Origin of the sequence: Natranaeroarchaeum aerophilus (genome assembly GCF_023638055.1) — an archaeon.
GTDB classification, from domain to species: Archaea; Halobacteriota; Halobacteria; order Halobacteriales; family Natronoarchaeaceae; genus Natranaeroarchaeum; species Natranaeroarchaeum aerophilum.
This window is the reverse complement of sequence record NZ_JAKRVY010000004.1, coordinates 168993-223692: the sequence shown is the minus strand read 5'-3', so window position 1 is coordinate 223692 and position 54700 is coordinate 168993. Positions and strand designations below refer to the sequence as shown.

Genomic DNA, 54700 nt, shown 5'->3' with positions numbered 1-54700 from the left:
TTGATACGCCGGAACGTAGGTTTTGACAGAGGCTCGGGAGGTGTCGACCGCGTCCTCGGTGCTCATGGGCGGGTCAATGGATCCCTCCTGCATTAATGTTCCCATACTTGCGGATAAACATACTTATCTGTAAATATAGGCCTGCATTATTGCTAACTTTCGCCGTATATGCTCAGTTGATGCCAGTGTATTTGCCAATATGGAGCCACAATATTATAGAACAATCCATAAAATCCTAAATTCACAGATCATGGTTATCACAGAATAACCGCACTTGACCTGGGGCATAGTGGCCATAGCCAGCAGAGGGATTTTATGTTGGAAATAGTACTCATCTCAGCATGAAGTGATAACTATCTATTATTTAGCTTGATATAGGCGCTAAGCCCCCGCCCTCAGCGAGTGCGTTAGCGCGAGCAGGGCGGGGTAGTTCACTGCACTTCATCTCTCCATGCTCGAACTGAGTTCTCGGCAAGTGGCTCTAACCGTCGGGAGGGCTCTTTACGAACTCGTCCATTGGGCTCAAAGCAATTGACAAACTGGGCGAGGAAAGACTGAGTGTTCCGGAGTACCTGTGGCAGTTACACAAATCGGTCGTCATTGGGGCGATAGCTGCTCCGGACGGATCAGCACCCGATGTCACACGGGGTCCGATGTGACACCCTCGCCGCGCCAAGAGGAGCGAAAATCGTCACATCAGGAGATATTACGGTCATAGCATCATGGAAGCAGCGGTCTTCTATCCGGGTATATCGCAGTTCGTGCACACTGCCTTAGGACAGTCGTAAGAGTATGATACCTCCGCTCACCCGTCGTGGACAGACTTGCGCTTGTCGGGCGTACCATCGGACATAATACGCCCGCTTTATGCTGTTGACGATACATCTCATGTCTCGGTCCCCTCTGTGTTCTGATGACGACGGAACAGCGTCTCACGTGCCGTGAGGGACGTCTGGCCCCCTGAAGTCGATGGGTACGCTTATTCGCCCATACTGAAGTCCTGTTGTCGTTTTGTACACGAGGCGAGATCGATCTGTACGTACTGGGTGGTTAGCTCCTGGTCACCGACAGGAGTCGTGTCCTCGCGACAGTCTGGCTCCACGACTGAATCCAGCCGATCATTGAACGGGCCAGCGGACCCGGCTCGTGGCTGCCCTCCCGTGATTCGCTCAGCACTCACCACGAGCTGGTTCCGTGAGAGTAGTGCTCTTCGTCAGGGGATTGGCGAAGTAGCAGACCATTTCTATCACGGAGTACAGTCTGATTTCGAACGTGTATATTGTATGTTGATATATGAATACTGAGTGTCGCTCTGAAAGCGTACCGCCGAGACCGGTACGAAGGGGAAACCTGTTCTAGTCGTCGGACGGCTGTTGTGAACTCGTTCGTCCGTTCTGCTCGCCGAACCCTGCGCTAAGTACCCGGATCAGTGCGTCTTCGATACTTTCGTCGACTTCGACGAACTCCTCGTCGTCGAGTTCGATAACGAACCCACTGGTAACGTTCGGTGACGTGGGAACGAAGAGGAGATGTTTTCCGTCCGTCGTTTGCTTCCCGGTTTTGAACGCGGTCATTCGTAGATTGCCCCAGAGGTTCACTTTCACGGGCTGGTTGAGATCTGTCGAATCGGAAACAGCGGTTTCGACTGCCATCTGCGAGGCATTGTAGACGATCCGAAAGCCCGGGACTCGGTTCATCACCCAGTCCAGCACGTCCGAGACGAGTTCGCCGATCGCCGTCCGCATGAAGTAACCGACACTGAAAACGACAACAGCGACGAGTAGAATGCTGAGTCCGACACCAACTGGCGATGGATCGATGTTGTTGAACAGCGGGAGGCCAGCGATAATGAGATAGAGCCACCGCAACGCGTACAGCGACACCAGAATGGGCACGAGCACCACGAATCCGCTTCCGAGGTCCCGTTTTACCCAGTCCATACGTATCCGTGGCTACACACCCTCATATGCGTTCCCGTTACGATAGTCGACCTGCGATATCCGCTTCAGTGAGGATTCCGACCGTCTCGCCGCTGTCAGTGACCATAACCGCCTTGTAGTGTTCGAGCAGGCTGGTTACTTCGTCGAGGGTCGTATCCTCCGAGACCGTCGGAAAGCTTTCGCTCATGAACTCCCGAACCGGTTCGCCTCGGTCTCCCTCTTCGGCGTGAACCAGATCCCCCTGGCTGATACTTCCCACGGGAATACCGTCCTGTAGAACTGGAAGCTGAGAGTATGCTTCCTCTTCCATCTTCCTGACAGCGTCGCTCAGTTCGTCGTCGGGGGCGACGTTGATCACGTCGCTGTGCATTAGATCCTCGGCCCGGACGATTCCCGTTTCGGCCTCGGCGAGCGCGCTGACGATCCGTCGAAGCGTCGAGAGTCGCGGATCGACGTCACCCCCCTCGATTCGGGCGATCAATGGCTGAGAGACGTCGGCCCGATCTGCGAGTTCGCTCTGGGTCAACTCCAGTTCGTTTCGCCGTTCGCGCAGATCCGCAGGCGTCGGAAGGTCCATACCCGTAATTACTTCGGGTTATAGAATAATGTTTGGGTCAGGGTTCGGACTCGTCTTCTAACTCGCCCTCGTCCTCGTATTCGATCGTCTCGACGACGGACAGTGGGACGTCACGGAGGGTGCCGCCGACCTCGCTCTTTGCGATCCGCTGGGCGTGTTCCTCGCTGTCGGCGTTGAACACCTCCATCTCCAGTACCAGACCGACCAGGGCGGTATCGGCCGCAATAAACGCCGAGTCGAACGGCTCGCCGCAGGCCGGACAGCCCGTCGCACCGACGTCGACCTCGACGTAGTCCATATCCTGTTGGTTCAGACGCTTTCCGGCTTCGCTAACCGCGACGCCGATTGCGTCATCGATCGAGTTAACGTCACGAACCAACCATGCGGCCTCCATCACAACGAGATAGTTGCTCATACCTGCACGTTCCCGCTGGAGGTTATCCATCTTTGCGGTTCGTCCTCGCAGCGGAGGGGACGTGATCCCGGCTTCGTCGATGCGCACGAGATTCATATAATCCGCATAAGTTATGAGGAGCCACGGGATTAGCAAATCCGCACCTACTGGAAGACAGTCAGTTATCCTACTTGATTTTCGCCCCGCTAAACTGCGGTTGAATCGCACGACGTGGAAGGGCCGTTTCGTTCATGATTCGACATTACATAAGATATCTTCAGTTATTCTTTTATATTGCCCTCGCAGAGTCAGCCGCGAAGACAGATGATCGAACGGGTCTCAAAAGCCGCACTGTTTGCCCTGTACCAGTTTACCATCGTGCTCGGTATCGTCCTGATGCCGATCGCGGTAACGCTCCAGCGCACCGTGGGTCGTGCGCCCCCGCTACACCGCATTATCGAGCGCGTCGAGCGGACCTACGAGGCAACTGCATAGAACCGGACTCATTGTATCGGACGATTTCGATTTCCTGAGCGACGGCCACACGCACGGTCTACCCCATTCACCGCAAACTCGGTTATTTATATGTGGCCGGGTTCTACAGACAGCCAATGCGAACTCCCATGGATAACTCCCAGTTCTCGCGTAATCAGGACCGCCTCGACAACGCCAGTTCGGACCCACTCGGCCCGTCAATCGGCTCGCTTCCGGACCCACAGATCTCCGAGTCCGAACTCGAAAACGTCAACAAGACCGGGACGACGACCGTCGGTCTGACGACCGACGAAGGCGTCGTCGTCGCGACCGACATGCGTGCGAGCCTCGGTGGCCGGTTCGTTTCCAGCAAGGACGTCCAGAAGGTCGAACAGATCCACCCGAACGCCGTCCTGACGCTCGTCGGCTCCGTCGGTGGCGCACAGTCTTTCATCAAGTACCTTCGCGTCGAAGCCAGCCTCTACGAGACCCGTCGTGGCGAGAAGATGAGCATGAAGGCGCTCTCGACGCTCGCAGGCAACTTCGCGCGAGGCGGTCCCTTCTTCGCCATCCGACCGATCCTCGCGGGTGTCGACGAGGACGGCTCCCACGTCTACAGCCTCGACCCCGCGGGCGGCGTCATCCGCGACGACTACACCGTCACTGGAAGCGGGATGCAGGTCGCCTACGGTACCCTCGAACAGCACTACGAGGAAGGCATGAGCAACGAGGAAGCCAAGGAGGTCGCCGCTCGCGCGATCCAGAGTGCCACCGAGCGCGACACCGGCAGCGGTAACGGCGTCTTCATCGCCGAAGTGACCGAGGAAGACGTCGAGATTCAGGGCCACAAGGACTTCGACGAACTGCTATAGTTCTGTCTCGCCCGTACGACACTTTTTGTAGGACACCGCCGAACCCGAGAGCATGGCGACAATCAAGGACAGCGTCCACGACCACATCGAGGTCGAGGGCGTTGCGGCGGCGCTACTCGACACCCCCGCAGTCCAGCGGCTCCGCCGGATCAGGCAACTGGGGACCGTCTCGTACGTCTATCCCTCCGCGAACCACACTCGCTTCGAGCACAGCCTCGGCGTCTACCACCTCGCCTGTCAGGCACTCGACGGGCTCGGCATCCACGGACCGCAGGCAGAGCGCGTCCGGGCCGCAGCGTTGCTACACGACGTCGGCCACAGCCCCTTTAGCCACAACATCGAGGCGGTGATTTATCGACATACTGGGCAGTATCACGACGACGTCGCCGATCTGCTCGCAGAAAACCCGGTCGGTGACGTGCTACGAGAGCACGACCTCGACCCGGAGGCCGTCGCCGACCTGATCGCGGGCGACGGCCAGTACGGGCAACTGGTATCGGGCGAACTCGACGTCGACCGGATGGATTACCTCGTCCGAGATGCCCACCACACCGGCGTCCCGTACGGAACGATCGATCACGGGCGACTCGTTCGCGAGCTGACGTTCGAGGACGGACAGCTCGTGTTACAGGAGGGCAACGTTCAGGCAGCCGAAAGTCTGCTCATCGCGCGCGCGCTAATGAACCCCACTGTCTACAGCCACCACGTCGCCCGGATCAGCAAATCGTTGCTTCGCCGCGGCACCGAGCGGCTGATCGACGAGGAGTCGATCCCCGCAGCGACGGTTCGGCGGATGGACGACAGCGACCTGCTCGTCGCCTTGCGGAGCCACGACAGCACGGAGGGGTATGCGGACGCGCTCGACGAACGAGATCTGTTCAAGCGGGCCGTCTGGGCGGAACTTCGGGACGTCCCCGACGAGATCATCGACGCCGACCACGAGACGATCCGGGATCTGGAGGACGAGATCGCTGTGCGGGCCGACGTACGGCCAGCCCACGTCATCCTCGATGTTCGAGGTCGTCCCACGATGACCGAATCGACGACCCGTGTCGTCGTCGGGAACGAGGTCAGACGGCTCGACGAGCAGTCGCCGCTTGTCGAGGCGTTGCGTGCAGCACAGCAGTCGCAGTGGCGACTGGGCGTGTACGCTCCGGACGAGGAGACGGAGCAGGTGGGTCACGCCGCGGCGTCCGTGCTCGGACTCGATATCGAGGGCGCGCTCGTCTCGGAGGTTCGGGGGACACATTATGCGACGCTCGACGAGTTCGAACACAGGACCAACTGAGTGTCGATCCCGTAACTTGCACCACTGCCGAACGACAGGCAAATGAGTGGCTGCTGAATAGATCGATCCATGCATCTGGAGGGGACCATACTGCGCGGTTCGTCCTTCGAGCCGATCGAAGGCCGCGTAGTGATCGACGATGGAGAGATCGTCGCTATCGAGGAGACCGAGACGACGAGCGACGATATCGTGCTCCCGGCGTTCGTCAACGCGCACACGCACCTGGGCGATTCGATCGCAAAGGAGGCCGGTGGTGATCTCTCGCTCGAAGAGCTCGTCGCGCCGCCCGACGGGTTGAAACACCGCCTGCTCAGAGCGGCGTCACGCGAGGACCTCGTCGACGGAATGCGTCGGTCCCTGCAGTTCATGCAATCGACCGGAACAGGAACAACCATCGAATTCCGGGAAGGCGGCATCTCGGGCGTCGAAATGCTCCGCGAGGCGGCCGGAGGTGTCGACCTCGACCCGGTGATCCTCGGACGGGAAACCATCGACGCGATGGCGATCGCCGATGGCTTTGGTGCGAGCGGAGCCAATGACGCCAACTTCGATGAGGAGCGAAGGGCAACCGCTGAAGCGGGCAAGCTTTTCGGTATCCACGCCGGCGAGGTCGATGAGAGCGATATCAACCCCGCTCTGGATCTCGATCCCGATTTCGTCGTCCACATGGTCCACCCGGAACCGGTCCACCTCGAACGGCTCGACGACAGCGAGGTACCGATCGTCGTCTGTCCCCGATCGAACGTCGTTACTGATGTGGGTCGACCGCCAGTCAAGGAACTCGCGGCGCGAACGACGCTCGCGCTCGGGACGGATAATGTAATGACGAACAGTCCATCGATGTTCCGCGAGATGGCCTTTACTGCGAAGGTGTTCGATCTCTCTGCCAGGGAAGTGCTTCGCATGGCAACGGTGAACGGTGCGGAGATGGCAGGGCTCGATCGGGGGGTCGTCGAGGAGGGTCGTCCCGCGAAACTGCTGGTCCTGGACGGGGACTCCGACAATCTCGCGGGGGCGCAGGATGTCGTGCGCGCGGTGGTGCGACGCGCCGGGCAGGGCGATGTGAAGCGACTCGTTCTCTGACGGTGGTTCAGTCGTTCGCGGGTAACAGTTATACGACGTGGGTCGGTACCATCCCACAGGATGTACGATCGGATACTGGTCCCGACCGACGGTTCGACCGGCGTCGGCCGGGCCGTCGAGCACGCCATCGAACTCGCGAGGATCCACGACGCGACGGTGCACGCCATCTACGTCGTGAACTCCGCGACGTTCGCCGGACTCCCCATGGAGGCGTCCTGGGACGGGATCAGTGACGTGCTGCGCGAGGAAGGCGAGGAAGCACTAGAACAGATCGAAGCACTGGCCGCCGACTCGGGGGTCCCGGTCAAGACGCGACTGATCGATGGCTCGCCGCGGCGTGCAATCGTCGAGTACGCCGAGGGCCACGACTGTGATCTGATCGTGATGGGTACACACGGTAGAGGGGGGATCGACAGGCTGTTGATGGGGAGTGTGACGGAGGGCGTAATCAGGACGTCCGACCGACCAATACTGACGGTGCGGCGGGCACCGCCCGCTGACACCGACGCCGAACCGGACCGCGACATCTGACTGGCGTCCGGTCAGTCTGAAACGCGTCAGGCCGGTCGGAGATGTTCACAGTCGCCCGCGTGAACGCGCACAGTCTCCGATCCGGTGTCGACGAGCAGCGTTCCCGGACGCTCGATGTCGACGGCCTCCCCCTCGACGACGTCGTCCGAAGTCTCGACGCGGACGCGCTGTCCGAGCGTTAGCGCGTACTCGCGCCACTGTTCGAGAATCGCATCCTCGTCAGTAAGTAGTTCGTCGAGCGTTTCGAGCACGCGCTGGGTGAACACCCGGCGGTGGACGTCACCCACCTGCTCGCGAAGGCTCGTCGCGCCCTCGGGAAGCTCGTCCGAATCGATATTCGCATTGATACCGATCCCGGGGACGATCCACGAGACCCGGTCAGCCTCGCCTTCCATCTCGGTGAGGATCCCGACGAGCTTCTTGTCTCCGTCCGCTGTCGGCACCAGCACGTCGTTTGGCCACTTGATTTGAGCGTCGACACCCGCCTCTCTGGCGGCGGTCGTAGTCGCCACCGCGGCGGCAAGCGTCACCAGCGGAGCGTGAGCCGGAGGGATGTCGGGCCGGAGTACTGGGCTCACCCAGATGCCGCCGCTCGGCGCGCTCCACTCGCGGTCGAGTCGTCCCCGGCTGCCGGTCTGTTCGTCGGCGAGGACGACGAGGTTCTGTGCGCCCTCGCTGGCGGCCTCGCGTGCGCGATCGTTCGTACTCCCGATGGTGTCGTGATACTCGACCTCGTAGGGCGCGTCGAGGCCGTACTCGACGGCGCTGGCCCCGAATTCGGGGATCGATTCGAGCCGGTAGCCGTCTTCGCTGTCGATGACGAAGCCCTCCTTGCGAAGCGCCTCGACGTGTTTCCAGATCGCCGCGCGGGTGATGTCGAGACGCTCTGCGAGGTCGGCACCCGAGATAGCCTGTCCATCGATCGCTTCGAGGACGGCGCGTCGCGTGTCGTTCATACCACGCCGTTCGCGGGGAGGGGTAATGTCGGTTCTGCCACGTCACTGGGTTGCCGAACTTGGGAAGCCCTAAATTCCTCCCCCGACAGAGTGGTGGTATGGATACGTACGACCTGATCACTCGCAACGCCGAGGAGGTCGTGACCGAGGAGGAATTGGAGGCACTGGCCGACGATCCCGAAGGCAAACGCGCCTACGTCGGCTACGAGCCCTCCGGTGTGCTTCATCTCGGTCACCTACTGACGGCGAACAAACTGATCGACCTGCAGGAGGCGGGCTTCGAGATCGTCGTCTTGCTCGCGGACGTTCACGCCTACCTGAACGGGAAGGGTACCTTCGAGGAGATCCGCGAGACAGCCGAGCAGATGCGCGAGCAGTTCCTCGCGTACGGCCTCGACGAGAGCCAGACGGAGTTCGTCTACGGCTCTTCGTACCAGATGGACGAGGAGTACGTGCTTGACGTCCACCAGATCGAGCTAGAGACCTCGCTCAACCGCGCCCAGCGCGCGATGGCCGAGATTCAAAGCGGCGAGACCGCGAAGGTCTCTCACGTCGTCTACCCGCTGATGCAGGCACTCGATATCGAGTATCTCGACGTCGACCTCGCGGTCGGCGGCCTCGACCAGCGGAAAGTCCACATGCTCGCCCGCGAGGAGCTGCCGAGTCTCGACTACGATGTCCGGCCCGCTTTGCACACGCCGATCATCGCCGACCTGATCTCCGGCGAGGGGAAGATGTCCTCCAGCGAGGGCGTCACTATCTCGATGGAGGACACGGCCGAGGACCTCGAAGAGAAGGTCAACTCGGCGTACTGCCCGCCGACCCGTGACCCCGAACCGGACGAGGACGGCAACGACCGCGAGAATCCGGTCCTCGAACTGTTCCAGTATCACGTCTTCCCGCGGTTCGAGACGGTGGTCGTCGAACGTCCGGACCAGTACGGCGGTGACATCACCTACGAGGACTACGAGGACCTCGCCGAGGACCTCGAAAGTGGGGAACTCCACCCGGCTGACGCGAAAGGGACGCTCGCATCGTATCTGGACGAGTTGATCGCGCCGGGGCGCGAACGGCTCGAAGAGCTCCGATCGTAATCGGATTTTTTTCTCTCACTGGCTTAGTCCGCCGGTTCTCGATGTTCCCGCGTGTTCGACCCGTTACTGCACGAAGTATATAATCTGTATAAGTTATAGAGATATAGTACGAGACATACGCGAGGCTTCAATCATGAATTTGTAACAGGTCTGAAAAAGGATTTTAGTAGGATTAGAAACGATATCATACTGTATCGGTGATACAAATGAGCCAGAGCACGTCAGATCCGATCCGAGGCGAGTTGCTACGTAACAAGCAGACCACGACCCCTGACCGGTCGATATCGAGGTACGACATTGTCCTCATATTGATCCCGGTCGTCTTCCTGTTGGCCGCCCTGTTCGGATCGCTGCTGTCGGTCCCGCTGAACGTGGCGTTGTTCGGGGCGGCGCTGATCGGCGCAGTCGCGGTACTCGACGGCGTGTTCTGGAACCCGCCGATTTCGCGGTAGTTCGACGCCGTCGAACCCACTCTCCTTGCAGTTCGATCACACCGACAGCAGTACATCTATCCCGAACGATCACCTGATAGCGAGGGGGTTACCTGGTATCTTATATGTCGCCAAACGTATAATACAGTTCGTTACGTAACCAGATAACGTAATGATACTACAATTCGCGGTTGGCACCGAGCACTCTGAAACGCGCAGTCTTTCGGAGGCGGACCGATGACGGCAGTACTTCCGCTACTCCTCGACGCCCCCGGGGCCGACGTGGCGTTTCTGATCGGTCGCGTCCTCTTCGGGGCCGTACTGGCGTTCACGGGACTGAACCACTTCCTGGATCTCGACGCAATGAGCGGCTACGCGGAGATGAAAGGCATCCCGGCACCGAGACTGAGCGTCGCGTTCAGCGGCGGTATGTTGATGTTCGGCGGTCTCGGTGTCGCCCTTGGCGTATTTCCGGTCATCGCTGCTGGCGCGCTGGCAGTGTTCCTGCTCGTCACGACGCCGGTGATGCACGATTTCTGGGCGGTTCCAGAGGACCAAGCACAACAGGAGATGACGCAGTTCCTGAAAAACGTCGCGCTGCTCGGCGGTGCGCTCGTGTTGCTGGTGCTGGGCGGTGCTGACTGGGCCTACTCGCTCGGAATCGGTCTCTGAGCCGGCACGGCTGTTGTCGTTTACGTTCCAGATAATCCTTTTATTCCCCCGGTACCTGCACCCGAGTAGTGTGATCGAGGTCGAGAACCTCCGCAAGGAGTACAGCGGGTTCGTCGCAGTCGAGAACAGCACGTTCGAGATCGACGCGGGCGAGGTGTTCGGTATCGTCGGCCCGAACGGGGCGGGGAAGACGACGACGCTGAAGATGCTCGCCGGGCTGATTGAACCGACCGCGGGTACCGCGACGGTCGCTGGCGTCCAGGCGGGCGAAACCGAGATGCGGGGGAATCTCGGCTTCCTCCCCGAGGAGTCACCGCTGTACGAGGACATGACGGCGATCTCGTATCTCCGATTTTTCGCCGACCTCTACGACGTGCCGCGCGATGTCGCAACCGAGCGGATCACGGAGACGCTCGACCGCCTCGATCTGGAACATCGAAACCGGGCAATTGGGGACATGTCGAAAGGAATGAAACGAAAGGTCGCCATTGCGCGTGCGCTTGTCAACGATCCCGACGTGCTGATTTTTGACGAACCCGCCAGCGGCCTCGACCCGCTGACGACCAACTACATCATCGAGTTTACCCGTGAACTGAGCGAAGAGGGTCGGACCGTCGTGTTCAGTGCGCACAACCTCTTTCACGTCGAAAGCATCTGTGACCGCCTGGTCGTGATGAACCGCGGCAAGATCATCGCCAGGGGGACGATCGAGGGGATCCGCGAACGCCACGGCAAGTCCTCCTACACGGTATATACGGACGTCGAGGTGCCTGATAGCCTGCAGAAAAACGGGCGGTTCGTCCGGGAGGTAGAGGACATGGAGGCAGTCGAGGCTATCCGAGAGCGGGCGATCGCCGCGGGCGGATCGGTCGTCGACATCCAGACGGAGACGCCGAGCCTCGAAGACATCTTCCTCGATATTGCCGGGGAGGCCGAGGCGTGAAGCCGCGAAAGACGCTACGGGTGGCCCGGTGGGAGCTCAGCCGTTCGGTCGGATCGGTCGATAGACGGACGGTCGTCCTCGGCATCTTCGGACTGATACTGGTCTTCGGTGGCGGCCTCGCAGTCTTCGGTGGAAGCGTCGCCCTCGACGACGACATCTATCGGGTCGGCGTCCCTGAGGATAGCAGCTACTACCCCGCCGTCGACGAACACTCCGCGCTGAAACCGGTCCCGCCGGAAGACGACCTGATCGAGCGCGGCGATGCCGAAATCATGCTGGAGCCGTACGGACCGGGGGGCTACGAGTTGTCTCAGGCAGAGACACAGAAAGGCGACGCCGCAATGGCCGAGTTCGAGACTGCCATCGACGGCTACAACTACCGGATGATGGAAGCAGAAGGCAACCAGACTGCGGCGTTCCCGGTGCTCGTCGATCTCCGATACGAGGCCAGTGGCGGGGCAGGTATCGTCGAGGCCGGGGCCGGTTCGGACGACGACACCAGCGGAACGGAGACGAACGGCGATCAGGAGGCGGACGGCGACCACGAGACGGACGAGCAGGAGACGAGGGACGACAGCAGCGAAGCGGACGATGAAACCCTCGATGGCGGAGCCGACGACAGCGACGATAGCGACGACACGACCGACAGCGAGGACGACGATCCTGCATCCGGCGATAGCTCGGATACTGGGAACTGGATCAGCGACGCGATCGCCGGGGATAGCATCGTCGACACGCCAGCGGGGATCTCGCCGCCGTTCCCCTTCGGCTCGCTGGTGCTTGCGTTTCTCTTCATTATCCCGATGAACTTCGTCATCCAGCTCTACGGGAGTTCGATCATGAACGAGCGGATCAACCGCCGTGGCGAGTTACTGCTCGTCGCGCCGGTGAGCCGCGGGGACGTGATCGTCGGGAAGACGTTGCCGTATCTCGCCGCGCTGGTCCTCGTTTCGGTCGCCATTGCGCTCGCGATCGACGGCGGCCCCGTCTCGATCGCTGCCGTCGTTCCGATCGCCCTGCTCTTTCTCGCCGCCACCTTCGTCGGCGCGATGTTCGCCCGCTCGTTCAAGGAGCTGACCTTCGTGACGGTGACGATCAGCGTCCTGCTGACGTCGTACGTGTTCGTCCCGGCGATCTTCACAGAAATAACGCCGATCGCGCTGATTTCGCCGCTGACGCTGGTCGTCTGGGACCTGCAGGGCGAGGCCGTCTCCGCGCTCCAGTACACCTTCTCGACTGGATCCTTTTACCTCCTGAGCCTGCTCCTGTTCGGCCTCGGCGCAGGCGTCTACCGCGAGGAGGACATGTTCTCCCAGCGGTCGGTCCACCTGAAGGTGCTGGACGCCCTGGCGAACTACGTGTCGGGGCTGAAAAGCGTCGCGGCGATCAGCGCGCTGATGATCCCCTTCGTCTTCGTCGCCCAGTTGCTCACCGTCACTGTCCTGTTCGCGCTGCCGGAGTCGTTCGCACTCCCCGTCTTGCTCCTGTTGATCTCCTGTACCGAAGAGGTGGCAAAGAGCTTGCACGTCTACGCGGGCTACGCACACAATCGGTTCGATCGCTCGATCAGCACGGCGGTCGCCGTCGGGGCAGCGAGCGGGCTGGGCTTTTTCGTCGCCGAGAAGGTGACACACGTCGCCCAGATCGTTGGGATCACACAGCTGGAGCTCGGCGCGGTCGCGTTCCCGACGACGGATGGGATCTCACCGACGCTCGCAGTCGGCCTGTTTTTCCTGCCACTCGCGCTGCATACGCTCACTACGATCGTCTCCGCGATCGGTGCCCGACGCGATCGAGTCCACTACCTGGCGATGCTCGTCCTCGCCATTTCGATCCACACGCTGTACAACTACGTGGTGATCTTCCATGTCCAGTGACCGACGGCCGCGGATCCGGATCGGACTGCGAGAGCTCTCGACGCTCAAAAGCGAGAAGACGATCGTGCTCGCCCTGCTGATCCAGCTCGTCATCGCGGCATTCTCGTCGTTTCTCGTGGTCGGGCTTGTCTCTCTGTATGACCCGGCGAGCGCGGGCGGTGAGGTGTCGGTCGGCGTCTCCGGTGAACACCGTCACGACCTCACCAGCGTCGCGAGCGGCCAGGAGAACGTCGAGACGGTGACCTTTGACGACCCGGCAGCGGCTCGAAGTGCCTATCATGGAGGCGCGATCGACGCGGTCATGATCGCGGAGGGCAGCGGCGACGGCCGGATACAGGTCGAGACGACCGTTCCGCCCGACGGGATCGAGTCGACGGTCGTCGTGACGAGCCTTCAGGAAGTCCTGCTCCAGTACGAGGCGTTTGAGCGGGGCCAGCGGGCGGCGTATCTGGATAACCAGCCGCTCGCGGGGCCGGATCACTCGAACCCCGCGCCGTACTACGGCTTCACGTACACGGTTCTGGTGCCCCTGCTGCTCTTGCTTCCGGTATTTATCAGCGGCAGCCTCGCGGTCGACACGATCAGCGAGGAACTGGAACGCGGCACGTTTGAGTTACTTGCAGTCACGCCGATCGAGTTGGGCGAGATCATCGACGGGAAACTGTTGACAGCCGCGCTGCTGGCACCCGCACAGGCGGCTCTGTGGCTCGTGTTGCTTCGGGTGAACGGCACGCCCATCGAGAACGTCCCGGCGCTGCTTGCTGTCGTCGGTGCGCTCGCGCTCGCGGTGGTCTCGATGGGGATCGGCCTCGCACTCGTGACGACCGACCGGCGACAGGCGCAGTTCCTCTACTCCTTCGGGATCCTCGCCATCGCAATGGTGACCGCGCTGTTACCCGAACATCCGCTCAACACCATCGCAAAGCTCTCGATCGGCAGTCCGGCGACGTCGACGTGGATCGCAGTGGGAGGCTACATCCTGCTGGGCGTCCTGTCGCTGTTCGCGCTGCAGGTCGCCGTCTCTCGGCTTGACGTCGAACGGATCGTCAGTGCGGACTAGGCGTCAGCGAACTGCTCGGTCGCGGCCTCGACAATTGCGTACTCCTCGTCGCTGTACGCGATGAACCGCACGTCCGAGAGCGTCTCCGGTTGGTACGCGGCGATCGTTTCCCCGATGAGCGTAGCGCCCGCTTCGAGATCGAACCCGGCGACGCCACAGCCAAGCGCCGGGAGCACGAGCGACGTACAACCGAGTTCCTCCGCGGTTTCCAGCGAGTTTCGTGTTGCAGAGCGGATGCTCTCTGTCGTCGCCTGTCCATCGCCGTAGTGGGGCATCGCGGCCGCGTGGATGACGTATTCCGCGTCAAGCGCGTAGGCCTCGGTCACCGCGACGTCGCCCAGATTGATCGGCCCCTTCGACATCGCTTCCTCGTTGATCTCCGGCCCGGCATGACGTCTGAGCGCACCGGCAACACCGCTTCCCATCCGAAGGCTCGTTCCTGCCTCGTTGACCAGCGCGTCCGCCGACTGTGCGGCGACATCGCCCTGTACAGTCTCGAAGTTCATACCAGCAAGTTCGGTTTCCGGCTTCCTCATTGTACCGGTGATCATGCGGGTCCAACACATAGCATGAAAACATAGATATGGCTTCGATAAGTAGTATATATCAAGAACATACCCCGCATCATGACTGTGGACCTTCCTCCGGAGCCGTACGCCGAATACCTCGATTTACTCCGTGACATCGGACTTCCGGACGACGATATTCGATCCCTACACGCTAGCGAGAGCGACGGGGTCGGCGAGGGGCCACTGCTGGCGTTCGTCAAAGAGCGCCTCGACGGGAGCGATCCAGAGGTGCTAGCTCGGCGGCTAGTCGACGTCCTGACCCAATCGAGGCGGGGAATGAACGTTACCGGCAGTTACTGGAACTACGCGCCGGAGGTCCACCTGAACGAGGTGTTCGAGCCGTACGGCTGTTCGGTCACCTTCCGTGATGCAACACACGGAAACGGTCAATCGAGCTTCGAGGTCGTTCTCGAAGACGCCTCCGGCACGGGACACCGAATCACCTTCGAGTACCCGGAGACGCCTCTCGAGGACGATAACTTCCCGGCACTGCTCGCGGCGATCGAACGCCAGCTGCTCTCGAACACTGATCTGACATTCGTACTGCTGCGTCCGATCGACCGACGGTGGCGCGTCCTTCTGATCGAGAACGCGCGACTTGATCGGCTCCGGGCGGAGTACGGCGATCGTATCGAGTTCGCGGGTGTTCCGCTCTTGCGCGAGGACCAGCTCGATGCCTTCGAGAGCGGTGAGGCAACGGCAATCAAACCGCACGTCGGCGAAACGACGGCGGGTACAGGTCGGAACCGTAGCACGGTCGACCGACGCAAGCGACCGGACGCGACGGACGAACTGCTCGCGCGGACGACAGGTCCTGCCGATACCTCGACACCACGATCTGACGCCGACGCAGATCCCGATGCGGTGTTTAGCGGCTCCCCCGACGATCTCGCCGCACAGGCGGGTGGGGAGAATGCCGGACACACACTGGAAGAGGTGGAGGCCTCAGATAGCGACCTCAAACAGGTGTTCGGCGACCTTTCGGGCGTTTCACTCGAACCCGTTACTCAGGAGGCTGACGACCGGACGTCAGTCGAGGAGCCGGTCGAACTCGGCGCGGCAGCAGCGCCCGACGAGGAGTCGGAGCCCAGCGGTCTTGACGAACTGTTCGAACAGATCGAACGCGAAGCGCTTACCGATGATGACGCCGCCGCCCCGGCCGGTCCGGGTGAGGGTTCTGCCGTCGTGGCTGCCGCAGGCTCCGGTGGCTCGTTGCTATCCGTCTCCGAAACCCGGTCGACGCCCGAGTCCTCGGACGGCAGTGAGGGGACACCGAACGAGTCGGCGGTTGACGAACTGATCGAGGAGCACTCGGCTGCGGACCGTGAAACTACCTCGCATGCCGAAACGATACGCGAAGCGGAGAACGAATCCGAGAGCTGGGACAACGTGTCCGGTGGAAGCGACGACAACGACGCCTCCGACACCGGCGACAGCAACGACGACGCCTCCGGCGGGTTCAACTGGGTGAGCGATGACGAGCTTGCCACCCGCTAGAGAGGGAGCCAGTCGCTTGAAACGTCCTTTCCGAGCAGGTGCCAGCGCTGTTCTACGATGCCACCTTTCCGGCGAACCTCGATCAGTGCGTCGAACAACGGTTCGATCAGATTGACGTGATCGCTCTTGCGGTCCACCCGGAGATGGTAATGACCGATCCCGTCGGCACGCCGCACCGAGGCGGTGACGAGGTGGAGGAGTCGAAACAGCTGTTCGGGATCGTGCTCGACGAATAGCGGGCCAAGCGAGTCAAAACAGAGCCGAAGCTCGCCGGATGAGAGGCCGTCTGCAGGTCCTGCCAACACGTCAATGTTGTCGACGACCTCGCTACCGATGTCGTTGAGTGACTGATCGTCGTCGCCAACCCGAACCGTCCGCCTGTCGCCCCCGTCGAGTGTCTCCGGATCACACGCACAGACCCGATCGCCTTGCGTGAACACGAATAGCCGACGCCGATCGTTGCCGAGAAGGTGACGGCACGCGTTGCTGTGGACGGAGCCATCGCCGACGAGCAGGAGGTTACAGCCGTTCTGTTTGAGTTCGGCGAGCTCCTGAGAGAACGTCGTACTGTCGGGAACACCGTCACCTCGGCCGAATTGCATCCGTATCGGGTTTGAAATCAATATCTAATAAGCGTTGCGGCGCGGACTGATCAAACTCGCAGCGTCCTTGAGCACGCTTAATAACCACGGGAAACTGGTTGCGAGTATGCAACCACGGGATCTGTCGGCCCACACGGAGTACGTTGCGGGCCAGGGCATCGAAGAAGTCGCTCGCGAGCTCGGGATGGAGCCGACGGAGCTGATCAAACTTGCGTCGAACGAGAACGCGTTCGGCCCGAGTCCGGCTGCCGTCGAGGCGATCGAGGCCCATGCCGGGTCGGTGAGTAGCTACCCCAAGACATCACACACGGATCTGACGGAGCGACTCGCTGCGGACTGGAACGTCGAGTCGGAACAGATCTGGCTGTCGGCGGGGGGAGACGGATCGCTCGATTATCTCTCGCGAGCCATCCTCCGCCCCGACGAAAAAGTACTCGTCCCACAGCCGGGCTTTGCCTACTACGCGATGAGCGCGCGCTATCACCACGGTGAGGTCAACGAATACACTCTCGATCAGGACGGCGGGTTCGCACAGACCGCCGACGCCGTGCTCTCGGCGTACGACGGCGAGCGGATCGTCTACCTGACCAGCCCGCACAACCCGACAGGAACGGTCTGCCCGCTTGAAGATGTTGAACGGATCGCCGAGGAAACCGACGAGGAGACGCTGGTCGTCGTCGACGAGGCCTACGGGGAGTTCGCCGACATCGACTCGGCTGTCGGACTGGTCCGGGGGCGGGACGACGTCGCAGTCATCCGGACGTTCTCGAAGGCCTACGGGCTGGCGGGGCTGCGACTGGGCTATGCGATCACACCACGCGAGTGGGCAGACGCCTACGCGCGAGTGAACACACCGTTTGCGGCAGGAGAGCTTTCCTGTCGCGCCGGGCTGGCAGCACTCGACGACGACGAGCACGTCGATCAGACGGTCTCGACGGCCGAGTGGGCCAGAGAATACATCTACGACCACGTCGACGCACCGACGTGGGAGAGTCATGGTAACTTCGTTCTGATTCAGGTCGGCGATGCGACGACTGTGGCGAACCGACTGCAGGAGCGTGGCGTCATCATCCGGGACTGTACGAGCTTTGGCCTGCCCGACTGCATCAGGGTGACCTGTGGCACGGAAGCCGAGACGGAACGCGCGGTCGAGGCCATCAACGAGGTGCTCGCGGAGTGAGAGTCGCAGTTACTGGAACGCCCGGGACGGGCAAAACCACCGCAACCGAGATCCTGGACACCGACCTCGATGTGGTTCATCTCAACGAGGCCATCCGCGAGAAGGGGCTGTACGAGCGCGTCGATGAGGAGCGGGACAGCGTCGTCGTCGACCTCGATGCTGCGTCCGAATGGATCGGTGACCGTGACGACATCGTGATCGACTCACATCTCGCGCACCATCTCGACGCGGACCGCGTGGTTGTTCTGCGTTGTCGCCCGGACGTGCTCGAAGAGCGCCTGATCGAGCGCGGCGAGGGCGAGGCCTCAGCGGCCGAGAACGCCGAAAGCGAGGCACTCGACGTGATCCTCTCGGAAGCGGTCGACGCCCACGGCGCAGAATCCGTGTACGAGATCGAAGCGACAGAACGCACTCCCGGAGATGTCGCTCTGGAGATCCAGTCGGTCGTCGATGGCGAGCGCGAACCGAGTGCAGGAGAGGTTTCGTACATCGACTACCTATGACACTGGATCAGTTCAGATCGGTCGCGGATCGTGCACTCGAACCGTTCGTCGCACTGTCGACCCGACTTGGCCTGTCGCCCGACGCGATCAGCGTCCTCGCGTTCCTCGCAGCAGTCGCTGCAGGTGGGGCGTACTACGTCGCCGGAGAGACGGCGATACTGTATCTCGTCGGCGCTGTCCTCGTCGGACTCAACGGTGCGCTGGATCTGCTTGACGGCGCTGTTGCGCGCGAACAGAACGTCGATTCGAAGGCGGGGGACCTCCTGGATCACGTACTGGACCGCTACGCCGATATCGTCATTATCGCCGGACTCGCTGCCGGGATCGGCAGCTACGTGCTCGGCTTCGCAGCCGTAACTGGCGTCCTGATGACCTCCTATCTCGGGACACAGGCCCAGGCTGTCGGTCTCGACCGCGACTACGGCGGGATGCTCGGGCGCGCCGACCGGCTGGCAATCATCGGGATCGTCACTGGAATCGCCGCGTTCGTTCAACCGACGGTCGCCGGGTTTGGGCCAATCGGCTGGTTGCTCGTGCTCTTTGCGGTCGTCGGCCACGTTACTGCACTCCAGCGCTTCTGGGGTGCCTGGAACGACCTCGATTGACACAGTATCAGCGGAAGCCCACGACTGTAGTCGTGGGAGGACGTCACGGCGGCGTACCTTTTATCAACGCCCGCGGCAAAGGGAGTAACATATGGTGCAGTGTGAAATGTGCGGCGCCTCGGTGTCGTCGCCAAAGACCGTCAAGATCGAGGGAGCTGAACTCGACGTCTGCAGCGACTGTGCTGACTTCGGGACTGAAATAAAGACCCAGCAGTCCTCCAGTTCGTCCACGAAGTACTCGACTGATTCGAGTTCGAGTAGCTCCGGTGGATCGAGCGGCTCGTCCGGCACGAGTGGCTCGGGCGGCTCCGGACGGTCGCGCTCTCGCTCGGACATGTTCGACGACATGGACGAGATCGTTACCGACTACGACGAGCGGATCCGCTCTGCACGGGAAGGGAAGGATCTCAGCCAGTCCGATCTCGCGAACGAACTCAACGAGAAGGCGAGCCTGATCCGCAAACTCGAACGTGGGGATACGCTGCCGAGCGACGACGTCCAGTCGAAGCTGGAGAAGTTCCTCGACATCTCGCTGTCCGGTAGCGTGGCCGCGGACGACGAGGAATGGAGTGGGGGATCTGCCTCCGGTGAATACACGCTCGGTGACGTCGTCAAGCGAAAGGACTGATTGCTTCCCGCTGACTGGGAGTTCTCGCAACCTATTTGTCTCCGGCGACCGCTTGTTGAGCTATGTTCGTCCTTGTCAACCTCAAGGCGTATCCGTGTGATCCTGTCGAAGTAGCTACCGCTGCCCACGAGGTCAGCGAATCGTCGGACGCCGACGTCGCCATCGCGCCCCAGGCCGCGGCCATCGAAACCGTCGCCGAGACGGGCGTCGAAACGTGGGCACAACACGTCAGCCCGAACGAGCACGGGAGCCACACTGGTAGCACCCTTGCCGAAGCGACGGCCGAGGCGGGCGCAACCGGAACCTTGCTCAACCACTCCGAGAATCGCCTCAAACTCGCCGACATCGACGGTTCGCTCGATGCGGCCGAGCGTGTCGACTTCGATACCGTCGTCTGCGCGAACAACGCGGAACAGGTCGCTGCCGCAGCCGCGCTCGGCCCGGACGCCGTCGCCGTCGAGCCGCCGGAGCTGATCGGAACCGGTACGCCCGTCAGCCAGGCCGATCCGGATATCGTCCGTGACGCTGTCGACGCCGCGGCGGCGGTCGACGAGTCCGTCGATGTGTACTGTGGTGCCGGGATCAGCACCGGGGAGGATGTCGTCGCTGCAGAAGAACTCGGTGCGGACGGCGTCTTGCTCGCCAGTGGCGTGGCAAAGGCTGATGACCCGCAGGCGGCGCTCGAAGACCTGGTCGATCCGTTGTAATCGATAGTACAACTGCTGGCGACTACAACGAGATCTCGGTTTCTTCGTTGTCGATGTAGCTACTCTCCCACTCACGCCGCGCTTCCAGTTCGCGGTCTCCGCGCTGTGTGAGTGCGTAATAGTTCGTTCGCCGATCGAGCTCCCCTTTTTCTACCAGTCCTTTGTCGACGAGTGCGTCGAGGTTCGGGTAGAGTCGGCCGTGATGGATCTCGCTTTCATAGTAGTCTTCGAGCTCCTCCTTGATGGCGAGCCCGTGTGGATCGTCTCTCCCGGCGATCACGTACAGTAGGTCCCGCTGGAACCCAGTTAGATCGTGCATTGTTCCCCCAAGCAGTTATCCAACTATCAGACTGATAAACGTACAGGGGTACCGAACCTACTTCGACGCCAATACGACTGGCTTCTGGGCCGTTCGTTTTCACGTCAGTAGTGAGGCTAGCCAAGTGACAACAAAAAATCGTGTACGCTCGGCGACTACACTACTCGAAGTGGTCGAGGCACTTCGCGTACTCTTCGCTCGCCTTGTCCCAGTCGACAACCTCGAAGAACGCGCTGATGAAGTCACCCCGTGCCGGGCCGTAGTCGTAGTAGTAGGAGTGCTCCCAGACGTCGATTGCGAGGATCGGGTGTGCGCCCCAGAGCGCGCCCTGATCGTGCTTGTCGACCGCGACGTTGCGTAGCTGCTTGGCAACGGGGTCGTACACGAGCAGTGCCCAGCCACCTGCGGCGCTCGCAGCTGCCTCGAACTCGCCTTTCCAGCCCTCGTAGGAGCCAAAGTCCTCCTCGATACGGTCGAGCAGGTCGCCCTCGGGTTCGCCGCCACCGTTGGGATCCATGTTCTCCCAGAACAGCGTGTGGAGATAGTGTCCACAGCCGTTGTGGGTGACGTTGCCGAGCGCGCCTGCGGAGCTACCGAAGTCCCCGCTCTCGCGGTTCTCGGCGAGGGTCTCCTCGGCGCTGGCGAGGCCGTTCACGTAGCCCTGATGGTGGGTGTCGTGGTGCCACGTCAGCACCTGCTCGGAGATGTGCGGTTCAAGCGCATCGTAGTCATACGGGAGCGGCGGCAGTTCGGGATCGGATTGTTCTGGCATATGTATCTCCTCCATCTCCTATATCGGTTCGATGACTGTTAAACGTTTAGAAGACAGTCGTTCACACACCACACGGTGGGCAGGTCATCCCGGTGCCTGATATCACTCTCCGCGTGCCGCTTCGAACATCTCGATCGCCGCTTCACGACGCTCGCTGTGATCGACGATGGGTGCGGGATAGTCGGGGGCGAGGCGCTGTCGCTGGGTTACGGAGAGTTCGTGCCAGGAGTGGATCTGTTCCGGTTCGATATCCGCGAGTTCGGGAACGTAGCGTTTGATATACTCCGCGTCGGGATCGTAGCGTTCGCCCTGGGTCATCGGGTTGAATATCCGGAAGTACGGCTGTGAGTCGGTTCCCGTGGAGGCGGCCCACTGCCAGCCACCGTTGTCGTTTGCCGTGTCGTGGTCGGCGAGTTGCTCACGGAACCAGTCGTAGCCCTCACGCCAGTCAAGCATGAGGTCCTTGGTCAGAAACGAGGCCACGATCATCCGTATGCGGTTGTGGATGTAGCCCTCGTCCAGCAACTGGCGCATCCCGGCGTCGACGATGGGGTAGCCGGTTTCACCGGCCTTCCATGCCGACAGGTGGTCCGGCTCTTCGCGCCACTCGATCGGGTTCTCGTACTCCCTGTAGTTCTCCGTAACTACCTCGGGGCTGAAAAAGAGAACGTGCGTGTAGAACTCGCGCCAGGCCAGCTGGGACTGGAACTCCTCGACTGACTCACGTTCGGCGTCCGTGTCAGCGCTTTTGGCGGCCTCGACAGTTGCGGCGTGGACTTCGCGAATGCCGATCGTTCCCCACTTCAGGTCCGCCGAGAGCCGGGACGTACAGCCGTCTGCAGGGTAGTCCCGCCTGTCGTCGTACCGGTAGATATCCTCGGCGCAGAAAGATTCGAGACGTTCACGGGCTGCCTCCGTACTCGCAGGCTGGAGCGTGGCGTCTGGCTCGTCGAAGCCCAGATCGTCGAGCGATGGCAAGGTGGTAGACCAGCGATCGGGGATCGAAAGGGCTGTCGGGTCGACAAGTTCGTCGGCGTCCGGTGCGTCGTAGGGACCCTCTTTCTCTCGATCCTGCCACTTCCGGCCGAAGTACGTGAACACCGAGTACGGGTCGCCGTCGTTGGTCGTGATCGACCCGGGCTCGTGACAGATCGCGTCGTGATAGCTCCCGCGCCGGACATCCTGTTCGGCGAGCGCCTGCCGAACCTCGGCGTCGCGCTCCCGCGCTAGCCCGGAGTAATCCTTGTTCCAGAGGACATGCTCGGCATTGATCGCCTCGGCAAGTGCAGGCAAGACCTCCCGGGGATCACCACGGGTGACGAGTAGGTTGCTCCCATGCTCGCGGTACCACTCCGCCAGCGATGACAGTGCGTCGAGCATGTAGGCGACCCGAACGGATGACCCGTGCTGCAGGACGTCTTTATCGAAGACGAATACCGGGAGGACTGGCCCGGGATCGGCGGCCGCTGCAAGTCCGTGGTTGTCCGCCGCCCTGAGATCGCGCCGGTGCCAGTGGACGTTCATACCGTCTCTGACGACTGGACGAGAATAAATCCTCGTCTCACTCCCCGTCAGCCACAATCCGTATGTTCGACTCTGCAGCTGTGACTCCGGACTCCCTCACCGAGTTCCCGCTTTTGGATTGACAGTTCGACATCGCCGAGCGTGTCGAGAACGAGCCGGATAAATCCCATATAGATATACTAAATCGTCTGGCAGGGGTCCTCTCGATTGATTCGGATGCAAGAGGGTGCTACGCACGGCGAAAGGCTCGCTATCGAAAGCTACAAACGCGCAACGAGCAAATCGGTCGATATGGAACTACGGGTCATCGAGAACACCGAGGAGGAACTCTCGATCGAGATTGGCGGGGAGGACCACACGTTCATGAACGTCCTGAAGGGTGCGCTACTGGAGACCGAAGGCGTCACTACGGCTACGTACGACATGAACCCCGAGCAGTCAGGTGGACAGACCGAACCGATCCTCGCAATCAAGACGGACGACACGACGGAACCGCTCGACGCACTGGAAGCTGGTGCAGGACGAGTTCGTGAGAAGGCAAGTGCCTTCCGCGAGGCGTTCGATACAGCGGCCTGATCGGACGGGTAACTACGATTTTTTCAAAACACCTGTTCGGCCGGTTACAGCCGACGACAGGCCGTGACTCACAGTACGATCAGGATGATCAACACGAGTCCGGCCGCGGCGATGACGCCGATCAATGGGAGGTAGGGCCGGGCGATCGCACCCCACTCCGTCCGCTGTTCGAGCGTACGGTCCAGTTCGGTGTAGTCCGGCTCAACTTTCCGCAGGTCCTGACTTCCACACCGACTACACGGCGGAGAGTGTTTGACGTGCTCGCGGCCACAGTCCTGACACTGCCAGACCAGGTTCCCGCCCGTATCGACCGTTCCTGACGTCGTATCGTCGTACTCATCGAACGAGTTGTGACCACAGTCAGTACAGGGCGGATCGTCGCGTGGATGGGGCTTACCACAGCGCGCACACCGATACACCATCACCAAATCTTGGGAGATCCAATACATAAGGGTAGTGAAAGCGATCGTCTCACGACGAACTTCGGGACCTCTTTAGTCACCCACTCCGTAGCCTGTTACGTGCTCAAACCGTTCGTCTTCTACGGGTCGCTGAGTCTTGCCGGGATGGTCTTCGCGTTCGTCGGCGGCGTCAATCTAACCGGCGAAATCGTCGGCCCCGGATCCGTGCTGATGTCGCTTGGGGGCCTCGGGATGATACTGTATTCGGCGTACACGCTCGTGCTGGGGGAGCCAGTCGAGTCGGTTCCGGAGGATATGTGGGTGGCCGCTACGGCGGCTGGGGCCGCCCTCCTTGCCCTGTGGGCAGTGACGGTATCGCCAGTGTGATGGCCAATGCGCGTTTTGACAGTGCTTCACTTTTCGAAGTAATACACTTCAACTTCTGTAGTGTTGGTCTCACCCATCCGTTCAGGGCTGGCCGACCAGAGTTCCCAGCGTGTCGGACCTCCTCCAAACATCTGGGCCAAAAAGCTCCTCCTCCCACGGTCGCTCGGAGTACTACTCCCTACAACCGCACCGGAACGTCCCGCTCGTCGAGGTACTCCTTTACCTCCCGAATCGAATACTCGTCGAAATGGAAGATCGAGGCTGCAAGTGCGGCATCGGCGTCCGCCTCGGTGAACACCTCGTAGGCGTCCTCGGGACCACCACAGCCCGATGAGGCGATCACTGGCGTGCTGACTGTGTCACAGACCGCTTTCGTCAGGGGGATGTCGTAGCCGTCTTTCGTCCCGTCAGCGTCAATGGAGTTGACAAAGAGTTCACCAGCGCCGCGGCGTTCGGCCTCCTGAGCCCACTCGACGACGTCGATACCAGTGCTCTCGCGGCCGCCCTTCTTCGTGCACTCGAACCAGCAGGACTCGCCATCGATTTCGACGTAATGTTCGCCCGCCTCGTCGTACCGTCGCTGAGCATCGACACTGATCACGATACACTGGCTGCCGAAGGCGGCCGCGCCCTCGTTGATCAGTTCGGGTCGTTCGAGCGCGCCGGTGGTGACCGAGACCTTGTCCGCGCCGGCGCGCAGCGTCTCCTTGATATCCTCGCGCGTCCGGATGCCGCCGCCCACGGTGAGGGGGATGAAGACCTCGTCGGCGACGTCCTCGACGACCCCGAGCATCGTTTCGCGCCCCTCGGCCGAGGCGGTGATATCGAGAAAGACGAACTCGTCGGCACCGGCCTCGTTGTACCGCTTTGCCATCTCGACCGGGTCGCCGGTGTATTTCAGATCCTCGAAGTGAACGCCGGTGTACACTGCGGGGTTGCCCTCCTCGTCCAGATCCACGTCGATACAGGGGATGATCCGCTTGGTGAGGCCCATATACCCGACCGTTGTGTGGCTGGGTATACAAAGGGACCGTTCCACGCAAACACCAGGTCAACGCGGCATGTCCCTCAGTCGGCGACAATCGGTTCGAGCAACACGGCCGCAGCGACGCCGCCGACAAGCCCCAGCCAGTGAGCGTAGACGTTGATGACCATGCCGTCGACGACGACGCGCTGGGGAAAGAGACCGACCACGAACGCGACGAGCAAGGCAGTGACGAGCACGACCGGTACCGACTCGGTTCCAAGATGGAGCCAGCCAGCCCGAGTGCGAGGGAGTCGACCCCTCGCGCTCACCGCGAGGGCGGCCAGACAAAGCAGCGCGCTTGCGCTGGCACCGGCCAGTAAGAGCGGTTCGATGACGCTCACGTGAAGGAGATAAAAGGTCACGAGCAACACGAGAAAGACCACTGTACCGGCGAACGTGGCCGTCTCCGTCGAGTAGGCGGTCCGCAACAGAACGAGGAGGGACACGTAGACGAACCCACCGGTCGCAGCGACGACCGCCGAAAAGCCCCGCGTGCTTGGTGCGGCCGGGAACGCACCCGCAAACGTCACGTAACTCACGAGGTTGACGAAAACGGGGATGAGTACCAGCACGGCCCCGAACGTCACGAAGAACCACCGGCGTCGGCCCGCTTCGAGGCAGAGCAGGTAGGCCATCACGATCGCAGCGAGGTACCCGGTGACGTTGTTTCGCAGGTGTGGGACGTTCGAGTGGACGTACGCGGCAGTGAGAAACTCCAGCGGGTCCGGGTCGCCATGCTGGAGTACGAGAGCGGTCCGTGCGGACTCGGGGAGAAGCAGGTGGAGGGCGATCAGGAGGCCGGGGATGACCGCCGCGACGACGAACAGATCGAGCGCAACAGTTCGGCGCGTGTAGCCGAACACCCGACGATCACCATCCATGTCTGTCCTCACGTAACGCGAGCAGCGCTTTCGTCGTTTCGGCTCCGGGGATTCGGCCGACGTGGAGTCAACTTTTTATGAGTCTCTGCTGTACGATCTCTATGCCTGGCCCCGTATTTCTGGAGGGTAAGCACGTCACCCTGCGAACGATCGAGGAGGAGGATCTGGAGTACCTCCAGGAGCAGATCAACGATCCACAGGCCTGGCGAGCGATCGGACGTGATCGCCCAGTCAACGCGGCCCAGGAACAATCGTTCTACGAGGATGTCGTCTGTACCGAAGACAACGTCACGCTCATGATCACCGACGAGGACGCAGTCGGCACGGTCGGACTGAACGGAATCGATACCGGCAACGACAGGGCTGAATTGGGTTACTGGGTCGACCCAGAGCACCACCGAATGGGCTACGGAAGTGACGCCGCCATTCGGATCATCGAATACGGGTTCCAGCAACTCGGCCTCCACCGGATCGAGGCGCGAGTTTTCGAGTTCAATGACGCCTCGCAGGCCCTGCTCGAATCGGTCGGCTTCGTCGAGGAGGGCGTCCATCGTGATGCCGAGTTCATTGACGGGGTGTATCAGGACGTTCACTGGTACGGACTGCTGGAAGGGGAGTGGCAGGAGCGCCGATGATGCACAGTCCGTGTGATCAAGCTGAATGTGCGAGAAGGGATTGTGGTCACTGCTCGAAAGACGCCGAATAGGTTTCCCCCTGACCGTGATGTTCTGTCGCGGAAACGTATCGAAACCCACCGCTACGTGTCGCTTCGATACGATATCCCTGAACCATTGCGGCATCGGTACAGCTTCCACCGGGCCAGCGTCGATCGTCGACACCTGCAACGAGTAGATCCAGGCGCTCCTGTGAACCTTCGTAGTCGGCATGAGCCAGTTCAAGCTCCGAACAATCAGTCGCACCGTATACGACTGTCCCCTGTACGATGACTCTCTCATTCTCAACTGTCAGCTCCGGCGGAGAATCAACGTCTATCTGGGCGTCAACCCGTTCAAAAGTTATATCCGGTCCGATTCCGGGGACGCTGCTGAGACATCCCGAACTAGCAGCGGATAGCGTGATTCCTGCCCCAGCGAGGAAGGCTCGGCGGTTCATGCCGTGACGTTGCTGTCACGAGGCATATTTTTTATGCTCACTCAAAGGGGGCGTTCGATCGAACACGACCCGCCGATCATGGCAACGCTTCGGCCGCCTCGACGAGATCGTCCTCCGTGCGCCACCGGTAGAGCCGCCCCTCATCGTCGAACAGCTCGAAGACGCCATCCTGCATCCAGCCGAAGGGTCGCTCCTCCTCGTATTCGCGTTTCAGCACGTGGCTCTTTTCGAAGTACTCCTCGCTCCCGACGAGCAGCCCCTGCTCGACGAGGAAGTCGCTCGGCTCCTTTTCGGCGACGCCGACGAGATACGTCACGAGGTCGGCGATCAGACAGAACTTCTGGATGCTGTTGTCCCACTCGCCGCGAACGTCGACCATCCGGAAGGCGTAGGCGTCCGCCCGGCGGTTGAGCCGGTCGACGACGAGGTTGAGCCGCCGGATCGGTTCCCGATCGTAGTTGCCAAGGACGAAGTACGACCGGTCCGTCTCGTAGACGGGGGCGAGTTCGCTCATCGCGTGGAGGATCTCCTCGTTGTCCGCGAGCGTGATCTCCTCGGCGTCGAGGCGCTCGTTCGCGCTGGCGAGGACGTCTTCGGGGGCGGGGGAGTCGTCCGAATCGGGCGACGTCTCGTTGGACATACCGGGGGGTCTCACCGGGGCGGGATATGCGTTGTGTCCGGCCACATTATGGTTTACTCCCGGGTGATTTACCCCAGAGTAAACTACTTGTGCTCGGGCACCGTAACGTGTCGTATGAGCACCGATCTGAGCCCTGCCGACGGCGCGGGGAACCGGGAGCTACTACACTTTCTCACGCAGGAGACCCGGTTTGCCATCCTCGGCAACGTCCTGCAACATCCAGAGGGGTTGCCCTCGATGTACGAACTCGAACAGCTCAACCCCAGCGTTAGCGAGGCGACCGTCTACAAGCACGTCCAGAAGCTGATCGACGCCGGGATCCTCGAAGAGGTTGCACTGCCCGACGACAAGCGTCAACAGGGGTACCCCTGGAAGTTCTACGGGCTGACCGAGGAGGGGCGGGCGTTTCTCGAAGAGCACAATCTGCTCGCCGCCGAGGAGACGCTCCAGCGGATCTACGAATCGATCTCGGACAGACCCGAAAAGATGGAAAAATACGAAGCTGCTCCGCGGCCAGATCGGTAGCGACGTCGTCTACTGCCTGTACACACGCGCTTCGTAGGGGCGCAGATCGAGCACCCTGTCCTCGGGGATTCCGTCCACGTCGTAGTTACTCACGACGAGTTCAGCATCGGCGTCTAAATCCGCCATCTCGATCTGTGGCTCGCGCTCGAAGAAGTTACAGACGACGATCAGTTCGTCGTCAGCAAGGGTGCGGCGGTATGCGTACACTTCCGGATGCTCGCGGTCAATGGTCTCGTAATCACCGTAGACGAAGATGTCGTTTTCTTCCCGCAGGTCCATCAGTTCGCGGTAGTAGTGCCAGATCGAGTCCTCGTCGGCTCGTGCAGCGGCGACGTTGACCTCGTCGTAGTTCTCGTTGACGTGGATCCAGGGCTCGCCGTCGGTGAAGCCGGCGTGCTCCGTATCGTCCCACTGCATCGGTGTCCGGGCGTTGTCACGGCTCATGTCCTCGAGGATCGGCTGGACGTCCTCGGCGTAGTCGTCGGCCCAGTCGGCAAGGGACATCTCGGCGAAGTTCTGCGCTTCGACGTCCCGGATCTTCTCGGGATCCTCGAACGTGGTGTTTGTCATACCGATTTCCTCGCCCTGGAAGACGAAGGGCGTCCCCTGCAGGGTGAACTGGAACGTGGCGAGCATCTTCGCGGACTCCTCGCGGTACTCCCCGTCGTCACCGAACCGGGAGACGCCACGGGGCTGGTCGTGGTTTCCGAGATAGATGCAGTTCCACCCGTCGTCGGCGAGGGTATGTTGCCATTCCCCGATGATCCGCTTGAGTTCGAGCAGGTCGAGTTCCTGCAGGTCCCACTTGTCGTGGCCCGTGTCGACTCCCATATGCTCGAAGTGGATCAACATGGAGAGACCACAGCCCCCCTCGGCAACGTATTCACGGGCGCGTTCGGCGTCGACACCCACCATCTCGCCGACAGTCATCACGTCGTGGTCGGCGACGGTTTCGTCGACCATCTCGCCGATGTACTCCAGCACCTGTGGGCCACCGATGAAGTGCTCGCCGCCGCCGTGTTCACCATCCGGGAGGCCTTCGGTCTTGGAGATGAGGTTGATGACGTCCATTCGGAAGCCGTCGATCCCGTGATCGAGCCACCAGTTCATCATGTCGTGGATCTCCTCGCGTACATCCGGGTTGCGCCAGTTGAGGTCGGGCTGTTTCTCGTCGAACAGGTGGAGATACCACGCCTCGCGTTCGTCGTCCCAGCTCCAGGCCGGACCACCGAAGAAGGATTCCCAGTTGTTCGGTGGCTCCTCGGGGTCGCCCTCACGCCAGTAGTAGTAGTCCTCGTATTCGGGATCGCCCTGACGCGACCGCTGGAACCACTCGTGCTCGTCGGAGGTGTGGTTGACCACGAGATCCATGATCAGGCGGATATCCCGGTTGTTGAGCTCCTCTAGCAGAGTTTCCCAGTCGTCCATCGTCCCGAACTCGGGGTGGATCGACTGATAATCGGCGATGTCGTAGCCGTTGTCGGCCATCGGCGACTCGTAGACCGGGTTCAGCCAGACGACATCGACGCCCAGCGCGTCGAGGTAGTCGACCTTCTCGACGATGCCGGGAATATCACCGATTCCGTCGCCGTCCGAATCGTTGAAACTGCGCGGGTAGATCTGATACACTACCGCCTCCTTCCACCACTCTCGGTCGAGTGGCTGGTCTGTCGTTGTCATTGTTCGATGCTGGGCGGTGGACAGGCAAAAAGACGGTGATAGATTTCTTCACGGTATCTTCGACCGATCTTTACTTTCTCACCGCCGGTAGCGGTAAATCAGCGGCTCAGCGTTCGTAGATTCTAGCCTCGTACGGTCGAAGCTCCAGGCTACCGTCCTGTCCGTCCGTACTGTCGGGGTAGTTTCCGAGGAGCAGGTCTCCCTGCCCGACCGGGAACTCGACAGTTGGCTCACCGTCGAAGAAGTTACAGACGACGACCAGTTCCTCCTCGCCGAGCGTCCGACGGTAGGCGTACACCTCGTCGTGGTCGGGCGCGAGCAACTCGTAGTCGCCGTAGACGAAGACGTCGCGTTCCTCGCGCAGTTCGATCAAGTCGTGGTAGTAGTGCCAGATCGAGTCATCCTCGGCGCGAGCAGCTTCCACGTTGATCTCGGTGTAGTTGTCGTTGACGTGGATCCAGGGCTCACCGTCGGTAAACCCGGCGTACTCGGAGTCGTCCCACTGCATCGGCGTCCGGGCGTTGTCCCGGCTGCGGGCTTCGAGCAGGGGACGAACGTCCTCGAAACTCTCACCGCGCTCCAGCGCCGCCTCGAGGAAGTTCTCCGATTCCACGTCCCGGATCTTCTCGGGGTCCCCGAAGGTGGTGTTGGTCATCCCGATCTCCTGGCCCTGAAAGACGAAGGGCGTCCCCTGCAGGGTAAACAGGAACGTAGCGAGCATCTTCGCGGACTCCTCGCGGAACTGCCCGTCGTCGCCAAAGCGTGAGACGGCACGGGGCTGGTCGTGGTTGTCGAGGTAGAGACAGTTCCAGCCGTCCTCGACCATGGCGGTCTGCCAGTCGTGCAGGCTCGATCTGAGCTCATCGAGATCGAGATCGATGATGTCCCACTTGCCGTCTTCGCCGACATCGGCGTGGACGTGCTCGAAGTGGATAATCATCGAGAGCGGACCGTCCCGGCCGACGTACGGCTCCGCGTCTTCCGCGGTCATCCCGCCAGCCATCTCGCCGACGGTCAACACGTCGTAGTTCGAGAGGACCCGCTCGTCCATCTCGGTCAAGTACTCCCCCAGACGAGGGCCGTCGACGAAGTGTTCCGTGCCGGTCGCCGGCGTCCCGGTCTCGCCGTCGGGCAGGCCCTCGGTCTTGGAGATGAGGTTGATGACGTCCATTCGGAAGCCGTCGATCCCCTTGTCCAGCCACCACGTCATCATATCGAAGATGTCGTCACGAACGTCCGGGTTGCGCCAGTTGAGATCGGGCTGTTTCTCGTCGAATAGATGGAGATACCATGCCTCGCGTTCGTCGTCCCAGCTCCAGGCCGGCCCGCCAAAGAAGGACTCCCAGTTGTTCGGCGGTTCCTCGGGGTCGCCCTCGCGCCAGTAGTAGTAGTCGTCGTATTCGGGATCGCCCTGACGGGACCGCTGGAACCACTCGTGTTCATCGGAGGTGTGGTTCACCACCAAGTCCATGATGAGTCGGATATCCCGGTCGTGGAGTTCCTCCAGCAGGCGCTCCCAGTCGTCTATCGTGCCGTACTCCGGATGGATCGACCGGTAATCCGCGATGTCGTAGCCGTTGTCGGCCATCGGCGACTCGTAGACTGGATTCAACCAGACCACGTCGACTCCAAGGTCGTCGAGATAGTCGACCTTCTCGACGATACCGGGAATATCACCGATCCCGTCGCCGTCCGAGTCGTTGAAGCTCTGCGGGTAAATCTGGTAGACGACCGCCTCCTTCCACCACTCGCGGTCCCCCGGTTGGCTGGATGTCGTCATCACCTGCAACTGCGTGGCACGCCGACAAAAAACGCTGGGGAACCATTGTGGGTGTTGTAAATATCCTGTCCCAGAACCCGAGGCGGTTGACGAACCGGTATCACGGCGACGGACAGAACTGCTTAAGTTAGCCCGTCGGGAACACTGGCGTATGACTGACGCCGACGAAGAGGGCGAACTCGCAGTCGACAAAAACCCGAGCAAAACAGACGTTCCCTACGGAGAGGATTCCGAGGACGCGGCGTTCGAGGAGCCGGAACCGACATCTGACGCCGGCAGCAGCGACGAAGAACGCGATACGGAGGTCGCGGTGGAGGAGCGAACCACAGCCCCCCAGAGCGCGTACAGTAATCGGCAGGCGTTGCTCGGCGGATTGATCACGGCGGTCGGACTCCTCGTCGTGTTCGGCGTCCCGCTGTTACTCTGAGCGCGCTGTCACGCCACTTCCTGTTCCTCTTCGAGCCGCTGGCAGCCGACCACCAGCGAGTCCGGAATCGACTCTGCCTGTGCCTGCAATGCCTCGAACACGGCGGCAACTTCCTCGAACCGTGGCCCAGGCGCTGCGATGAGCGGATCGCTCTCCCACTCGATGAATCCATGCTCTGCAAGCATCGGGAGGTGTTTGTGGTGGAGTTCCACTCGTAACTGTTCGGGGTCGGCAGGTGCATTCGGATTGATCGCACTTTCCGGGAGGGACACGGCTCCGTCCGTATCGAGCAGCGAGATGACGATCCGGCGGCGTGGTTCGGCGTCGAGAACCGAAAACACGTCGTCCCACTTCTCGATGACGCGCCGTCCGTTCTCGAATCGGGTCCCAGTCATACGTAGAGCGTACGTCATCACCGCATAAAGTATTACGTTGATAATGGGACACACTAGCCAGTAATTGCCGACTACTGGCCGTGTTGTTTCCAGAACTGTTCCCGTTTTTCAGCGTCGAAACTGCTGTACTGCGGGACCTCAGGGAGTCCGTAAGAAGACCACCGCTTCGCTATCCTCAAGCGTCAGGGAGTGCTCAGCACCGGTGACGTCGACCGCGGGCGTCGCGAGCGCGACATCCCAGCCCCCGCCGTCAGCGTCGACGAGATCAGTCGGCGTAACCGTCGCCGGACGTCCTTCCATGTTGGCGACGAACAACAGCTCCTCGCTGTCGTCGGGGGCGCTCCGGCGACCGTAGTAGACGACCGACTGCTCCGTCGGATGGCGGTAGTCGAAGACTTCACTCTCCCCGAGGGTCTCGCGCAGCCACGGCCGCTCGTGGCGGAACTCGCGGACGCGCAAGTCAAACGCCGTGCGATCGGCGTCCTGATCGTCCTCGTAGTGGCTGAGATTCGCGAACTCCGCAACGTCACGCATCCACGCCAGTGCGTACGCTTCGAGATCCGCCGGCGAGATGGGACCGTCGCCAAGCGGCGGGTTCGTCGCATCGAGTAGCGGAGCGAGTTCGTCGAGGTCGTAGTCGACTGCATCACCCATCGCGGCGAGGGTATGGCCGAACTCGCGGAGTCCGTCGACGCTCTCGAAACCGAGATCTTTGAGTCGTGTGAACTGGTCGGGCTCCGCGAACGCCGACTCCGTGACGTACCAGTCGACGAAGTACGCGCCGTTGGCGACGACCTTGACGTTCCAGGTGTCGTCCGTGTCACGGACGAAGTACCACGGCGCGCGAGCGTTTGCGTGAGTAAAGTCCATCGGGACGCCCGGCAGGAAACAGTACATCAACATATTCGACGCGGGGTTGTCGTAGGCCCGCTCGATCGTTCCCCGGAGCGTGTCCGAAAGGTAGGGGTTCTCCTGGGTGGCGTCCCACTCCTCGCCAACCTCGACCTGCGCGCCGCGGCGCATCGTATCGTGGTTGGCGACGCCGGAGATCCAGTGATCGCCCATGTCGGCGAGTTCCTCGACCCGCCACCATTTGCTCGCCCAGAACGTGAGGATGGCGGGCGTGTTGTGTGCGAACGTAACTGGTCCCCACTGGAAGGAGTGTGGGTGGTCCTCGATCAACTCGCGATACGTGGAGGCGAGCTCCCAGTCCTCCTCGGGCCACGGGCGGCCGTCCTCGTAGATCATCCACGGCCGGTACTCGGTGCCGGCGACCTCGTGGGTTACCTCGTCCATCGCGGCAAGGTAGTCGTCATCGTGGTACTCCTGCTCGGTTTCGGGATCCCAGTACGTGAAGTCCTGTGCGCCGTCGACGCGGATCCCGTCGGCCCCCCAGTCCATCTTGCGACGCTGCAGTTCGAGCAGGATCGCGCGCACGGTGGGATGGCGGTAGTCGAGTTCCTGTCCGTACATTCCCGGCCCCTCGAAAAAGTAGTCATTGAGCAGCGGGATCGCCCCGTCGTCGGCGTGACCGAGCGCGATATCGAAGACGACACGCATCGGCTCGGGCATCCCGTGGAGGGTCGCGATGAAATCGACCAGTTCGTCGGGGCGGCCGCTTTCGAGCACGCCAGGGTTGATCGCCGAAAAGCCCGAGATCACGATGTCATAGCCCCAGTTGACCATGTCCGGCGAGCGCGTCGTGATCTCGACCTCGCCGCCTTCCGCCGACAGTTTACCCTCGATCTCGAAGTGGTCGGGCTGGTACTCCCCTTCGGTGATCGGGGCGATCGGCATCACCTGCACCCCGTCGTAGCCCGCGAAGTTCTGCTCCATGGGCGTCAGTTCCTTCCCTTCACGTTGTTTGCGCGCGATCTCCTCGTAACGACGCGTGAGTCCGGCGAGCGATCCTTCCTCCGACGCGGTCCCCGGATGCAGTTCGAGCAGGTTCGTCGCCGGATCGACGCGCGGAAGCCCATCGTGTTCGCTCGTCGCGATCGGTTCGTCGTCGCTCCCCAGTGACTCGAAGTACTCGCGGTCCGCCCGCTCGGCGTCGAGCGCATCGATATCGTACAGCTCTGCGGGCGCGTACGCGCCGAATGGAACCGAGTACGCGAGCGGATCCTGAATCGTCTCCCAGCCTCCGTCGGTCTCGTAGGTGAGCCGGTAGAGTGCGCCGAGCGTCTCCCGATTCCCTGCCTGCGCCCCTTCGACAGCCGTCCACGTGTACTCGCCTTCGCGTCGCGTCGGGACGCGCTCGTGGCGGAACCTGCTGGACGTCTCCTCGGCCCCCGGATCGACGTCCTCGATGGGCGTGAACAGCTCCAGGTAGACGTCTTCCGGGTCAATCTCCTCGTCGAGTAGTTCTGGCGTCCAGAAGCCGAACTCGGCGAGATCCCCGTCGAGATGTGCGCCGAGGCGCTCGACGATCGCTTTCGCGGCATCGAACGGGTCATCGTGTGCCGCCAGCCGCTCCGCGGTCCATTCACAGAGCCGTTCCGTCCGGGTGTCGTGTACCGTACAGGTAGTTGTATTCTCGCTCATGATGTCCTCCGTCGGCGGCACTGGGACGATCGAATGCTCGTGTTCACGGGTCTAGCGCACGTCGGCCGAGCCCCTGACCACCGACTGACTACTACCTACATATGTTGTAACAGGTGTTGATAATACTTTGCGATCTGCACGGTGACTGGTTAGCCAGCCGACAGTGTTCGTGTCCCAGACCGCTTACAGCTGGATGAGCATCGCTGCGAGACCGATCGCGCCGAGGCTGCAAACGAGGTTCCCGATGACGTGTAGTACCGACGTCCAGCGTCGTCCCTGCTCCCAGAGATCGACTGCGACAAAGGAAAACGAGGAAAAGGTTGTGAACGAGCCACATGCGCCGACCCCGACGAACAGCATCGCGCCCTCACCCGCGCCGCCGAACGCGATCAGTCCGAGCACGAAACTGCCGACAACGTTTACGACCAGCGTCGCCCACGGGAACCGATCGGCTGGAAGCGCCTCGCTAACCGCGTAGCGGAGGACTGCACCGATCGCTCCACCGGTGCCAATCAGGTATGCAGCCTCCATCTACGCCACCTCCACCCGCGGCACGATTGCCCTGTTCACGAAGACACGGCCGAGCAGGACCGCCCCGAAGCCGCTTGCATAACTGGCGAGAACGTACGCGAGGCCAACGACCGGGTCGACGGAGATCACGTCGAATACGAACGTGCTGAACGTCGTGAACGAGGAGAGAAAGCCGGTCCCGAACACGAACTTCGACCTGTCCGAGAGCGCGCCGATGGCCGACGCCTCGTAGAGGATCACGGCGAGTGCGAAGCTTCCGAGCACGTTAACGCCAAAGGTCGCACCAAGTGTCGATGGAATCGTTAGCTCGATAAAGTACCGGAGGTTCGACCCGGCAAATCCGCCGACGGCGATCAGTAGTATCGTTTCGACTCTGACGAGAGGGTGCGTGCCTGACATAGCTGTGATGGGTGTAGACAGGAGTCATCAGCCAGCGGATGCCAGCGGTTGGGTCAGGCGGACTCCATCGCCCAGTACGGAAAGAACGGGGAGAGAACGGCTAATAAATCTGTTCGTCCTACTCGGCCGGAACGACGACGACGTCCTCGACGAGCACGTCCGCGTCGGCCGCGTTGACGTCCTCGCCGGAGAGCAGATCCTCGGAGCCGACCGCTTCATCCACAGAGACGGCTTCGGCGTCGGGACCGAAGTTCAGCACAACGACAACGCGTTCCCCGTCCTGCTCGCGCGCGTAGGCGACGACGCCCTCGTGGGAGGCCTCACTCTCGACTTCCTCGTAGGCCGCATCGTAGCTAAGCGGTGCAAGTTCGTCACGGGCGGTCACCAGCGCGTGGTAGTGGTTCCGCAGGTCCTCGTCAGCTTTGTGCCAGTCGACCTTCTCGCGGCGGGTCTCCTCGCCGATCTCCTGTCCGGCGTAGAGCAGCGGGATCCCGGGAAGAGTAAAGAGCGCGCCAGCGGCGGCTTTGGCCTGGGTCTTGCCACACTCTTCGGCGTAGCGGCTCTCGTCGTGGTTCTCCATGTACAGCAAGAACGCCGCGTGGTCCGGGAAGCCGGTCCGCGCGCGGTTCTCGATGGCATCGGTGATCGAGGAGGCGTCCATCGCGCCGTTGCCGACCTGCCGGAGGTTGTGATACAGCGTCGTATCGAAGTGGACGTCGAAACAGAGTTCGTGGAAATCCGCGATATACGGAATCGTCTCGTCGAGCAGGAGGAACTCCGAGTCCTGAGATTTCACGCGGTCCCGGAGCTCCTGCCAGAAACTCGTCGGGACGGCCCACGCCATGTCACACCGGAAGCCATCGACCAGGGGTGCCCACTCGTCGACGGCATCGAGGAGGTGTCGACGAACTTCCAGATTGTCGAAGTTGAAGTTCGCGATGTAGGGCCAGTCGAAGTACGTGCCCGGCTTGTCGTTGTCCGGATCCTCCCACTCGTACCAGTCCCGGTACTCGGGATCGCCGATCTCGGCGCGCTTGAAGAACTCGTGTTCGCGGGCAGAGTGGTTCATCACGAGGTCAAAGAGGACCTTGATGTCGTGATCATGACAGTCCTCGATGAACGACTCGAACTCCTCACGGCTACCCAGATCGTCGGCAATCGAGAAGAAGTCGACGATGTTGTAGCCGTGGTCGAAGTCGTCGTTCTGGAGCACCGGCGTCAGCCAGATGCAGTCGACGCCGAAGTCGGCGAGTTCATCGAGCCGATCCGAGAGCGCCTGGAACGTCGGCTCGTCGCCGTCGGAGAACGTCCGTACGTAGATTTCGTACAGCGTGACGTTTTTGCCCCACTCCGGCGGTTCGTTGAGGCGGTCGACTGTGACTGCGTCGCCGCCAGTATCGACGCCAACTGCGTCGGCAACGCTGTAAGCGTTCGGCGCGACGGCGACAGCGTGAAAGCGGCTGTACTCGCCGATCGCTTCGACGGGCACGCGGGCAGTGTGTCCATCGACCGTGATGTCGTCGTCCGTTGCCGCATCGCGGTTATCGGCGAAGAACTCGACATCGAGGTCGTCGATAGTGAGGCTGCTGCCGACCGGCGGTGTTGCCTCGGCGGCGAGGACGACGTAGTCGCCGTCGACGTGACCGTCGAGACGAATCCGTGGTCTGTCACCGGTGCCTTCCACGCCGGGGGACGTGCCGCTTCCACTGGCGAATCCGGAACCGGACTGGAGCCCGGACGTCGGACGGAGACCGGAGCCGGACCGGAACCCAGAGCCGGATCGTGGTCCGGAGCCCGCGGGGTCCAGTGCCGGCTGACTGTAACTCGCGGGGAACGCCCGAATCGTCAGCCGGTGCTCGCCATCGGGGGCGTCCAGTCCGATCGTGTACGTGCCGGGCTGGTCGGGAACGAAGGTTTCGACGGGATCGGACCCGACCGTTGCGTTGCTCTCTTGGGGTGCGTCGACGACTGACCAGCGATACGTTGCGGAAGGATCGGGATCTCTCGGTGCGAGATCGATCTCGGAACCGACTGCCTCGAAACGAGGCGGACCAGGATGATGCATAATCACTTCGTTCTTTGCTCTACCCCACCTTTTATTTCCCGGTTCCCGTTTTCGTATGTACCGCGGGAGCTATACGCATATTTGTCGAGATGAGATAGGAACCTACCAGATACTAATACATCTATTTGTCACCAGATGAAGCAGCACAGCCATCAACAATTCAGTACACCTATTATTAGAAACAAACGAGCAACGCTCAAATAGTTTCTCAGCGTTGGTGATGTTTTATACATATCGCCTCCCAAACCAGACATGATGCAAACAGTCCTCGTGGACTCGTTCGGCGGCGCGGAGACGATGACGGTGACAGAACAGGATCGACCGGAGCCCGGTCCCGAACAGGTCCGGATCGAGGTCGAGGCCGCCGGGATCAACTTCGCCGATATCATGCAGCGCCGCGGAAAGTATCCCGGCGGTCCAGAGCCACCATACGTGCCAGGGATGGAAGCGGCGGGTCGGATCGATGCAACCGGAGAGCGTGTCAATCTGGACGAGGGGGATCGAGTCGTCGCGACCGTTCCTGGTGGTGCGTACGCGGAGTATGCTCTCGCGGATCCACAGGCAATCTTCCCGATTCCCGGGGGGATGAGTTTCGACGAAGCCGCGGGCTTCCCCGTTCAGTTCCTCACCGCACACGGTTGTCTGTTCGGCTGGGGCGGTCTCGAAGCGGGCGAGCGCGTCCTGATCCAGGCTGCCGCGGGCGGCGTCGGAACCGCGGCGGTCCAGCTTGCCTCACAGGCAGGTGCAGAAGTGTTTGGCACCGCGAGCACGGCCGAAAAGCTCGATCTCGCGAGCGAACTTGGCTGTGATCACCCGATCAACTACACCGAGACCGACTTCGTCGAGGAAATCGATTCGCTCACCGATGGCGAGGGCGTCGACCTCGTACTCGATGGTGTAGGTGGCGAGACCTTCCACGAGAGTCTCGACGCGCTCACGCCGTTCGGGCGAGTTGTCACGTACGGTGCCGCCAGCGGCGACACCGCGACGGTCGATACCGGTCGCCTGCTGTTCGAGAACAAGACCGTGATCGGGTATCATCTCGGTCGGGCACGCTCGACGGACCCCGGACGCGTCCTCGAAGCCGTCCCGGAGCTAACAGAGGGCCTCACCAGCGGCGATCTGGAGGTCATCGTCGGCGAATCGTTCCCCCTCGACGAGGCTGCTGCCGCGCACGAATACATCGAGAATCGACAGTCCTCCGGGAAGGTCGTCCTCAACCCGCGCTAGAGGGGGAGATCGGTCGTATCGATCCGCTCACGCCGTCCGTCCAGGATGTCGAACTCCTCTCCACGTCGGTGTTCGAGCCAGTACAGCAGTCGTTCTGCCCAGTCGAGCTTTTGGCGTTTCATCGGAGCGACGTCCTCGTCATCCAGATCCCACCCAGGGAACCGTAGCTCTCCGGCACCGAACTCGTCGGCGAGAAACGCCGCGCGGTCGCCATCGGTGAATCCACCGAAGTTGTAGACCGACTCACTGGGGGCCGCCTGTGTCGTCGCAAGCACCTGCCCTTGCTCGAACTCGGGGAGGTATTCGCGGAGCGCGGGGATATTGTCGCCGTGAGCGTGAACTGCCACGGGCACGCCCGCGTGTGACAGATCGATTGCCGTCTCGACGTTCTTGTCGAGATCCGTGACCATCAGGTCGATGTCGATTCCCACCTCCAGGAGGAGATCCGCGGCGACCGAGGCGGCAACGACAACCTCCGCTGTTTCGGCGACCGCCGTCTCGTGCTCCATCGAGGGGCCACCGCCCGCGATAGCGACCGTCGCCCCCGACAGTTCGGCGAACCGATCGAACGAGAACGGCGTCGCATACTCCGCGAGGATGTCCCGTGCCCGTTCGTCAGCCGAGCGACCGAATCCGAACTCCCGGAGGATCGCCTCGTATACCGGCTCCCACTCGGCTAGTTGCATACTGGCACCTCCGAGATCGGATCACTGACAGACGGACATACCGTACGAGAACTGGCTACCCAACGCGGTCGCTGGTCGATGTGAGTCCACAGCAAGCCGCTGATGTGGGCCGGAATGGCGCCTCCAAGTACCCCTACCCGAGGGCCCTTCCGGCTTCCAATCCACTCTTTCTGGTCCTGTGGCATAAGCTTTCTCTTACTCAAGCATTGCTTGCAGTTTCCTCATAACGCGCTCTATCCTCGTTTTAGAGCTGTTTGCCGCGTGAGAATCTGTCTTTTCGGAGAGCGTTTCGACGAGGGATTCCAGCGCACGATCCGACCCGACAAGGAGACTGCTCTCGGCCCCGGAAACGAACTGTACACCGGTCTGCTCCGCTGTCGTGGCGATACGGTTCATCATCTCCGTGCCCAGCCCGCTCACCTCGATCGTTCGCGTGGTGAGCGCGGCTGGGTCGACCTCGGTCGCGCCGATCCGATCGAGATGCCGACCGATGTCGCCCGGCGTCCTGGCGTCCAGTTGGTCGACGCGTACCCCGTCGCTCGACTGTCGGGAGGACGTCCGCCCGAACTCGTGGCCGATCAGGGCCGCGTCGACCGTTTCGCGAACATCGTGGGTGCGAATGACGTGTGCACCACGTTCGACCGCCATGGACGTCGCGGCGAGGCTCACTGGGAGGCGTTCCTCGGTCTCGCGGCCGGCCACATCACCCAGGAAGTTCTTCCGGTTGATCGAGACCAACATTGGCTGGCCGAAGCCGCGGAACTCCCGTAGCCGCCGGAACGTCTCCTGATCGTCCTCGATCGTCTTGGCCTCGCTCCAGCCGCCGAAGGCGGGATCAACGATCGTCTTGTCGGTCAGCCCGTTCTGTTTGAGCGCCTCGTACAGGCGATCGACGTAGTCGGCCCCGGCCGCCCACTCGGGCGAGCGACGTGTTTCCCAGTCGATGTCCGCGATCGCTCCGGGGCGCTCCAGATCGGCCGGGCTTGCCATCTTCGCGACGGCGACGTCGTACTCCCGGCAGATCTCCGGCATCTCCGGGTCTGCAAAGCCACAGATGTCGTTTACCATGTCGAAGCCTCGATCCAGGGCGGCTTCGGCAACGCTCGCGTAGCGCGTCTCGATCGAGAAGACGGCGTCACCGCTCACACTCTCGATCGTCTCGATCGCCGTATCCAGCCGTTCGAGTTCTGCCTGGGCCGACAGGACCTCGAAGCGCTTGTTGGCCGATTCGAGACCGACATCGACGATATCGGCACCCTCTCCGATGAGTTCCTTGTCGACGTAGGCCGCTGCTTCGCCCGGGTCGTCGTAGACGCTCGGGTCGTAGGGCGACTCCTCGCTGACGTTCAGCACGCCCATGATACGTGGAGGATGGTCGTCGCCGATACCGAGCCCCGCCGCGTCGACGTTTTGCATGTACGATGACTGGGAGCGAAGCACTATAGGGGGACCGGTACACCTGATGGCTGCCCGGTAGTTCTCCGCGGCGCCAGGGCCGAGGACCGATCGACCCGCAGACGCGCTCTTTTTACTCCCGCGGTGGCTACCCCGGAGTATGAGCAAGGTAAGCATCGGTCTTCGCGGGTGGCGCTTCGATGAGGACGCCGTCTTCACCGACGAGGGGGAGCTCCGGCCGCTCGAAGAGATGCCGCTGGATGCAAAAAAGCGACTCGTTCGGCTACAGGATATCGTCGACGCGCCGTGTGACGCCTGCTGGCTCGAACACGGCGAGGAAAATCCGGAAGAGTACAATCCGAGCGAGGTCGTCTACGGCGAACCGCTCTCGGAAGTGTTGCTCTGTGGCGACCACGAGAACGACCTCGTCTACTGGTTCCGCGAGGACGGGGGGAGCCAGTACGCCGAGACCGACGAGTTCGACGACGCCTTCCACGAGTGGTTCCTCGACGGCGGGCGCGCACCCGAGGGGTACGACGGCGTCGAACACGTCGCGACCGAACCCGACGAGCTACCGGATCCACCCACGGTCGACGACGACCAGCGCAAAGAGGAGTGGGCCGTCACCGAGAAGACCGACATGCGGGACCTGGATCAGGAGTACCCCGGCGCGAATGAGTGAGGCTCCCGCCGTCGCGGTCGTTGACGCACAGACACCCGGCAACGTCGGGACCATCGCCCGTGCGATGAAGAACTTCGGGTTCTCGGAGCTGTTGCTCGTGGACCCGCCCGAACTCGACCGGGACGGCGAGGCCTACGGCTACGCCGGACAGGCCCGCGAGGACGTCCTGCCAAACGCCACCGAGATCACGTTCGAGGATCTCGTCTCCGAGTACCATACGGTCGGGCTGACCGCCACGACGAACCAGAACGCGACCAGACACGTCCGATATCCGTTCTCGACGCCCGCGGAGCTGGCCGAGGAGCTCGAAACGGTGAATGCGCCGACCTGCCTCGTCTTCGGTCGCGAGGACAACGGACTGTCGAACGAGGAACTCGCACGCCTCGACGAGATCTGTGCGATCCCGGCCAGCGAGGAGTATCCGGTGCTCAACCTGGGTCAGGCAGCGACGATCACGCTCTACGAGTTCCGGAATCTGGCGATCTCCGACACCCAGCTACCGGATGTCGAGCGGGATCGTGCCAGCGAGGCCGAAATCGAACGCCTTTACGACCAGTTCGACGACCTGCTCGCGGGGATCGGCCATCCAGAAGAAAAGCGTGCGAAGTCCGGCCGTATGTTCCGGCGTCTGATCGGGCGAGCCCACCCGACCGACCGGGAGGCAGTGACGCTACTCGGCATCGTCCGTCGGGCAACGGAATCGCTCAATCGGAAGACGGAGTCGGTCAGTCAGGATCGCGACTGAGCGGCGACGATTTCCTTCCGATCGAGCTTTTCTTTGTCCAGCCATAGCCAGTCATCGCGGGGGCACTTGGGTGCTGCTTCCGGTTCCTGTGTTCCGGCCTCTACGTGATCGGCGAGAAGATCGCTCGCCGTCAGCACGTCCGGGCCCTGTTCGTCTTCGATGATCTGTTCGGGGGTCAGTTCGTGTGGCCCACTCATATGTGACGCTACAACTGTATCTATCCTTAGTATGAACTCCATACGGCCGAAGTAAGCGGTGATTACCGGTACTCAGGCTCGCTTCTGTATCTCTTCGCGTAGCAGTTCACTGACGAGATCACCGTCGGCCTTCCCGCGGAGCGCGCCCATGCATTCGCCCATCAGCCCGGAGAAGGCGGCCATTCCCTCCTCGCTGACCTGCTCGGCGTTGCGTTCGACGACCTCGACAACCGCCTCCCGTACCTCCTCTTCGCCCGCACTGCCGAGTCCTTTCTCCTCCGCGAGTGCTGCGGCGTCGGCGTCCGGCTCCTCGGCAAGCGCAGTCAGCAGGTCCGGTACGCCCTCCCTGGCGAGGTCGCCACCCTCCACGAGCGCGAAGACGTCGAGGAAGTGCTTGTCGTCGAGTGCCTCCACCGGCACGTCGTCGCGGCGGAGTTCTGTCACCGTACTTTCGAGCGTCCCGGCCGCGAGCGTCGGGTCGACACCGTCCGCGACGGCGCGCTCGAACAACGGCATTTTGCGGCCATACGCGACCTGCTCGGCCAGCCCCTCGCCGAGGTCGAACTCCGTCTGATACCGTTCGACCTTCTCGGTGAGGAGTTCGGGTTCCTCGACCTCCGTGACGTCCGGCTCGACCGGCGGGACGTCCGTCTCGGGATACATTCGCGCCGCGCCGGGCAGGGGTCGAAGGTACTTCGAGGTGGTATCCTGATTCGCGTCCCGAGTTTCCTCCGGGACGCCCTCGATGGCGGTCTCGGCTCGCTCCGCGGCGGCCTCGATGGCGTTTTTGGCGACCTCCGGGCTCGCGGCGACGATGGCGACGGCATCGTTTTCGTCTGCTCCGACCGCCTCTCGTAGCGCAGTGACTTCCTCCTCGGTGACGCCGTAGGCCGGTAGCTCGTCGGTGTGGAAGATGCCGCCCGCGCCGTGGCGTTTCGCGTGATCCGAAAGCTCGGTCCCGAGTCGACGGTCGGGCTGAAGCTCAGCGCCGACGAGTCCGTCGAAGCCATACAGGGGAACCGCGGTGACTGCCCCGTCGTCGTCCAGCGCGCCGCGGATGACACCGCTGTCCGTATCCGCGAAGACGTCCGTGACGTCCTGTATCTCGCCGACTTCGGCCTCGCGCGCTTCGAGTTCATCGCGGATCTCCAGGAGTCGGGCCTGTCGTTGCACCTCGTTGCGAACGATATCGTCGATATCGTCGAGACTTTGAACCCCTTTGAGTTCGACGCGCGCGCCGTCGGCGATCGAGATATTGACGTCCTGGCGGATCGTCCCCAGCCCGCGCTTTACTGCGCCGGTCGAGCGAAGGAGCATGCCGATACGCTCGGCAGCGTTCCGGGCTTGCTCGGGCGTCGAGATATCGGGTTTCGTGCCGATTTCGACGAGTGGGATCCCCAGCCGATCGAGACTGAACCGGACACCGTCCTCGGTTTCCGCGACGCGCTGGGCGCTCTCCTCTTCGAGCATCAGGTCCTCGATGCCGACCGGACCCTCCTCCGTACTGATCTCGCCCTCGTCGGCGATCTTCGTCGTCCGCTGGAAGCCGGTCGTGTTCGAGCCGTCGACGACGATCTTTCGCATGACGTGGGCCTGGTCAACCGGCGTCATATCCAGCAGCTGGGCGATTTCGAGGGCGACCGCGAGCGCCTCCTCGTCCAGTTCCCGTGGCGGTTCGTCGTCCTCCTCGACGAGACAGGTCGTGTCGTAGGCCAGATACTCGAACTCGCGGTCGACCTGACTCTCTTCGAGCGCGGCGTCGTCGATCTCGCCGAGTTCGGATTTCGTCGGATGGAGATAGCGGGTGAACCGGCGCGTCGACTCCTCGGGCTCGCGGAGCTCAGTCGGGCAGTTACAGAACAGCTTCGTTGCCGTATCGAGTTGCTGGTGGATCTCCAGCCCGGCAACGAGGCCGAGTTCCTCGTAATCGTACTCGGTCATTGTTGGCCTCTCGGTCGGCGAGGGGTAAAAAACCGTTCAGTTCCGGCCGCAGCGACGGCCCCAAACTGGCTTCGAAAATTGAAGTAATACACTATAGTATTTGAATCTATACGCTTCACTATTTGAAGTATTATACTACACTATTCGAAGTGAAAAGAGTACAGGAAAAGAGCAACGAAAATCGCTGCACTGACTACTGTTCGCATCGTTGCAGAGCCCTGTGATCTCCGAACGCCGCCGAACTACTGATTCTGCTCGACGCCAGTTGCGTCCAGCCGATACAGATCTTCTGTCAGCCCCTCCCCCTCACAGTCGTCGTTCGGGCACCGATAGTGCCAGCCGTCTCGCGTCGCGGCGGCCTCACTGAACTGGTCACCGCACTGCTGGCAGAGCAGCGTCTCCGCTACGCAGGTGTCGCGGTGAAGCTCCAGCCGGAGCTTCGTGGAAAACGTCTGATTACAGATACGACAGGTGTGCATACTACGACTTCGAATTGAGGCCTCAAAACTACACGGGATTGTTCTCGCCTGTGAAGACTGGTAACACGGTCGTAGTGGCCTCTGAGAACCGACAGACGCCGGTTCGGTCACGGGGCAACACAAGCATTACCGAATCAATCAGAAACCAACTCGGGAGTATGAGAGACGCGGGCAGGAAATGTCAAATATGCGTATCCGGGTTCGGTCTGTCGTCAGTTGTCGCCGAGGATTCCGGGCGAAGTCATCTTTGCGGGGTCAAGGACCTCGTCCGCCTCGTCCTCGGACAGATAGCCGTTCTCGATCACGACTTCGCGGACCGTCTTCCCCTCTTTGAGCGCCGTCTTCGCCGCAGTCGAGGCCCTGTCGTAGCCGATATGCGGGTTGAGCGCGGTCGCAAGCGCCATCGACTGCTCGACCTGTCGTTCGCAGTGCTCGGCATTGGCCTCCAGCGGATCGACAAAGCACTCGGCGAACACCTCGCTGGTGTTGGACAGCATGTTCGCGGACTGCAGGAAGTTGTAGGCGAGAACGGGCTTGTAGAGGTTCAGGTCGATCTGTCCCTCGGCCGCACCGGCGGAGACGGCGGCGTCGTTACCGACGACCTGCTTGTGAACCTGGTTGACCGACTCGGCGACGACCGGGTTGATCTTGCCGGGCATGATCGAGGAGCCGGGCTGGTTCTCGGGCTGTTCGAGTTCGCCGAGTCCGTTCCGGGGGCCGGAGGCGAGCAAGCGCAGATCGTTGGCGATCTTGTTCAGCGATCCGGCGACGACACGGAGCGCACCGTGGGCCTCGCTCATCGCGTCGTGGGCCGCCTGCGCCTCGAAGTGGTTGTCGGCCTCGCGGAACGCCAGACCGGTCTCCTCGCTGATGTATTCGGCCGCACGCTCGGCGAACTCCTCGTGGGTGTTGAGGCCGGTGCCAACTGCCGTGCCGCCCAGTGCAAGCTCACCGAGATGCTCGCGTGTCGACTCGACGCGTGTGATCCCCTTCTCGATCTGGGACCGATAGCCGCCGAACTCCTGCCCGAGGCGGACTGGTGTTGCATCCTGCAGGTGTGTACGACCCGTCTTGACGATCCCATCGAACTCCTCTTCTTTCTCTGCGAGAGCGGTTTCGAGAATTTCGAGGGCGGGGAGAAGATCCTTCTCGACAGCTTCGAGCGCTGCCACGTGCATCGCGGTCGGGATCACGTCGTTGCTCGACTGACCGAAGTTGACGTGGTCGTTCGGGTGAATCTCCCGGCTGCCGATCTCGCCGCCGACGATCTCGGTTGCACGGTTCGCGATCACCTCGTTGGCGTTCATGTTCGATGAGGTCCCGCTCCCCGTCTGGAAGACATCGACGGGGAACTGATCGTCGTGTTCGCCTGCGATGACCTCGTCGGCGGCTTCGACGATCGCATCGGCCTTTTGTTCGGGGACGAGGTCAAGATCCTGGTTTGCCTGTGCGGCTGATTTCTTGACGACGCCGAGCGCGCGGACGAACCGCCGACCGAAGGTCAGGCCGCTGATCGGGAAGTTCTCGACGGCGCGCTGGGTCTGTGCGCCCCAGTACGCGTCCGCCGGCACCTGCATCTCGCCGAGGCTGTCCTCCTCCGTGCGGTAGTCGTCGTCTGCCATACTCGGTCCTTCGCAGGGACCCGCGTAAAATCCAGCGATACGGCTCAGTGAGGAACTGGTTTCGAGAGAGCGGTCTCAGGCGGTCGTCAAATCTTACGAACACTGCCGAGAATATAGGGTTCTCAGAATATTCAACTTCGATCAAGCGATCGAATACACCGAGGGTTCTACTACAAGGGTGTTGAACGATCACGTAATGATTATTAAAAATCGTTAAGTATGTGCTCGTGTACCATTACCATGTGGTAACATGACAGCCAGAAAATCAGGACACGATTCTACACTATCGCGGCGCAAAATACTCAAAGGGACAGCAGGGGCCGGTACGGTACTGACCCTGGCCGGTTGTCTTACATCGGACGATGATAACGGCGGGAACGGTACCGGCAACGGTACCGGTAACGGCAACGGCGACGAGTGGAGTAACACACTCGAAGTCCTGCACGGCTGGACCGGCGGTGACGGCGCGGAAGCGGCCGATGCACTGTTCGGCGCGCTCGCGGACGAGTATCCTGGGATGGATATCGACGAAAGCCCGATCGGGGGCGGCGGGAACGTCGACCTGGACCAGACGGTCGCGAACCGTCTTCAGGGCGGGGACCCGCCGAGCTCCTTCGCCGGATGGCCCGGTGCGAACCTCGAACAGTACGAGGGTGTACTCGGTGACATCGAAGCCGATGTCTGGGACGAGGCTGGACTCAAGGACGCCCACGCGCCGGAAGCCGTGGAGGCCTGTGAGACCGAGGACGGCTTCTCCGCAGTGCCGATCGGCTCACACCGGATGAACGACCTCTTTTACAACGTCGAGGTCGTCGAAGACGCGGGCGTCGACCCCGAGAGCCTCAACGACGTTGACGACCTGCTCGATGCGCTCGATACCATCGATACGGAGACCGACGCGACGCCGTTTGGCTTCTCGCTTGCACCGTGGGGCATCCTCCAGACGTGGGCGGTGACGATGCAGAGCATCCACGGTCACGATGCCTACATGGACTTCATCGAGGGGAACGGCGACCGTAGCGAAGTCGAAGAGACCTTCGTGGCGCTCGAAGAGATGCTCGACAACTACATCAACGCCGACGCCGCGTCCGTGGACTTTACCGAGGTCAACCAGGACATCATGAGCGGCGACGCGGCCTTTATTCACAACGGGAACTGGGTCGCCGGAGCGTACATCACCGAGGGGCTGGAGTACGGCGAAGAGTGGGATGCCGTTCAGTTCCCCGGCACCGAGGAGATGTACGGCCTTCACATCGACTCGTTCATCTACCCCGGCGACAACCCGAGTCCCGAAGAGACCGCTGCATTCATGCGATTCATCGGATCGGAGACGGCACAGGTCGAGTTCAACCGGCTTAAAGGGTCGATTCCGACACGCGAAGGGACTCCCACGGACGATTTCAGTCCGTACCTCGCCGACACCATCGAGGACTTCGACAACGCCGAAGAAAAGCCGCCGACGCTGGCTCACGGCCTCGCGGTCGACCAGAGCACGCAGGCCGATCTCGAAGAGGTCCTGAACAACGAATTCGCGGATCCGTTCGACGTCGAGAGTGCCACTGACGGCTTCATGGACGTCTTCTAACTACCTCTCCTTTTTATGAAACGATTGATAGATCTGTTGCGTAGTCGAACAAAGGAGATCCGCACTGACGGGGGAGCCGTCAGGGAGCGGTCCAGAGTTCGACGCTGGCTGGACAGCGACTTCGTCCAGTCCGCGCCGTTCTGGCTCCCCCCGTTCCTGTTGATGGGGTTTTTCGTCTACGCGGCGATCGGCTGGAACCTGCTGCTCTCGTTGACGTCGTACTCGGGCTTTGGTGAACCGGATTACAGCAGCCTGAGCCTCGGAAACTACTGGGCGATGTTCGATGATCCGGGGATGTGGGCGGCGACGCGCAACACGCTCGTGTTGCTCATCGTCTTTACAGTGGCATGTCTGGCAATCGGGCTAGCGCTGGCGCTGTTGCTGGATCGGGAGATCCGGTTCGGCCGCACACTGCGGACGATCTACCTGCTGCCGTTTGCCCTGTCCTTTATCGTCACGGCCCAGTTCTGGCGGTGGATGTACAACGTCAACAACGGAATCGTCAACCAGTTCGTCGGAGTGTTCGGTCTCGGCCCGTACAACTGGTTAGGGGATCCACGGCTGGTACTGGGGTCAGTGATATTCGCACTGGTCTGGCAGTTCAGTGGCTACACGATGGTCATCTACCTCGCCGCATTGCGATCGATTCCCAGTGATCAGTACGAGGCGGCCAGAGTCGATGGGGCGAACACGCTCCGGATGTACTGGCGAGTCATCATCCCACAGCTTCGTCCGGCGATGGTCAGCGCGTCTGTCGTGCTGGTATTGTTCGCGCTGAAAGCCTTCGACTTCCTGTACGCGACGTTTGACGGCTACAGACCCCGGCGCGGTGCCGACATCCTCGCGACGAAGATGGTCAGGGAGGCGTTTCAGCGCTCGGAGTGGGCGTACGGCTCGGCGATTGCGATTACGCTGTTCGTGATGTCGCTTGCCGTCATTGCACCGTATCTGTACAACCAGTACAAACGAGGGAATCTATGAGCCAGGAGACGACCGAGACGACCGAAGAGGAAACGCTATCCGAGCGGATCAATCTCCGCGCAGCCGGACTCTATGCGACGCTGGTCGGACTCGTCGTATTCTACCTCATCCCGATCCAGTCGGGGATCGTCACCTCGATCAAAAGCTCGAGAGGGGTTCGGGAGACGCTCCCCTTTGCACCCCCTGCCTGGCCCTTCATACCGGAGGGACTCTCGACTGCAGAGGCCTTTACCGTCGAAAAGTGGGTGTTCGCGTTTGATGCGCTCGCGGTCGGTATGGTAAACAGCCTCCTGTTTACGATTCCGGCGACGATACTCTGTGCGATTTTCGGCAGCATGGCGGCGTACGGTTTGACTCTCGTCAAGTGGCGGGGTCAGATCGCGGTGTTCGCGCTGTTTATCGCCGGGATCTTCGTTCCGTATCAGGCAGTGATCGTCCCGCTATTCGAGTTCTGGAACCAGTACGCAATGCTCGATTACCGACTGGGCCTGCTCTGGGACCTGCCGCTGCTGTCGGAACACCACGCGACGATCCTCGAGCTGATCATCACCCATACCGCGTACGGGATACCCATCTGTGTGTTGCTGTTTCGCTCCCAGTACAAGACGATGTCCTGGGAGATGATCGAAGCAGCACGACTCGACGGGGCGTCGATCTGGCGGATCTACCGGCGCATTGTCCTGCCGCTGTCGATCCCGATGTTCGCCGTGGTCTTCATTTTCCAGTTCACCCAGATCTGGAACGAGTTCCTGTTCTCGCTGACGATTATTGGCAGCGTGAACGACCCCGCGGCCTCTGCCACGCTGATCCTTTCGGGGCTCGGACAGGCGCTCGAAGGCGTTGACTATCCGCTGCGGATGGCCGGTGCGCTGATCACGGCACTCCCGACACTGCTGGTGTACGTGTTGTTCGCAGACAAGTTCGCCGAGGGGGTACAGGTATGATCGAGCGACAAACGATCCGGGTATCGGAGGAGATCTGACAATGGCCGAAACACGACTCGAAAATATAACGAAAGTATTCACTGAAGACGACGGCGGCGAGATTATCGCCGTCGACGACGTATCGATCGATATCGAGGACGGGGAGTTTCTCGTCCTCGTCGGACCGTCGGGCTGTGGGAAGTCGACGACGCTACGCATGATTGCAGGGCTCGAATCGATCACGGACGGCGTGATCAGACTCGGCGATCGCGTGATCAACGACATCCCCCCGAAGAACCGGGATATCGCGATGGTGTTCCAGTCCTACGCGCTGTATCCACACATGACTGTTCACGAGAACATGGCGTTCGGTCTGCAGGAGTCGACCGACCTGCCGGGCGACGAGATCGACGACCGCGTCGAGGATACCGCGTCGATGATGGGAATCGGTGAGTTGCTCGACCGAAAGCCGGGAGAACTGTCGGGCGGCCAGCAACAGCGTGTCGCGCTGGGACGGGCGATCGTCCGCGATCCCGAGGTGTTCCTGATGGACGAACCACTCTCGAACCTCGACGCAAAGCTCCGTGCCCAGATGCGAACTGAACTCCAGCGCCTGCAGGAGGATCTCGAAACGACGACCGTCTACGTCACCCACGACCAGACCGAGGCGATGACCATGGGCGATCGGGTCGCGATCCTCGACGGCGGCGAACTTCAGCAAGTTGGCACCCCACTGGAGTGTTACCATCAGCCCGCAAACCTCTTTGTCGCTGATTTCGTCGGCGAACCGTCGATGAACTTCTTCGATATGACGCTGGACGGACAGGGCGAAACTGCCGCCCTCACTGGCGAGCACTTCGACTATCCGGTCGGGGAGATGGCCACCGAACTCGCCGAAGGCGGGACAGAAATGATACTCGGTGTTCGTCCCGAAGACATCGAGCTTCGGGAGGGTACGCCAGATGGTCCGCACGATGTCGGTGTGACAGTCGACGTCGTCGAACCGACCGGCGACGAGAATATCGTCTATCTCGCGTTCGACGATGAGGAACTCGGCTCGGTCGATAGCGAGACGTTCGTCGCCACCGTTGGCGGAATGCGAACGGTTCAGTCGGGCGATCGGCTCGTCGCACATCTCCCCGAGGACGCGATCCACGTCTTCGATTCGAACTCCGGACAGGCGCTTCGCAATCGTATTCTCGAAACGGCCGAATCGAAGCTGTCGAGGGCCTGAAATAGGCGTTTTCCCCCACTCCGTTCGTCGTCTGCTGTGGACTGGCTACTCGACAGTACGAGTTCCGAGTGCCATGTCGTAGCCGTCACCGACGACGCGAGCGCCAGCAACCCAGAGCAGGGCGGCACCACCAGCGGCGAGCACACCAGCTACTTCACCTGACTGGAGGCTCGTCGTCACGAGGCTCATCGCAGGAATCAGCAGGACGAGCCCGAGCGTCCACCGCGAGAGGTAAGAGAGATCGCTCAGGACCGGTACGAGAAGCTCTCGATCAGCCGCGCGGCGAACGGATCCGCGGGTTGTCGCGATGGCGAGCAGGGCGGGGAAGACGTACAGACACGCAAAGAAAAACAGCAGCGTCGCGGTCGAGCCGAACAGCAATACGACGCCAGTAGCCTCACTCGTCGGGGGTTCTCCCGAGACATCACCCACCATACTCGCAAGTAACAAAAGCGGTGGCGCGAGTGCAACGGTAGCGAGAGCTAGTGCTCTGAGACCCGGAACAAACGATGACCGAATCGAGAACGCTTCGATGCGGCTGGGGTCGGCGAGTACCTGTGCCAGCGTCCCGAAAAGGACGGTGAGTGCGACACCGGTGACCGCGATGGTGACGAGCGCCAGTGCCGACGGGACGAGTACGCCCGTGTATCTGACCCCAAGTGCGAACGCGAGCAGTGCCGCGATGGTTCTGAGCGTGGCTACGCGACCGTCAGAGTCGGCCACCGGATACAGCAGGCGACGCAGTATCACTGGTGATCCCTGCTCACTGAACCGACCATCCTCAGGTCCACCGGTCGAGACCGGTCTGGGTAAGTGCCTCCTCGATCCGCTCGAATCCGCGCTCCACCTCTCCGGCGTCGACCTCCCACTCTCCCGTGACGTACTCGCGAGCGGCATCGACGTCCGGCGACGGCTCGGTCGAGAACTCGTAGTCGTCTGTCACCGTCGGGTCGAGAAAGAGCGATCGGATCCTGTCGGCGTGTTCGACGTGCTCGCCACGCTCGTCGAGGACGGTCCACAGATCACCGTGTTCGCGGACCAGTTTGACGGCTGTCTTCGGCCCGATACCGGTTACGCCAGGGTTAAAATCGGTGCCACAGAGGATCGCAACGTCGACGAGCTGTTCCCACGTCAGCTCGTGCTCGTCGAGCGTGGCCTGTAGCTCCATGAGTTCAGGGTCGCCCTTGCTCGTCAGCTGACGCAGGGTTCTGGGCGCGCCACAGAGCAGGGCGTCGTAGTCCTCCGTCCCGACGTACTCGACGTCGCCCTTTCGGGCCATATACGCCGCCTGCGCCTCTCCCTCTGCTGGGGCTTCGACGTACGGAATGTCGAGCAGATCCAGCAGTTCACGCGAGGTCTCCTGGATCGTCGGCGTGAGCCGCTGGGTGCGCGACTCCAGCCGTGCCACGGCGACGCTGTCGCCGCGCTCTCTGGCGTCTTCGAGTTTCTCCTCGGCAGTCTCACGGGCCTCCCGGCGCTCCTCGATCTCATCGGCTTTGAGTTCCGATGGTCCGCCATCGAAAACAAACACGGGCGCGAGGTCGTGCTCGAAGAACTTTGGGAGCCCTTGCACGATCCCGACGAGGTTCGCAACCTCGGTGCCGTCTGCGGTCGTATAGACGGAATCGTTCGTAAATTTCACCGTCGTCGTCAGATACCGGTACAGCCAGTTGTGCGCGTCGACGCCGACGATCAGTCCGTCGAGGTCGTCGAACGACACGGTCTCGATGGCAGCCAGATCACGGAGTGCTGCGTTTCCCATTGGCTTTCAGTAGTGGCCGAGGTTTTGAATAGCCTCGGTTCGCGGCGGGGATGTTCACGGGAAAGGGGTCACCGTGGCAAAGCTTTCACGACCGTTAGCTGAATTGAGGCGCTAAGCCCCCTTCCTCAACGAGCAGCGCAGTCCGCGTAGCGGACAAGCAGCGCAGTAGGGAGGGGATACAGCGCCGCCACAGAGTTGCTTGCACTCTGTTCCATGAATTTATAACGGTGCCAGCCGAAGACTGGAACCGTGATGGCAACTACTCATCGTCTCGGCTTAGAGTCCGACAAGAAGGACGGTCGAGACAGATTCCGCCGTCACCACCGAGTAGGAGTGGGACGCTCCAAATCTACGCCTGAGGAGACTGCGCTCCCTGCGCGGACTGTCGGCGCAAGCCGACCGTCCGTAAAAAAGCGCGTCGCGGAACCAGGAAGCTCCACCCTCAGCGAGCGCGTCAGCGCGAGCAGGGTGGGGTAGTTCACTGTAGTACGACCACATATGACACATGACACCCCAGACGGACCCGCCGACCAACTCCGCTGGTGCGATCGGTGTCGGATCGAAGTCGTTCCCCGGACGACCGGCTCGAAGGAAGTGTGTCCGTCCTGCGACAACGAACTGTGACTCTGCCTATTGACTGCGGTCGATGGGGGCCGGCGGCTCGGCGTCACGTCGGGCCGCGAGGAACTGCTGTTCCGTTTCTGTGAGGCCATCCCGTGCTTCGAGGCGCTCGATGCCGTCCTGGTAGGACTCGATTGTGGAAGTGGCA

Annotated in this window: 59 protein-coding genes and 1 riboswitch (2 of these 60 only partly in view); of the genes, 29 read left to right on the top strand and 30 right to left on the bottom strand. The window is 61.6% G+C overall.

The window, feature by feature from the left end:
* The 4 genes from AArcSt11_RS09690 to AArcSt11_RS09675 form a co-directional block, all read right to left on the bottom strand.
* Positions 1-66: the 5' end (the start) of a DUF5805 domain-containing protein gene (locus tag AArcSt11_RS09690; RefSeq protein WP_250596649.1), read on the bottom strand. The gene continues 372 nt to the left of window position 1, outside the view; 66 of the gene's 438 nt are visible here — the first part of the coding sequence; its start codon is at positions 64-66; the stop codon falls past the left edge of the window.
* A gap of 1289 nt (positions 67-1355) precedes the next feature.
* Entirely contained in the window at positions 1356-1940 is a 585-nt protein-coding gene (locus AArcSt11_RS09685) for a DUF502 domain-containing protein (RefSeq protein WP_250596647.1), read from the bottom strand.
* Positions 1941-1977: 37 nt separating this feature from the next.
* Complete coding sequence (locus AArcSt11_RS09680) at positions 1978-2517, bottom strand: CBS domain-containing protein (RefSeq protein ID WP_250596645.1); 540 nt, start codon at positions 2515-2517, stop codon at positions 1978-1980.
* Positions 2518-2554: 37 nt separating this feature from the next.
* The gene (locus tag AArcSt11_RS09675) at positions 2555-2932 is read right to left on the bottom strand and encodes a DUF555 domain-containing protein (RefSeq protein WP_250596643.1); all 378 of its coding nucleotides are present in this window, start codon (positions 2930-2932) and stop codon (positions 2555-2557) included.
* 303 nt (positions 2933-3235) lie between these two features.
* On the opposite strand from AArcSt11_RS09675, the gene AArcSt11_RS09670 reads away from it, so the two are divergent.
* The 5 genes from AArcSt11_RS09670 (at position 3236) to AArcSt11_RS09650 (ending at position 7159) form a co-directional block, all read left to right on the top strand.
* Complete coding sequence (locus AArcSt11_RS09670) at positions 3236-3406, top strand: hypothetical protein (RefSeq protein WP_250596641.1); 171 nt, start codon at positions 3236-3238, stop codon at positions 3404-3406.
* A 116-nt stretch (positions 3407-3522) separates the two neighbouring features.
* On the top strand, positions 3523-4257 hold the full coding sequence (psmB, locus tag AArcSt11_RS09665) for an archaeal proteasome endopeptidase complex subunit beta (protein WP_250596639.1): 735 nt from the start codon (positions 3523-3525) through the stop codon (positions 4255-4257).
* 52 nt (positions 4258-4309) lie between these two features.
* On the top strand, positions 4310-5545 hold the full coding sequence (locus tag AArcSt11_RS09660; protein ID WP_250596638.1) for an HD domain-containing protein: 1236 nt from the start codon (positions 4310-4312) through the stop codon (positions 5543-5545).
* A 69-nt stretch (positions 5546-5614) separates the two neighbouring features.
* Complete coding sequence (locus AArcSt11_RS09655; RefSeq protein WP_250596637.1) at positions 5615-6628, top strand: amidohydrolase family protein; 1014 nt, start codon at positions 5615-5617, stop codon at positions 6626-6628.
* 60 nt (positions 6629-6688) lie between these two features.
* The gene (locus AArcSt11_RS09650; protein ID WP_250596636.1) at positions 6689-7159 is read left to right on the top strand and encodes a universal stress protein; all 471 of its coding nucleotides are present in this window, start codon (positions 6689-6691) and stop codon (positions 7157-7159) included.
* 26 nt (positions 7160-7185) lie between these two features.
* Here AArcSt11_RS09650 and AArcSt11_RS09645 read toward each other — a convergent pair whose 3' ends face one another.
* Positions 7186-8115: a biotin--[acetyl-CoA-carboxylase] ligase gene (locus AArcSt11_RS09645; RefSeq protein WP_250596635.1), complete on the bottom strand. Its 930-nt coding sequence runs from the start codon at positions 8113-8115 to the stop codon at positions 7186-7188.
* Positions 8116-8213: 98 nt separating this feature from the next.
* Between AArcSt11_RS09645 and AArcSt11_RS09640 the strand changes: the two genes are divergently transcribed.
* The 6 genes from AArcSt11_RS09640 (at position 8214) to AArcSt11_RS09615 (ending at position 14192) form a co-directional block, all read left to right on the top strand.
* On the top strand, positions 8214-9209 hold the full coding sequence (locus AArcSt11_RS09640; RefSeq protein ID WP_250596634.1) for a tyrosine--tRNA ligase: 996 nt from the start codon (positions 8214-8216) through the stop codon (positions 9207-9209).
* A gap of 206 nt (positions 9210-9415) precedes the next feature.
* Positions 9416-9661 (top strand): DUF8015 family protein, encoded by a 246-nt coding sequence (locus AArcSt11_RS09635; RefSeq protein WP_250596632.1) that lies wholly within the window; start codon positions 9416-9418, stop codon positions 9659-9661.
* 216 nt (positions 9662-9877) lie between these two features.
* Positions 9878-10312 (top strand): DoxX family protein, encoded by a 435-nt coding sequence (locus tag AArcSt11_RS09630; protein WP_250596626.1) that lies wholly within the window; start codon positions 9878-9880, stop codon positions 10310-10312.
* A 70-nt stretch (positions 10313-10382) separates the two neighbouring features.
* Complete coding sequence (locus AArcSt11_RS09625) at positions 10383-11255, top strand: ABC transporter ATP-binding protein (protein WP_250596625.1); 873 nt, start codon at positions 10383-10385, stop codon at positions 11253-11255.
* Positions 11252-13132 (top strand): ABC transporter permease subunit, encoded by a 1881-nt coding sequence (locus tag AArcSt11_RS09620; RefSeq protein ID WP_250596624.1) that lies wholly within the window; start codon positions 11252-11254, stop codon positions 13130-13132. Before AArcSt11_RS09625 ends, AArcSt11_RS09620 begins: the two co-directional genes overlap by 4 nt.
* Positions 13122-14192 (top strand): ABC transporter permease, encoded by a 1071-nt coding sequence (locus tag AArcSt11_RS09615; RefSeq protein ID WP_250596623.1) that lies wholly within the window; start codon positions 13122-13124, stop codon positions 14190-14192. Before AArcSt11_RS09620 ends, AArcSt11_RS09615 begins: the two co-directional genes overlap by 11 nt.
* Here the strand turns inward: AArcSt11_RS09615 and AArcSt11_RS09610 are convergent.
* A complete protein-coding gene (locus AArcSt11_RS09610) occupies positions 14189-14698 on the bottom strand; it encodes a macro domain-containing protein (protein WP_250596728.1) in 510 nt (169 codons plus the stop codon). The genes AArcSt11_RS09615 and AArcSt11_RS09610 overlap by 4 nt on opposite strands.
* Positions 14699-14824: 126 nt before the next feature.
* On the opposite strand from AArcSt11_RS09610, the gene AArcSt11_RS09605 reads away from it, so the two are divergent.
* A complete protein-coding gene (locus AArcSt11_RS09605; protein ID WP_250596622.1) occupies positions 14825-16258 on the top strand; it encodes a hypothetical protein in 1434 nt (477 codons plus the stop codon).
* On the opposite strand, the gene AArcSt11_RS09600 is transcribed toward AArcSt11_RS09605, so the two are convergent.
* A complete protein-coding gene (locus tag AArcSt11_RS09600; protein WP_250596620.1) occupies positions 16255-16860 on the bottom strand; it encodes a DUF7504 family protein in 606 nt (201 codons plus the stop codon). The genes AArcSt11_RS09605 and AArcSt11_RS09600 overlap by 4 nt on opposite strands.
* 106 nt (positions 16861-16966) lie before the next feature.
* Between AArcSt11_RS09600 and hisC the strand changes: the two genes are divergently transcribed.
* From hisC to tpiA, 5 genes are all read left to right on the top strand, one after another.
* On the top strand, positions 16967-18040 hold the full coding sequence (gene hisC / locus AArcSt11_RS09595) for a histidinol-phosphate transaminase (RefSeq protein WP_250596618.1): 1074 nt from the start codon (positions 16967-16969) through the stop codon (positions 18038-18040).
* Entirely contained in the window at positions 18037-18543 is a 507-nt protein-coding gene (locus tag AArcSt11_RS09590; protein WP_250596616.1) for an adenylate kinase family protein, read from the top strand. The genes hisC and AArcSt11_RS09590 overlap by 4 nt, the downstream gene beginning before the upstream one ends.
* Positions 18540-19148 (top strand): CDP-alcohol phosphatidyltransferase family protein, encoded by a 609-nt coding sequence (locus AArcSt11_RS09585; protein WP_250596613.1) that lies wholly within the window; start codon positions 18540-18542, stop codon positions 19146-19148. The genes AArcSt11_RS09590 and AArcSt11_RS09585 overlap by 4 nt, the downstream gene beginning before the upstream one ends.
* 91 nt (positions 19149-19239) lie before the next feature.
* A complete protein-coding gene (locus tag AArcSt11_RS09580; RefSeq protein ID WP_250596612.1) occupies positions 19240-19776 on the top strand; it encodes a multiprotein bridging factor aMBF1 in 537 nt (178 codons plus the stop codon).
* A gap of 62 nt (positions 19777-19838) precedes the next feature.
* Entirely contained in the window at positions 19839-20483 is a 645-nt protein-coding gene (gene tpiA / locus AArcSt11_RS09575; protein WP_250596610.1) for a triose-phosphate isomerase, read from the top strand.
* A 22-nt stretch (positions 20484-20505) separates the two neighbouring features.
* Here tpiA and AArcSt11_RS09570 read toward each other — a convergent pair whose 3' ends face one another.
* The 3 genes from AArcSt11_RS09570 to AArcSt11_RS09560 form a co-directional block, all read right to left on the bottom strand.
* Positions 20506-20802 (bottom strand): PadR family transcriptional regulator, encoded by a 297-nt coding sequence (locus AArcSt11_RS09570; protein WP_250596608.1) that lies wholly within the window; start codon positions 20800-20802, stop codon positions 20506-20508.
* 160 nt (positions 20803-20962) lie between these two features.
* Complete coding sequence (gene sod, locus AArcSt11_RS09565) at positions 20963-21574, bottom strand: superoxide dismutase [Mn] (RefSeq protein ID WP_250596606.1); 612 nt, start codon at positions 21572-21574, stop codon at positions 20963-20965.
* 102 nt (positions 21575-21676) lie between these two features.
* Positions 21677-23098 carry a cryptochrome/photolyase family protein gene (locus AArcSt11_RS09560; protein WP_250596605.1) on the bottom strand — a complete coding sequence of 474 codons (1422 nt, stop codon included), beginning with the start codon at positions 23096-23098 and terminating at the stop codon, positions 21677-21679.
* A gap of 291 nt (positions 23099-23389) precedes the next feature.
* Here AArcSt11_RS09560 and AArcSt11_RS09555 point away from each other — a divergent pair, with 291 nt between their 5' ends.
* Entirely contained in the window at positions 23390-23674 is a 285-nt protein-coding gene (locus tag AArcSt11_RS09555; RefSeq protein WP_238479756.1) for a DNA-directed RNA polymerase subunit L, read from the top strand.
* Between the two features lie 68 nt (positions 23675-23742).
* On the opposite strand, the gene AArcSt11_RS09550 is transcribed toward AArcSt11_RS09555, so the two are convergent.
* Entirely contained in the window at positions 23743-24096 is a 354-nt protein-coding gene (locus AArcSt11_RS09550; RefSeq protein WP_250596604.1) for a CXXC motif containing zinc binding protein, read from the bottom strand.
* A 99-nt stretch (positions 24097-24195) separates the two neighbouring features.
* Between AArcSt11_RS09550 and AArcSt11_RS09545 the strand changes: the two genes are divergently transcribed.
* Entirely contained in the window at positions 24196-24462 is a 267-nt protein-coding gene (locus AArcSt11_RS09545; RefSeq protein WP_250596603.1) for a hypothetical protein, read from the top strand.
* A 178-nt stretch (positions 24463-24640) separates the two neighbouring features.
* Here the strand turns inward: AArcSt11_RS09545 and hisF are convergent, their stop codons facing one another.
* A complete protein-coding gene (gene hisF / locus AArcSt11_RS09540; RefSeq protein WP_250596602.1) occupies positions 24641-25456 on the bottom strand; it encodes an imidazole glycerol phosphate synthase subunit HisF in 816 nt (271 codons plus the stop codon).
* Between the two features lie 74 nt (positions 25457-25530).
* Positions 25531-26370 (bottom strand): hypothetical protein, encoded by an 840-nt coding sequence (locus tag AArcSt11_RS09535; RefSeq protein WP_250596601.1) that lies wholly within the window; start codon positions 26368-26370, stop codon positions 25531-25533.
* Positions 26371-26471: 101 nt separating this feature from the next.
* Here AArcSt11_RS09535 and AArcSt11_RS09530 point away from each other — a divergent pair, with 101 nt between their 5' ends.
* Positions 26472-27005 (top strand): GNAT family N-acetyltransferase, encoded by a 534-nt coding sequence (locus AArcSt11_RS09530; protein ID WP_250596600.1) that lies wholly within the window; start codon positions 26472-26474, stop codon positions 27003-27005.
* A 554-nt stretch (positions 27006-27559) separates the two neighbouring features.
* On the opposite strand, the gene AArcSt11_RS09525 is transcribed toward AArcSt11_RS09530, so the two are convergent.
* Positions 27560-28123 carry a DUF8170 family protein gene (locus tag AArcSt11_RS09525; RefSeq protein WP_250596598.1) on the bottom strand — a complete coding sequence of 188 codons (564 nt, stop codon included), beginning with the start codon at positions 28121-28123 and terminating at the stop codon, positions 27560-27562.
* 114 nt (positions 28124-28237) lie between these two features.
* Between AArcSt11_RS09525 and AArcSt11_RS09520 the strand changes: the two genes are divergently transcribed.
* Positions 28238-28648: a helix-turn-helix domain-containing protein gene (locus AArcSt11_RS09520; RefSeq protein WP_250596595.1), complete on the top strand. Its 411-nt coding sequence runs from the start codon at positions 28238-28240 to the stop codon at positions 28646-28648.
* Between the two features lie 9 nt (positions 28649-28657).
* On the opposite strand, the gene AArcSt11_RS09515 is transcribed toward AArcSt11_RS09520, so the two are convergent.
* Both AArcSt11_RS09515 and AArcSt11_RS09510 read right to left on the bottom strand, forming a co-directional pair.
* Complete coding sequence (locus AArcSt11_RS09515) at positions 28658-30328, bottom strand: glycoside hydrolase family 13 protein (RefSeq protein WP_250596593.1); 1671 nt, start codon at positions 30326-30328, stop codon at positions 28658-28660.
* A gap of 106 nt (positions 30329-30434) precedes the next feature.
* Positions 30435-32108, bottom strand: a complete 1674-nt coding sequence (locus AArcSt11_RS09510) for a glycoside hydrolase family 13 protein (RefSeq protein ID WP_250596591.1) — start codon at positions 32106-32108, stop codon at positions 30435-30437.
* A 151-nt stretch (positions 32109-32259) separates the two neighbouring features.
* On the opposite strand from AArcSt11_RS09510, the gene AArcSt11_RS09505 reads away from it, so the two are divergent.
* Positions 32260-32535, top strand: coding sequence for a DUF7550 family protein (locus tag AArcSt11_RS09505; protein WP_250596589.1), 276 nt, complete (start codon positions 32260-32262; stop codon positions 32533-32535).
* Between the two features lie 8 nt (positions 32536-32543).
* On the opposite strand, the gene AArcSt11_RS09500 is transcribed toward AArcSt11_RS09505, so the two are convergent.
* From AArcSt11_RS09500 to malA, 5 genes are all read right to left on the bottom strand, one after another.
* Complete coding sequence (locus AArcSt11_RS09500) at positions 32544-32930, bottom strand: DUF7344 domain-containing protein (RefSeq protein ID WP_250596587.1); 387 nt, start codon at positions 32928-32930, stop codon at positions 32544-32546.
* 138 nt (positions 32931-33068) lie between these two features.
* Positions 33069-35474: a glucosylglycerol hydrolase gene (gghA, locus tag AArcSt11_RS09495; protein ID WP_250596586.1), complete on the bottom strand. Its 2406-nt coding sequence runs from the start codon at positions 35472-35474 to the stop codon at positions 33069-33071.
* 183 nt (positions 35475-35657) lie between these two features.
* A complete protein-coding gene (locus tag AArcSt11_RS09490) occupies positions 35658-36005 on the bottom strand; it encodes a fluoride efflux transporter FluC (protein ID WP_250596585.1) in 348 nt (115 codons plus the stop codon).
* Positions 36006-36404, bottom strand: coding sequence for a fluoride efflux transporter FluC (locus AArcSt11_RS09485; protein WP_250596584.1), 399 nt, complete (start codon positions 36402-36404; stop codon positions 36006-36008).
* Between the two features lie 11 nt (positions 36405-36415).
* Positions 36416-36485, bottom strand: a riboswitch (Fluoride riboswitch).
* 37 nt (positions 36486-36522) lie between these two features.
* The gene (malA, locus tag AArcSt11_RS09480) at positions 36523-38469 is read right to left on the bottom strand and encodes an alpha-amylase MalA (RefSeq protein ID WP_250596583.1); all 1947 of its coding nucleotides are present in this window, start codon (positions 38467-38469) and stop codon (positions 36523-36525) included.
* Between the two features lie 255 nt (positions 38470-38724).
* Here malA and AArcSt11_RS09475 point away from each other — a divergent pair, with 255 nt between their 5' ends.
* On the top strand, positions 38725-39699 hold the full coding sequence (locus AArcSt11_RS09475; protein ID WP_250596726.1) for a quinone oxidoreductase family protein: 975 nt from the start codon (positions 38725-38727) through the stop codon (positions 39697-39699).
* Here the strand turns inward: AArcSt11_RS09475 and AArcSt11_RS09470 are convergent.
* Together AArcSt11_RS09470 and folP are read right to left on the bottom strand one after the other, a co-directional pair.
* Entirely contained in the window at positions 39696-40385 is a 690-nt protein-coding gene (locus tag AArcSt11_RS09470; RefSeq protein ID WP_250596582.1) for a 6-hydroxymethylpterin diphosphokinase MptE-like protein, read from the bottom strand. The genes AArcSt11_RS09475 and AArcSt11_RS09470 overlap by 4 nt on opposite strands.
* Positions 40386-40580: 195 nt before the next feature.
* Positions 40581-41801: a dihydropteroate synthase gene (folP, locus tag AArcSt11_RS09465; protein ID WP_250596580.1), complete on the bottom strand. Its 1221-nt coding sequence runs from the start codon at positions 41799-41801 to the stop codon at positions 40581-40583.
* 139 nt (positions 41802-41940) lie between these two features.
* Here folP and AArcSt11_RS09460 point away from each other — a divergent pair, with 139 nt between their 5' ends.
* Together AArcSt11_RS09460 and AArcSt11_RS09455 are read left to right on the top strand one after the other, a co-directional pair.
* Positions 41941-42462 carry a DUF8114 family protein gene (locus tag AArcSt11_RS09460; protein WP_250596578.1) on the top strand — a complete coding sequence of 174 codons (522 nt, stop codon included), beginning with the start codon at positions 41941-41943 and terminating at the stop codon, positions 42460-42462.
* Positions 42455-43207, top strand: coding sequence for an RNA methyltransferase (locus tag AArcSt11_RS09455; protein WP_250596576.1), 753 nt, complete (start codon positions 42455-42457; stop codon positions 43205-43207). The genes AArcSt11_RS09460 and AArcSt11_RS09455 overlap by 8 nt, the downstream gene beginning before the upstream one ends.
* On the opposite strand, the gene AArcSt11_RS09450 is transcribed toward AArcSt11_RS09455, so the two are convergent.
* The 4 genes from AArcSt11_RS09450 to AArcSt11_RS09435 form a co-directional block, all read right to left on the bottom strand.
* Positions 43192-43404 carry a hypothetical protein gene (locus AArcSt11_RS09450; RefSeq protein WP_250596574.1) on the bottom strand — a complete coding sequence of 71 codons (213 nt, stop codon included), beginning with the start codon at positions 43402-43404 and terminating at the stop codon, positions 43192-43194. The genes AArcSt11_RS09455 and AArcSt11_RS09450 overlap by 16 nt on opposite strands.
* A gap of 72 nt (positions 43405-43476) precedes the next feature.
* The gene (gene gatE, locus AArcSt11_RS09445; protein ID WP_250596573.1) at positions 43477-45345 is read right to left on the bottom strand and encodes a Glu-tRNA(Gln) amidotransferase subunit GatE; all 1869 of its coding nucleotides are present in this window, start codon (positions 45343-45345) and stop codon (positions 43477-43479) included.
* A gap of 242 nt (positions 45346-45587) precedes the next feature.
* On the bottom strand, positions 45588-45824 hold the full coding sequence (locus tag AArcSt11_RS09440) for an HVO_2901 family zinc finger protein (RefSeq protein ID WP_250596572.1): 237 nt from the start codon (positions 45822-45824) through the stop codon (positions 45588-45590).
* Between the two features lie 212 nt (positions 45825-46036).
* Positions 46037-47446 (bottom strand): class II fumarate hydratase, encoded by a 1410-nt coding sequence (locus AArcSt11_RS09435; protein ID WP_250596571.1) that lies wholly within the window; start codon positions 47444-47446, stop codon positions 46037-46039.
* A 250-nt stretch (positions 47447-47696) separates the two neighbouring features.
* Between AArcSt11_RS09435 and AArcSt11_RS09430 the strand changes: the two genes are divergently transcribed.
* Genes AArcSt11_RS09430 through AArcSt11_RS09415 form a run of 4 tightly spaced genes read left to right on the top strand, consistent with a single transcriptional unit; the run spans position 47697 to position 52169 of the window.
* A complete protein-coding gene (locus AArcSt11_RS09430) occupies positions 47697-49031 on the top strand; it encodes an ABC transporter substrate-binding protein (protein WP_250596570.1) in 1335 nt (444 codons plus the stop codon).
* A gap of 15 nt (positions 49032-49046) precedes the next feature.
* On the top strand, positions 49047-50012 hold the full coding sequence (locus AArcSt11_RS09425; RefSeq protein ID WP_250596569.1) for a carbohydrate ABC transporter permease: 966 nt from the start codon (positions 49047-49049) through the stop codon (positions 50010-50012).
* Positions 50009-50956: a carbohydrate ABC transporter permease gene (locus AArcSt11_RS09420; RefSeq protein ID WP_250596567.1), complete on the top strand. Its 948-nt coding sequence runs from the start codon at positions 50009-50011 to the stop codon at positions 50954-50956. Before AArcSt11_RS09425 ends, AArcSt11_RS09420 begins: the two co-directional genes overlap by 4 nt.
* A 40-nt stretch (positions 50957-50996) precedes the next feature.
* Positions 50997-52169: an ABC transporter ATP-binding protein gene (locus tag AArcSt11_RS09415; protein ID WP_250596565.1), complete on the top strand. Its 1173-nt coding sequence runs from the start codon at positions 50997-50999 to the stop codon at positions 52167-52169.
* A gap of 45 nt (positions 52170-52214) precedes the next feature.
* Here AArcSt11_RS09415 and AArcSt11_RS09410 read toward each other — a convergent pair whose 3' ends face one another.
* The 3 genes from AArcSt11_RS09410 to AArcSt11_RS09400 form a co-directional block, all read right to left on the bottom strand.
* Positions 52215-52919, bottom strand: coding sequence for a hypothetical protein (locus AArcSt11_RS09410; protein WP_250596563.1), 705 nt, complete (start codon positions 52917-52919; stop codon positions 52215-52217).
* Positions 52920-52950: 31 nt separating this feature from the next.
* On the bottom strand, positions 52951-53931 hold the full coding sequence (gene fen / locus AArcSt11_RS09405) for a flap endonuclease-1 (RefSeq protein WP_250596560.1): 981 nt from the start codon (positions 53929-53931) through the stop codon (positions 52951-52953).
* Between the two features lie 630 nt (positions 53932-54561).
* A protein-coding gene (locus AArcSt11_RS09400) for a GNAT family N-acetyltransferase (protein ID WP_250596558.1) crosses the window boundary here: on the bottom strand, positions 54562-54700 show its final stretch. The gene runs 449 nt beyond the window's last position; only the last 139 of its 588 coding nucleotides appear in the window; the start codon falls outside the window, past its right edge; it ends in the stop codon at positions 54562-54564.

What these genes read in the sequence shown, in the direction of transcription:
- AArcSt11_RS09685 (WP_250596647.1), bottom strand. Translation starts at nt 1,940, where the DNA reads ATGGACTGGGTAAAACGGGACCTCGGAAGCGGATTCGTGGTGCTCGTG.
- AArcSt11_RS09680 (WP_250596645.1), bottom strand. Translation starts at nt 2,517, where the DNA reads ATGGACCTTCCGACGCCTGCGGATCTGCGCGAACGGCGAAACGAACTG.
- AArcSt11_RS09675 (WP_250596643.1), bottom strand. Translation starts at nt 2,932, where the DNA reads ATGAGCAACTATCTCGTTGTGATGGAGGCCGCATGGTTGGTTCGTGAC.
- AArcSt11_RS09670 (WP_250596641.1), top strand. Translation starts at nt 3,236, where the DNA reads ATGATCGAACGGGTCTCAAAAGCCGCACTGTTTGCCCTGTACCAGTTT.
- psmB (WP_250596639.1), top strand. Translation starts at nt 3,523, where the DNA reads ATGCGAACTCCCATGGATAACTCCCAGTTCTCGCGTAATCAGGACCGC.
- AArcSt11_RS09660 (WP_250596638.1), top strand. Translation starts at nt 4,310, where the DNA reads ATGGCGACAATCAAGGACAGCGTCCACGACCACATCGAGGTCGAGGGC.
- AArcSt11_RS09655 (WP_250596637.1), top strand. Translation starts at nt 5,615, where the DNA reads ATGCATCTGGAGGGGACCATACTGCGCGGTTCGTCCTTCGAGCCGATC.
- AArcSt11_RS09650 (WP_250596636.1), top strand. Translation starts at nt 6,689, where the DNA reads ATGTACGATCGGATACTGGTCCCGACCGACGGTTCGACCGGCGTCGGC.
- AArcSt11_RS09645 (WP_250596635.1), bottom strand. Translation starts at nt 8,115, where the DNA reads ATGAACGACACGCGACGCGCCGTCCTCGAAGCGATCGATGGACAGGCT.
- AArcSt11_RS09640 (WP_250596634.1), top strand. Translation starts at nt 8,214, where the DNA reads ATGGATACGTACGACCTGATCACTCGCAACGCCGAGGAGGTCGTGACC.
- AArcSt11_RS09635 (WP_250596632.1), top strand. Translation starts at nt 9,416, where the DNA reads ATGAGCCAGAGCACGTCAGATCCGATCCGAGGCGAGTTGCTACGTAAC.
- AArcSt11_RS09630 (WP_250596626.1), top strand. Translation starts at nt 9,878, where the DNA reads ATGACGGCAGTACTTCCGCTACTCCTCGACGCCCCCGGGGCCGACGTG.
- AArcSt11_RS09615 (WP_250596623.1), top strand. Translation starts at nt 13,122, where the DNA reads ATGTCCAGTGACCGACGGCCGCGGATCCGGATCGGACTGCGAGAGCTC.
- AArcSt11_RS09610 (WP_250596728.1), bottom strand. Translation starts at nt 14,698, where the DNA reads ATGAACTTCGAGACTGTACAGGGCGATGTCGCCGCACAGTCGGCGGAC.
- AArcSt11_RS09600 (WP_250596620.1), bottom strand. Translation starts at nt 16,860, where the DNA reads ATGCAATTCGGCCGAGGTGACGGTGTTCCCGACAGTACGACGTTCTCT.
- hisC (WP_250596618.1), top strand. Translation starts at nt 16,967, where the DNA reads ATGCAACCACGGGATCTGTCGGCCCACACGGAGTACGTTGCGGGCCAG.
- AArcSt11_RS09585 (WP_250596613.1), top strand. Translation starts at nt 18,540, where the DNA reads ATGACACTGGATCAGTTCAGATCGGTCGCGGATCGTGCACTCGAACCG.
- AArcSt11_RS09580 (WP_250596612.1), top strand. Translation starts at nt 19,240, where the DNA reads ATGGTGCAGTGTGAAATGTGCGGCGCCTCGGTGTCGTCGCCAAAGACC.
- tpiA (WP_250596610.1), top strand. Translation starts at nt 19,839, where the DNA reads ATGTTCGTCCTTGTCAACCTCAAGGCGTATCCGTGTGATCCTGTCGAA.
- AArcSt11_RS09570 (WP_250596608.1), bottom strand. Translation starts at nt 20,802, where the DNA reads ATGCACGATCTAACTGGGTTCCAGCGGGACCTACTGTACGTGATCGCC.
- sod (WP_250596606.1), bottom strand. Translation starts at nt 21,574, where the DNA reads ATGCCAGAACAATCCGATCCCGAACTGCCGCCGCTCCCGTATGACTAC.
- AArcSt11_RS09560 (WP_250596605.1), bottom strand. Translation starts at nt 23,098, where the DNA reads ATGAACGTCCACTGGCACCGGCGCGATCTCAGGGCGGCGGACAACCAC.
- AArcSt11_RS09555 (WP_238479756.1), top strand. Translation starts at nt 23,390, where the DNA reads ATGGAACTACGGGTCATCGAGAACACCGAGGAGGAACTCTCGATCGAG.
- AArcSt11_RS09550 (WP_250596604.1), bottom strand. Translation starts at nt 24,096, where the DNA reads ATGGTGTATCGGTGTGCGCGCTGTGGTAAGCCCCATCCACGCGACGAT.
- hisF (WP_250596602.1), bottom strand. Translation starts at nt 25,456, where the DNA reads ATGGGCCTCACCAAGCGGATCATCCCCTGTATCGACGTGGATCTGGAC.
- AArcSt11_RS09535 (WP_250596601.1), bottom strand. Translation starts at nt 26,370, where the DNA reads ATGGATGGTGATCGTCGGGTGTTCGGCTACACGCGCCGAACTGTTGCG.
- AArcSt11_RS09530 (WP_250596600.1), top strand. Translation starts at nt 26,472, where the DNA reads ATGCCTGGCCCCGTATTTCTGGAGGGTAAGCACGTCACCCTGCGAACG.
- AArcSt11_RS09525 (WP_250596598.1), bottom strand. Translation starts at nt 28,123, where the DNA reads ATGTCCAACGAGACGTCGCCCGATTCGGACGACTCCCCCGCCCCCGAA.
- AArcSt11_RS09520 (WP_250596595.1), top strand. Translation starts at nt 28,238, where the DNA reads ATGAGCACCGATCTGAGCCCTGCCGACGGCGCGGGGAACCGGGAGCTA.
- AArcSt11_RS09515 (WP_250596593.1), bottom strand. Translation starts at nt 30,328, where the DNA reads ATGACAACGACAGACCAGCCACTCGACCGAGAGTGGTGGAAGGAGGCG.
- AArcSt11_RS09510 (WP_250596591.1), bottom strand. Translation starts at nt 32,108, where the DNA reads ATGACGACATCCAGCCAACCGGGGGACCGCGAGTGGTGGAAGGAGGCG.
- AArcSt11_RS09505 (WP_250596589.1), top strand. Translation starts at nt 32,260, where the DNA reads ATGACTGACGCCGACGAAGAGGGCGAACTCGCAGTCGACAAAAACCCG.
- AArcSt11_RS09500 (WP_250596587.1), bottom strand. Translation starts at nt 32,930, where the DNA reads ATGACTGGGACCCGATTCGAGAACGGACGGCGCGTCATCGAGAAGTGG.
- gghA (WP_250596586.1), bottom strand. Translation starts at nt 35,474, where the DNA reads ATGAGCGAGAATACAACTACCTGTACGGTACACGACACCCGGACGGAA.
- AArcSt11_RS09490 (WP_250596585.1), bottom strand. Translation starts at nt 36,005, where the DNA reads ATGGAGGCTGCATACCTGATTGGCACCGGTGGAGCGATCGGTGCAGTC.
- AArcSt11_RS09485 (WP_250596584.1), bottom strand. Translation starts at nt 36,404, where the DNA reads ATGTCAGGCACGCACCCTCTCGTCAGAGTCGAAACGATACTACTGATC.
- malA (WP_250596583.1), bottom strand. Translation starts at nt 38,469, where the DNA reads ATGCATCATCCTGGTCCGCCTCGTTTCGAGGCAGTCGGTTCCGAGATC.
- AArcSt11_RS09475 (WP_250596726.1), top strand. Translation starts at nt 38,725, where the DNA reads ATGCAAACAGTCCTCGTGGACTCGTTCGGCGGCGCGGAGACGATGACG.
- AArcSt11_RS09470 (WP_250596582.1), bottom strand. Translation starts at nt 40,385, where the DNA reads ATGCAACTAGCCGAGTGGGAGCCGGTATACGAGGCGATCCTCCGGGAG.
- folP (WP_250596580.1), bottom strand. Translation starts at nt 41,801, where the DNA reads ATGCAAAACGTCGACGCGGCGGGGCTCGGTATCGGCGACGACCATCCT.
- AArcSt11_RS09460 (WP_250596578.1), top strand. Translation starts at nt 41,941, where the DNA reads ATGAGCAAGGTAAGCATCGGTCTTCGCGGGTGGCGCTTCGATGAGGAC.
- AArcSt11_RS09455 (WP_250596576.1), top strand. Translation starts at nt 42,455, where the DNA reads ATGAGTGAGGCTCCCGCCGTCGCGGTCGTTGACGCACAGACACCCGGC.
- AArcSt11_RS09450 (WP_250596574.1), bottom strand. Translation starts at nt 43,404, where the DNA reads ATGAGTGGGCCACACGAACTGACCCCCGAACAGATCATCGAAGACGAA.
- gatE (WP_250596573.1), bottom strand. Translation starts at nt 45,345, where the DNA reads ATGACCGAGTACGATTACGAGGAACTCGGCCTCGTTGCCGGGCTGGAG.
- AArcSt11_RS09440 (WP_250596572.1), bottom strand. Translation starts at nt 45,824, where the DNA reads ATGCACACCTGTCGTATCTGTAATCAGACGTTTTCCACGAAGCTCCGG.
- AArcSt11_RS09435 (WP_250596571.1), bottom strand. Translation starts at nt 47,446, where the DNA reads ATGGCAGACGACGACTACCGCACGGAGGAGGACAGCCTCGGCGAGATG.
- AArcSt11_RS09430 (WP_250596570.1), top strand. Translation starts at nt 47,697, where the DNA reads ATGACAGCCAGAAAATCAGGACACGATTCTACACTATCGCGGCGCAAA.
- AArcSt11_RS09425 (WP_250596569.1), top strand. Translation starts at nt 49,047, where the DNA reads ATGAAACGATTGATAGATCTGTTGCGTAGTCGAACAAAGGAGATCCGC.
- AArcSt11_RS09420 (WP_250596567.1), top strand. Translation starts at nt 50,009, where the DNA reads ATGAGCCAGGAGACGACCGAGACGACCGAAGAGGAAACGCTATCCGAG.
- AArcSt11_RS09415 (WP_250596565.1), top strand. Translation starts at nt 50,997, where the DNA reads ATGGCCGAAACACGACTCGAAAATATAACGAAAGTATTCACTGAAGAC.
- fen (WP_250596560.1), bottom strand. Translation starts at nt 53,931, where the DNA reads ATGGGAAACGCAGCACTCCGTGATCTGGCTGCCATCGAGACCGTGTCG.